Raw genomic sequence first — 55,699 nt, 5'->3', positions numbered from 1 at the left:
GCGTTAGCGTGCTCAATGTGATTTGCATGGCCAAACCTGACCTCAACGACGACACGAGTGCCGACTACGAACAGTTCGAGGCCGAACTCCTCGCCCAAGATCAAGACGCTGTCCGCGTTGGGACGGCGGACATGGACGATTCGGAGGCCCGTAACCTGGTCAATGACCTCCTCGACGCGGGCATCGTCATCCCAATCGCTGAAAAGCGCGTGCTCGTCCACGACCCCAGTAGTGAAGCGTTCAAATCAATTACCCAACTCGCCGTCTTCCACAAAGGCTGGACAGTTGCTTGCAACGCCGGCGAGGAGACGGCCTGATGCAGCAGACACTCTCCGGGTGTGCCTTCTGCGAGGCGCTACCCGGTGCTGAAGCTGGTGAGGCACACACGTGGGGGAAAGAAGAGCGGGTCACGCATCAGATCTGTGTCGACTGTGCAATTCAGGCGCGACCCGATCCCGATGAGCGCAATTACCACGCCTGCGACGGGTGTGGACTCGTCGTTGACACGCTCGCGGCGCTCACGCGGTTTCGCGTCGAACTGGGCCACCTGGAAGATCCCATACAGCTCTGTCCTCGTTGTAGCCCCGGTGGACCATCCACGTATTGGACGCGCGACCTCGAGGAGCACCTAGTCACGACGGCGGTTGAGTGACCCCAAATCGTTGGAGTTCCGTGATAACGATAGTCAAGAAGCGCTGTGCCATACGTATCAAACCAAGCAACGGAGACATCATCCGGGACTTCCTCTCGGTCGCATTCCTCCTCGAGGAGTACTTTCGAATGAAGGACCTCCTTTCCAGTCAGCCGTTGTTTTCCCTCTCGCTCACCCACCTGAATTCGTTTTTCGCGCCTGAAGGGTGAGGCGCGACCATGTGTGCCTCGAGATCACTAATGAGTACAGATCAGTCACTCCAGAGCGGATCGCATCGAGACGACCAATCCCAGACGGACACGAGCGACCGGGATCGCAGTTATCCAGGTGACATTGCCCACCTCAACGGACATGAACTCATAGCTATTGACGAGTGGCTTCCTGGAACTGAGCCATCACCGTATGAGATCGACCTCACAGAAGGCTATGAATACCGCACACGCTACTGGCGCTGCAGAAAATGCGGCCAAGAACGCAATCGTCGAGAGGAATTCACCAACCCTTGTGTAGACACCCAACCACCGACTGCACTCGAGGCAGGCGGCTACTCTGTCGATGAACCACGAACCCGTCGCGCGCTGAGCGAGGATATGGACGTTCGTTTCGCCAGCGTGGGGCCAACCTACGAGGTCGTCAGCGGGAGTGGGAACACCTACATGGTTGACGTCGAAGCGGAGACGTGTACTTGTCCGGATTGGGAACAACGCCAGCCCTCCGGTGGTTGCAAGCATCTCAGACGCGTCGATCTCGAGATACGAACTGGGATCACTCCCGCCCCGGATGGGACATTCAACCGGTGACTGTGGGTTAAACCGGTCGTCCACTCGAGATAGTTTGTCGCCCCCAGAGGAGTGCGGGGGTTCGACTGAAGCCACCGCAGACACTCATGCGAACAAACAACGTAGCACCAGCGTCGCCAGACGCTGAGACGACATGGCCCCTGAAGCGAGGTATTGCCAGATGACCAGGTATAACGAGTGTCGGCTACCGACCTGTACGAGACTCACCCGCGATCGGGCAGGGTACGCTGGCCGGTTCTGTTCGGACAGCTGTGAAATCCGCTATGAGCATTTGCAGGCAGACGCTCGAGACGCAGCTCAAGAGGATGCGTACTGATGCTCGAACAAATTGATCATCGAGGCAAGCGCTTCACGATCGAGGACGACATTGACGACAAACGGAGAATCGAACGCGGACGGCGGGCAGTTGCCCTCGAACGACAGGCCCAGCGAGAACTCCGAGAACTCGAGCGGGCGAAAGCGGTCGCTGGTCCAGCCGGGATGAATCCCGACGTCGAGGTGCTCGACTGATGACGCCAGAGGTGCCCTGATACCTGCACTGTCGCCTTCCGTTCTCTGGATCCCCCTCCTCTGGCCGAGATGGACTCGGGTGTGAGACTGTCCCGTTGCTCGATATCCCTCGACCACTCGAGACTCCGTCTCGCTTGCTTCCGCTGCGCGCCTCTTTTCACTTGGGGTTTACGGGGTCGGGGGACGACCGGGTCAGCCTTACTCTTTCTGAGCCCGCCAGGCTATCGGCTGAGTCGCTGCGTGTCAAGTCCGGTTGAACCGTGTTTCTCTGCGGCCCGCCACGCTCACCGCTGCCGCCCGCCGCGTCGCTCGCACATAGTCCGGATAGATTGACCGCAACACTCTTTACTGATTCGCTGTAAACTGTAAATATCTATTTGCCCATGTCACGCACGTCAAACCGAACCAACGGCGACGTCATCCGCGACTTCCTCTCGGTCGCGGACCTCCTTGAGGAGCCACAGCTCGCCCAACTGTACGCGCATCTCGCCCGAGAGGAGGAAGCAACCGTTCAGGAACTCATGAACGAACTCGACCTCGCGCAGGGAACGGCCTACACCTATGTGAACCGGCTGGTCGACGCCGGCGTCATCGAGGCGACCACCGACGAGCAACCCCGGGTGTACGTCGCTCGCGACATCAATCTGACCGTCACAGCAGTTGATGACGCTCGCGAGTACACGATCACGCCCGCGCTCATCGACGCCATCGCCCGTCGCACGACCGACGACGACATCGATACCTACATCGACCGCCACGGTATCGCCGGACTCGCAACGGCACTCACCTACACCGTCGACCGGGAACGTGGCGAGGTCACCCACCGGCTGATGGCCCGTGATCTCGACATCTCGCCGCTCGCCGCCGAGATCATCCTGCAGGCGCTTCGCCCCGTCGTCCACGAGCACTTCGATATCGAGGAGGCAGGCGCGTCGGTCGCGGATATCGAGGGTGTCGACCGGGACATCGCCGGCAACGACGCGTGAGCGCCATCCATATAGCTGATACCGGTCTGTTCGTCGCGATGGGGAACCCGTCGAACCGTCGGTATCAGGTCGTCCGAACGTTTGCACGCCGGAACGACATGACGTTCGTCCTCCCGGAACGTGTCTACGACGAACTGACCGTCAACGCGCCCGACATCGAGACACCGCCGGTCGACACGGCAATCGACGAAGGGTGGGCCCGAGTCGCAGCCCCGTTGGGATACACGAACGCACTAGTCTCCCGGACGATGGACGGCGTGCAGCGATACATCGCGAACGCTGATGACCGCCCTGCCGACGAGATCGAACGTGCGGATCCAGCGCTGGCAGGGGTCGCCGCTCAAGCGTTCGTCGACGAGACCGCTGACTATGCTTACATCTACACGACGGATAGTCTCGCTGGAGAAGGGGCTGAAAATGTCTTCGCCAGTGAGGGCTACGGCGATTCAGTCACGTACGTGAACGGCTTCCGCTTCGTCGAAGATCTTCTCGAGTAGGCTGCTCCTCGTTGGGTCCGTATACCGGTCACTGCGGAGCAAAATTCGATATCAGCCCGCCAGCGATGGCCGTTACCGTCTCGAAAAGCCCTCGGCCGCTCGGTATCCCGCGACCCACGCTGCGCTCCTCGTACCTGCGGTGCTTGCGGAGTCGGGGGACGACCGAGACAGCCTCGCCCTTTCTGATTCCACCAGGATATCGGCTGTCTCACTGAGCGTCGAACCCGGTTAAACAGGTTCTTTGTTACGGCACGCCCCGCTCGCCGCTTCCGCCCTCCGCATCGCTCGCGACCGACCATTCCGGGCATGCGGCGAGCAAGCTCGCCGTTCCGGGCTAAAATGAATCTGGTCTCGACGCCAGCATTAAGCGCGTTTTCGGTTGCGCCCCTCGCGGGCTTTCGCGTTCCAGCGCTTTGGGCCGCTCCACGCGGCGAGTCATACCACGACTCGCCGTGCTCACGACCGTCGCGCTGGACACGGACCCGCAGTCCGGGCCGGACGCGAGAAACGGCTTAAAGCTGGCCGCTCGCTCCGGGCGGGTCGGCGCGCGGTTCTGGTTGGATGACCTCCCCGAGGCGCTCTCGCTCGCGCCCCAGGGGGCGCTCACGAAGGCGCGAGCGAGAGCGCACAAATGGTTCTGTCGGTCGTTGTCGTCGGAAAACCGTGATGTAGGAGCATCGCGGTGTCGGGCGCTGAGCGCCTTCGGAATTTTGGAGAATTCCAATGTCAAGTAAGAACGTTACCAGTGAAGTAGTTTCGGTCGATGAACAAGCATTCGAAAAAGCGAACGAAGCGGTGGTCGATGAGGACGGCTTCAAAGTCGTCGATGAGACACCGGAGTTCCAGGCAACGGTGCAGATGGAGGTGCAGGCGAAGGTAGATGCCAACCACCCAGACGGGATGGTCGACACCAGTGACGAGCGGATCTACGGTGCGACTCTTGAACAGGAAGAGCGCATTCGGGCGCGAGAGGCGGAGCTGGAGCGCATCAGTGCCAGGGCAGAGATAGGGATGCAAGAAGGTCGGGAGAAGCGGACGCGAGATATCGCGGCGAAGCGGAGCGCTGAGCGACGTGTTGAGTTCCAGAAACGGGCGGCGAGCGTGGACCCGTGGGCGGATCCGGACCGAGACGATCCTCGTGCAGAACTGACGCAGGAGCAGTTGGCAGTGGTGAACAAGCAGTCAATGCGGCTGGCCGAGAAGCTGGATGGCTGGTCGCGAGCAGCGATTGGTCGGCGAATGGGTGAAGCCGTCGTCGATGGAAAAGACCTGATGAGTGCAGTCGTCGGGGTGTTCGAGGAGTTGCAGACGGCGCCGGGACAGGTGGTTCCCATCGGGATGCTCGAGAACATCAATCGGAAAGAAGTGAGCATCGAGGGGACTGTGACGCAGTTGTGGGAGCCGTCGAGTTCAGCTATTTCCCAAGTGGGACTCATCGAAGACGAAAGTGGACGGACGAAGTTCACCAGCTGGGTTGCGAGCGACCAACCCTGGATTGAGGAGGGAGAACACGTTCGGATTCACGGAGTGGCGAAGAACTGGTACAACGGGCGCGTCTCGGTGGCTCTAACCGGCTGGACGGAGGTGCATTTCCCCGAGCGCGGTCGGTGGTGGGAGTAACCGATCGTCGCACCCTTCTTTTTTGCTACGTGCCAGGACCGACCCAAGCCCCACCTCCCCACCCTCCGCTCCGTGCTCGCTTCGCTGCGCGCGCAGCCACAACCGGACTACGCTCCGGAAGTGACGTAGCGAGGGGTGAGGGCACTGTCGAAAGGGAATGTGTTTGTCTACCTCTGGGGGCGGAGGTACACAACAGCGTGCCCTAGCAACGATGACTGATGGAACGACTCTCACGACCGTGAACGCCTTCGCATTCACCTCCGCGAAGGTCAACGAACGACCAATTCCACGGTCGTCGAAGCACAGTCAACCGCCAAACTGAGCCCTTAGGAAGACCTACCGCCGACGCACCTGCAGGAGAGGTTCTCGGTCATGGATCTTGCGGGACACCTAACACCACCAGACGCTGAGTGGGTTCGACGGGTCGGGACACAGGATGTTCACTACGTCCGCGAACGCGCCTCATAACGGTCTCGAGCGTTCTGGTGAGGTCAAGAGGGCAAGCAAGACAAAGAGCGGCCATAGCTCGTCGGCCATCTCAGTCTCGGAGGTGGGAGTCTTCGACCCGGACAAGTTGGAGGGACGGGAACGGTGCAAAGGGGATTTCCTCCTCAACGAGCTCGTCGAGTGGGATTGCAGCCTCCCGGTCGCCCCATCTCGGGATGTGCTCTTCAAGCACATCGAGTGGAGTAACTACGATGACCTCGTCGTCATCTGGGTACTTCGGTGTCTTGTCGGCCAGTGTGTCTCCGTCCTCGAACTCCCATCCGGTGAGTTCGAGTCCCGGAATGTTCACGACGACTAGGGCGATCGGTTCGTCGGCCTCTGTATCGTGGACGATATCGCCGTAGATGAAATCCGGGTCTCCCTCCTCGTCGTCCAGTTCGAGTTCCAGGGCCATATCAAGTGACCGTTGGAGTGGTTCCTCTCGACCCGGTGGCTGCCATTGTTCTTCGTCGGTACGTCCGTCGGGTGGTCTGCCGCCTTTGCGTGGCATTAGTTGGTCACCATGAATCCGTCAAGTACAGTTTGCGAGCTGTGCAGCGCCTCGACTCTCCAGTTGATGGTTTCAGTCAACCGTTCGGGGTCGTGGTCGCCGTTTGGTTGCCTAATTTTGTCTAGGATGGTCTTCTTCCCGGAGAACGCAACGACCTCGTCAGGGACGTGGAGGAGATGCTCGTGAGAGACCCGACCGTTCAGGTAGATTCGATCCGGCCCGAGCGTCTCGACCAAGGCCTCCAAGTCATCCCAGAGGTTGAACTTCGAGTCGTACTCAGTCCCATCGAAAGCACACGACTTCGTGCCGAAGACCTCGAACAGTTCCCGGCAGTGTTCGTAGTGCCAGGGCTCCCATCCCACGATGATCGGGTAGAGTTCGACATCGAGCCCTGCATCCTCGACCATCCGGTAGAGTGCCTTCTGGCCCTCGACGGACCGCCTGATCTCGTTCAGTAACTCCCGACGGCCCATCTCGTCGCTTTCCATAACCCAGCGGTCGCCTGGAAAGTAGACATCCACGATCCCGTCCAGTTCTTGTAGCCGCTCGAACTCGTCCTCGGGCGTCCGACCGACCAGGAACTTGTTCTGCTCCATCGAGTTGATGATGAGCGTCTGATCAGGATGCATGAACGCCTCTCGTGGCTGATTCACGAACCATGTGGATCGGCGGAACGGTGCTTGGAGGGCCGGAAACTCCTCGACGTTGTAGCCGAAGAGGCGTCTGTCGGTAGAAGCTCCGGGCTTAGTCTTCGGTACAAACTCGTGCGGGAATCGGTCGCCGGGCATGTCGGATCTCTCAGGCGCGATTGTGTTTCGGTGGCGCCTGTCGTGACACTACTCACCGCACAGGGATAAATCTTGTTCATATTTCTTCGCACAAGATCCTATTCTTAGGCCAGCCAAAACACATACTGTTCAGTAAATCATAATTCATTCCACATACGAAGCATATAACGAAGGTCTTTAGCCTAAACCGCAGATAGAGGAGACTATGACCGAACGAGTCCATATTATCCCGGTTGGATTCGACTTCGAGCGTCTCATCTACCCAATTTCGCAGGGACAGATGGAGGCCGATCGAGTCGTACTCATCACGCACGAGGGCGATCCAGACGACGAGGCAACGAGCAAGGCCGCGCAACTCGCATCGAATATGACTCGCCGATTGGAAGACTCGTTCAAACTGATTGACGTCGAGGTTCAGCGCGAATCCATCGAAATCGAGGGCATGTTCGACTATGAGACCCTCTATCCGATGGCGTACGACTACATCCTCGACGAACTGAAGGCTAATAACGAGGTCTTCATCAACATCTCTTCGATGCCTCGCACGGTCGCCTTCGCGTTCGCTACTGCGGCCGACTCGATAATCGCCGAGTTCCAAGAGGATATGGACGAGGTTCGAGACCAGCTCCACACCTACTACGTCTCGCCGGAGGAGTATCTCGTGCACCGGATGATGGAGGTTCTGGAGAACGCTGCAGACACGCTTGATGACCTGAAGCAGTACGAGGACCTGACCGTGCACAGCCAGTACGAGGAAATCGTACAGCTCCTCGACCGAATCAATGAGAGTGGTGTTACGGAAGGTGCTCGAGATCTCGACGGACAGATGTACGTCGAGTTCCCGTCGTCGCCTGGCAGTGACGTCGAGAATTTCGAGGAGACAATTTTGAATTTCCTCTTTGGTAAGGATCCGATCTCGTCGACATCAGCGCTTGCCGAACAGCTGGCCGAAGAAGAGGGGGAGGAGTACGACGAGTCGTTCCGCAGCCGCGTCCAGTACAATGTCTCGAAACTCGACGAGAAGGGGTATGTAGACCGCGAGAAAGAGGGGAACCGCCTCGAAACGCAGCTCTCGACGATGGGGCGGATGTGGGTGGAAACTCACCGGAGATGAACTGGTTCCTCGCATGACGGGCACTCCGCTTAGACCGCTCGGTGGCCGTCCCTCTCGTATTCGATGAGGAGCATACCTGCGGGTATCTCGGTCACGCAGGTCGGACAGATTCCGAGGGTCGGGCGGTCAGTAGACATCGGGGATGGAGCGCTGGAGCGTGTGACATTATATTTCAGGCTCCAAATCGATATTGATCATAAAGGTGCAAAAAGTCGAGCCAACTGAGGTGAAAGAGAAACCCGAAATATAATCCCGAGTGAATTCATAGATATTTCTGAATGACTGTTGGGGCGGTCTGTGAGGATGGGCACATCCGTGTGATCGAGGCAGAGCACGAGGATATCGAGCACGACCCGTACTGTCGGAAGTGTGGTAATCAATTGCACAGTGTCTGTCCCAATTGCAACAACGCCCCTGTCAAGCTGGACGGTTACACTCGGGATAACGGGTCTCCCCACTGGCGAGTACAGGAGTACTGCCACAACTGCGGAGAGGCGTATCCGTGGGGTCCGTCACGGTTCATGGAAGTCACTCGGGAGGTTGCCAAACGACTCCCCGAACCACAGGATTCCAGACCCAGTGGCCGAGTCTACTCGAATCCCCAGCGACAGTTCCTGAAGGAGACGAAGTACGGGTCAGAGGTCATCAGGCATGTTCAAGAGGGGGACCAATGCTATCGACACAGTCTCTGGCACTCGGCCCTCACCTGCTACATCCATGCCTTCGAGTGGACCGCGATTGCCTATCTGGAGCTCACGACCGATGTGGACATCATCGAAGAGGAACAAAACGGCAACTACTACAACTTCGCTGGTGGCCGGAACTCATACTACCGGCTAAAAGTATTTTAAACGAGGAACAACATTGATCGATTATGAACTCTCTCGACAACGTCTCTATTGAAGACCTCCGCCAGGTCTTGGCGGAGGTCGAGGGGAAGAAGCCGACACAGCGGCTAATGGCGGCAATCAATTATCTCGAAGAAGACGGTGCGACGTTAGAAGAGGTCGCTGAACGGTATGGATATACTGCTGCCTGGCTCTCGCAGTGGCTTGACCGACTCGAACGGCTCGCCGACGAGCCGTTCGAGGAGGTCGTCTACGACGAACACCGGTCGGGAAGACCCTCAGAGCTCTCCGACGAAGAGTACGAGCAGTTCGTTGAAGTGCTCCACAAATCACCAGAGGAAATTGGGCTTGACGCGCCTGCGTGGTCTGTTCCACTCGCTCGTCATTATCTCGTTGAGGAGTTCGGTGTCGAGTACTGCGAACGACACATCCGACGACTGATGTCTGAGGCCGGGCTGTCCTGGAAGACAGCCCGGCCGGAGTTCCACAAGTCCGACGAACGAGCTCAGGAAGCGTGGAAAGACGGGTTCAAAAAAAGCTCGACAACTTGGACGACGAATACACGCTCCTGACCATTGATCAGACGCGTCAGGTGCTCTCAACGCTGATCTACGCGTGGTTTCCAGAAGGAGAGCGCCCGTCACTCCCGGTGACGGGCGCGTGGGACAGTATCAAACTCCTTGGGGCGGTCAGCGACAGCGGCGAGACGTTCTTTTTGCCGTGTGAGGAAAATTTCAACAGCGACACCACAATTCGGTTTCTCGATGCTCTCCAAACCGAGTTCGGCGACAAGATCTGCGTCGTCTTGGACAACGCTTCCTATTTCACGGCGAACAAGGTGCAGGAATACGCCGAAAGAACCCCGATCGAACTGTGCTACCTTCCACGGGGTTCACCGGAGCTGAACCCCGTGGAAGAGTGCTGGCGACGTCTCAACCAAGCACTGGGCAACCGCCTGTTCGACACACTGGATAAACTTCAAGGGGCTGCACTGACCGCGCTTGACACCATTGAACCGCCGAGCGTCTTTACGTACTTATGTCCTTGAGTATCAATCCTCAACGAACTGACCGAACACGCGGAGCTCGACCAGAAGACCATCTCGAAGATCGAGAGCATGAATCGTGCCGAGCGCCGATGGATGGCCCATCACAAATCAGGCCAGACGCTCCAAGACGATGTAGACCAGATTCGGAGTCGGCTCTCAGAGTTCGTCGAGAAGTTATTCCCGACCGACACAGTCCGGCAGCACGTTGAGGACTCGGAATAAGACCTATACTCGAACAGTCTGAGTTCCTTCTCTTGTCGATCTTATCGCAGGCGCCGAGGTTCTCATCGACTCCTTGTGTAAGCACTTCAATCCTGCATATAGTCTATTGTCCCCTCAATGGGTGAGGGGGTCGCCGTACCGGCGAATCTCAAAAAATTGGTGAGAAAACATGTCGACGAGAGATATCTACGAAACAAGCTTCGACGAGGACATCCAGACGAACTCCAGCACGAACTCATGTCCCGAGTGCAATGGCCGGGTCACTACCAACTCGGTCGAAACCATCTGTGAGGACTGTGGACTCGTTATTGACGAACAACGAATCGACCACGGCCCTGAATGGAGAACTCACGATCAGGACCAGCGAAAGCGGACGGGTGCGCCACTTACAGCAGCACGTCATGACCGAGGACTTTCGACCGAGATCGGTCGCTGGAAAGATGCGAACGGGAACAAACTCTCCGGACGAAAGCGCCAGCGACTATCCCGAATGCGGCGTGAACAGACTCGTGGTCGGTTCCAGTCGAAAGCCGAGCGAAACCTCGCACACGGGCTGGGTGAAGTTCGAAGAATTGCGAGCGTCCTCGAGCTCTCAGATTCGGTTCGTGACCAGGCGTGTCAGCTGTTCCGGAGCGCCCAGAACGAAGACCTGCTTCGAGGTCGATCGATCGAGGCGGTAGCTGCTGCAAGCATCTACGGAACCTGTCGCTGTAACGGCCACTCGCGGTTACTCGACGACGTCGTCGACGCGGCACGCGTTGACCAGTCGAGAGTCACGAATGCGTACAAGACGTTGAATACAGAACTCGGACTTCCGACCCAGCCTGTCCGCCCCAGCGAATTTATCCCTCGTCTCGCGTCAGAACTCGATGTTCCAGCGTACCTCCGACAGCGAGCTCGGAGGTTGGCTGAACAGGCGGAATCGACAGGAGTAGCGTCGGGCGTCAAACCATCAGGATTCGCAGCCGCCTGTCTGTATAAGGCGGGTCGTGAAGAGGGACGATGGCTGACGCAGGCGGAAGTGGCGGAGGTGGCGAGCGTCACTGCAACGACCATCCGGTCGCATCAAGATACGCTGAAGGAATTGGCTGTCTGAAGACGCGATCTGCGAGTTTTCTTCCGATTCAAGTTCGGCGTTGATCGCCGAGATTTAAATACAGAGACGAAGGAAGATGTTGCCAGACGACTCTATGAATGGACGACAATCTGATTTTGAGGAACTACGACCCCTTGGCGAAACGAACCACGTTCCCGACAACCAGCTTTCTGGACGGGGCAACACAGGACAAGGAGAGGGACTGCGAAGGGAAGGGCTCGAATCGTATCCAAATCGAACGGGATCGACACAGAGCGAGTGTTCCTCATGTGGCGCTTCGATTTCTGCTAACCGCACCAAGTGTCGGTTCTGCCTCTCAAATCATCTCGATGAAACCAGTGACGAGAGTCCCTCCTCGGATACTGAGTGGACACTACTCCATGTCGTCCATCTGCTCGTCGAGGCGGCGACGTTCTACACCGCCATCGCGAAGGGTGCTGCTGCGGCCACGCTCCTCACGAAGGCTGACAGGGACCCAGCGGTCGACAACTGCCAACTGATCTATGACCTCGATACAGAGCCCGCTGCACAACTGACCGACAAGTGGCCCTCGCTGCCCGAAGCAGTTCGAGTCACCTCCGAAAGCGGTGAACAGCTACTCACCGCCGCTCGTGAGCGGACGGGACAGACAGAGTCGACGCAGTCATGGAGTGAGGGGGCGCACTCAACGTTTCTCTACGATGAGGGAGGGTACGACGTTCGCAACGAAGATCGACTTACAGCCCTACTGGAGAGTGCCGAAAACGACGTCTGGTTGGTGCCAGCCGTTGCACTCCAGCGCGCCGTCACCGACGAGCATTCAGAGGATTGTCAACCCAGCGTTCCCTCGAGAACACGTCTTGAATGTCGCAAGTGTGGTCGAAAGACTGAGCATCAGTTCCAAGAGTTCGAGACTGTCCCAGATGACGAGTGGTCTGGCCAGCCGATGTGGGAGTGCCAGGTGTGTCAATCGCCTCGTCACGGACCAGACCCTCAATAAGATGATCAGCTGAGCAATATCTTAACCAACGTAGAATGTAGACGCCCGAAACCGTTGGTTAACGTGTGCAAGGCCCTCTACAACTCAGGAACTGCAGCAAGTTTTTCACCCCCTGAGGGGTGCGGGGGTGCTCAAACGAGTACTCTCGAACAGACCCATGAGTAGAACTATCGACTCACAGTCGCTCCAACAAAGAAGCCAGAGAAGTGACCGCGACATCGTCTACGTCGGCTACCGACAGCGAGGGCGTGCCGTCGTGGAGAAGCTACCTGAACAAGAACGCCTCACTCCAGACCGAAGCCTCAAGCTGGTAAACCACAGTCCCTCGGGATTCGAATGGGGATACAGTGGGAGTGGGCCAGCGCAGCTCGCACTCGCGCTCCTGCTCGACTACACCGAGGACGAAGAATTTGCACTAACGCACTACACCCAGTTCAAGAACGAGGTTGTGAGTCAACTGGAGTGTGCCAGTCCTAACGAGCATTGGCGACTCACCGGTATCGAGATTGAATCCGCTCTTGGGGTGAACAACTCAGAGGTCCTCACGGCATCTGCGGGGCCGTGAGACGGTTATTTGGTTGTTGCACAGAATTGTGTAAATATAGGATGTGCGAAGTATGTGGCGAGAGGGAACTCAAGGTCATCCTCGCGCTTGACACGGGTGATTCCATCTCCGGCGTCACACGGAAGATCGACGAGAACCGGGAAACGATTCGTCGCGTTGTGAACCGCCTCGAGGAGGCAGGATACGTCGCGTACGACGATGGGATTCATCTCGTCGATCAGACGCTCCGAGACGCCGGTCTCAAGTTCCTGACGGCGGCAGCAGACATCTCGCCGCCGTCGATCTCGGAGGCGTACGTCCTCCCGCAGTTCGCGGGTATGGAGTATGCATTCACTGCCATCGATGCGGTCTACGTCTGGACCCGCGGTGGCTATCAGGTCGCTCGCGACCCAGAGGACTATCCGCTGTTCATCGCCGTCTACGAGTCCGACCTCGACGCCTGGACGGCGTTCTTCGATCGGTTCGGAATCCCAGCTGCAGAGGAGCGCCAGCCCGCTGCCGACCTCGATGGTGCGATACAGGTGGTACTCGAGCCGGAGGCACAGATCGAGGCCGAGATGGTCGAAGGACGGCCCGTTATCTCCCTCCAAGAAACCGTAGCGTTCGCAAACGAGCACTACGCACACTTTCAGTCAGCACTCGATATGCTCGACCGTATGTACGACGAGGTCGACACTGACGCGAACTACCGCCCAAACTAACCTGGGCTGCCATCAGAGTATCCAGAGATGTTTAATTCATTGCAGAGCAATTGCGGAGACACGGCCACGAGTCTCAACGAACGGGTGCAAGAAATCGCGGAAGCGCGAGGCATCCCCGAGTCGGAGATCCTCGAACAGGCGCTGGAACACGGTGTCGAAGACCTCTGGATAGACCTCGTCCTCTCGCGGTACGTGAATGACGAAATCGATCGAGAAACAGCGATCGAACTCGTTGGACGTGACTTCGTCAAGCGTGCAGAACGCGAACTGCAGGCAGTCGAAGACGATGTTTGGTGGGGTCTAAATGCGTGACGTACAGCTGATAGCCGGTCACGGAAGCAGGTCAACCTAGAGCCGTTTTTTCTCGCCTCAAAAGCGCGGAGGCGAACATCAGTGAGTGAGTCATCAGATCAATCTGTAGAATCGGGCGGTCTTACGCCAAAACAGCGTCTCGAGCCACCAAACACTCGACTCATCAACCCCGGTATCGTGACGATCAACGACATGGAGACACTACGGTGCTTGTGTCGCGTACGAGAATGCGAATCAGGGACGTGTTCAGATTCTCCGGTGTCTCGAACGTCAGGCACAAGAAATCCGCTCACAAGAGGGGTGAGTCAGCTCGTAGTCGAAGATCTTTTTCACCCCCGAAGAGGTGCGGGGAAATCAAACGCCCCCCAGAGGTGAACCAAATGAAAAACTCCAACGAGACGACAGCGCATCGAGTAACGATTACCCTTGATAGCGCGAAACTCCCCGTCGACGAGCAAGCCCGCAACGCGCTTCTCACCGAGTTTCGCTCACGAGTCGGCCATCTCGTCGAAGGGCTTCGTGGCATCGACGCTGAGCAAGATGACATCGACATCAGTACGGGCTACCGATATGCGCAAGTTCCGGCGACGTGCCCATTCTGTAGCGATCGGCTCGATCTTCAGAGCGTCCATCTCGATACAGGGAACGGAGCCCTGGCTAGCGCGGTGTGTTCGAGCGAGGAATGTAACTGGAGCGGTGATGCAGTCTATCGAATCATCGACCTCGAGGGCGGCGAAAGCGACGCCTTCGAGAGCAGCGTACTAACCGGGGATATCGCTCCGAGCTACCCCCCGTACTGAACTGAGATCTGCGAGGTATCCGTGCTGAACCGACAACGTAGCAGCCTCCACAGGGACCAGCCTGATTAACCAACAGAAATCGTATAACAGTAATTTGTGTTGGTTAACGGCTAGCCGCTGGTAGCAGTTTTTCTCCCCCAGGAGGGGGTGCGGGGCAAATTCCCGCGTTGATTCATCATGGCACTCACAGCGAGTACGACCAGCAGTGCAGCCAGCGAAATTGCAGCTGCTCGGCAGGCCGACCACATGGCGTTCCTCCATCGAGTTCCGTTCGCATTTGACGCCTTTCGTCTCGGTTTTCTCACTGGATTTCGAGAGGACTGTACCTACCAGCAGCAGCAATTCAACGCGTTCGAATTGCCTGTCGGGATGCTCGATAACGATTTTCGAAGTCCAGACCTTGAGCGGTACGTCGAGCGCTTTTTCGAACACGAGCCCCAGGTCGGGGTGATTGGTGATGCCTACGAAGTCGAGGAGGTGGACCAATACGTCGCTGCTGCTCGCGAGATCCAAGGAAGCTACCCAGAAACGGATCTCGTCATCGTCCCGAAATGCCGTGCCGCGATTCGCGCGATCCCTGATGACCTCGTCGTCGGGTACTCCCGTGGATATGCCGACCGGCTCGCTCACGAATTTTCAGAACCGAGTGATTGGCGTGGTCGTCGCGTCCATATACTCGGAGGGAGTCCGCCGAAACAACTGGACGTGATCAAGCAGCTCACCCGTCCCACGCTGACGGGTGACCCGCCCGCAGATATCGTGGGGCTCGACTGGAATGGGCTTCACCGTGGCGCACAGTTTGGCGAGTTCTGGACGGCTAGTGGGTGGGACGACAGCGGTCGCGACGCCGAGCACATGACGATCCGAAAAACCGTCCGGTGCAGTCTCGCAAAGGTCCGGGAGTTCTGGCAGGCACGAGGTGTTTGGCCCGAATCGACAACGAAGGAAGATGGTGTCGAGTTCGAGTATCGCGGTCCGTCACCGAGTGATATCGAGAGTGCGGCGTGTACTGAGTGCGATGTGAACGTTTGGACGACTGAACAAGGCCCCTTCGTAGCAGAGTACGATACGGGAGATATCTGTGGATACTGTAGCTACGACTGCTACTTCACGCATCGGCATCGGAACCAACTCGAAGAGCTAGTCGGCGAGCAAAGCGTCTACTTCCCCCCAGCCTAAGCAGCGAGTCGTTTTTTCGTCCCCGGAAGGGGTGAGGGCTCGAAAGAGAGCACAAGAGAGTGATTCTACATGAGTCAACAGCAGCATCCGAGTGACATCTCAATCGATCAGATTCCAATCGACCTACCGAACACCCAGACGTCCGAGGTAGATCCAGCAGACGTTCCCGAGGAGATCCGGTCGATCACCTGTGGACTAGCAAGCGAGCACCCACCGACGAATCCGCTCGTCGTGCTGAAAGCGGCCCGCTGGTGGTATATCCACGGAAAGGGTGGCACCGACCCCGCATTCCAGTGGGCCATCGAATGGGCACGTCACCTCGCGACAGACACGCCCAGCGACGTAGAGCAGTTCGACGAGTATCTCGAGTACCTCGTTACAGTCGGGTTCGCGGACGAACCACACGAACTCTGGTGACACTCAGAGGAGGTTTTTTGTGCGCCCCAGAGGGGTGCGGCGCGTTCTAAACTGACGCGGTCGCGGTGAACTCGATTCAGTGAAATTATGGCTACGACCAGCGACTCGTCGATCTCCTTCGACGAGACCGACACGCGATCGGACGAGATGAACAGCACCATCGAACAGTGGATCAACGACCTCGTCGCCGGCATCGACGAGGCGCAATCCAGCGCGGAGTTTCAGGAGTGGCTCGATGTCCAGAGCCGTTTCCACGACTATTCCTACCAAAATACGCTCCTGATCAAGCGCCAGTGTCCCGAGGCGACCCGCGTGGCGGGCTATCGGACATGGCAAGAAGACTTTGATCGGCACGTCCAGGAGGGGGAAAGCGCGATCTGGATCTGGGCACCAATCATCACGAAACAATGCCCAGAGTGCGAGAATTCGCCGAGGTACCACGAGAGCAGCGACTGTGACTACGACGAGACACCGCCTGAAGAGTGGTCGAAGGGGCTCGTTGGGTTCAGACCCGCACCGGTGTTCGACATCTCCCAGACCGACGGTGAGCCGCTTCCGGAACTTGATACAGAAGCGACCGGCGACGCCGACGGTCTCGTCACCCAGTTGACTGCCGCCGATGATGACCTTGGGGTGACGGTTCGAATTATCCCCGAGGAGGAATGGTCGCATGGAGAGGCAAAAGGTGTCTGTGAGCGGGTGAGTCTCATCGACGTCAAGCCCCTCGTCGAGGCTCGCGACCGCGAGAACAATGCGGATCTCGCCCGGACGCTGATTCACGAGTACGCACACGCCTTACTCCACTTCGACGTCGACGACGATACCGAGCGCTCGAAGCGCGAGGTCGAGGCCGAAGCCGTCGCGTACGTGGTCGGGCGGTACTGCGGGCTCGATACGAGTGGCTCGGCGTTCTACCTCGCGGCGTGGGAATCGGACGATCCCGAAGTCGTTCGAGAGCGGCTCGGCCGAATCAGTCGAACAGCAGAAGAGATCATCGAGGTCCTCGAGGACTAAATTCTCGCTTGTTTAACCAACATTCGATACGTGGGTCCGCTGATCGTTGGTTAAGTTTTTCAGCGCCCGCGAGGGGGCGGAGGCGCATTTCGACCTCCGTCGAACCATGACTGACCGCTATCTCATAACGCCCCTCGAGCGGAGCGAGGACGTCCGCAAAGTCGGTCAGTCGGTTGTAGGACTACGCTGAATGGATATCGTTTGTTCACCGTCTACAGTACCCAACAGAATGTTGAGATCGACAAGTATGGAATTTTCATCCTGGTATGAAAACTGTGGAGCTCACTCGAAGGTAGAATCCACAACTACATCCGAGGGATCATCTGCCGATGGACTCAGTACTGTCCCAAACGTGGACATGCTAGTTTATCTCTTCTGAGCCCGTTTCTACTGGAATGAGCCGAAAGCAACACGTTGTCGATCTTGCCGACGAAGAACGCCAAGAGCTTGAGACGTTTGTCTCGACAGGAGAACGCAGACCTGAGGACATCACCCGAGCAAAGATTCTTCTGAAGGCTGACGAGGGGCTCACAGATGCCACCATCTGTGAGCACCTCGACTGCTCAATCGGCACTCCCTATAAAACACGTAAATCCTACACTGACCGAGGGATTGCGGCGATTCATCGCCGCAAACCCGACCGAGACTACACGCCAAAACTAGATGGCCGCGGTGAAGCTCACCTCGTCGCTCTTGCGTGTTCAGAGCCACCAGAAGGACGATCTCGCTGGACCTACGCACTCCTTGCCGATCGCCTTGTCACTCTTGAGGAGATCGAGTTCGACTCTATCTCCGAAGAAACCGTCAGACAGCGGCTAAAAAAACGACCTGAAGCCACACCGCTCTGAATACTGGCTTATTCCACCCAAAGAAAACGCAGAGTTCGTCTACCGCATGGAAACGCTCCTTTCGCTGTATCAGGAACCGTACGACGAGACTCGTCCAGTCATCTGTTTCGACGAGTCCAGCAAGGAACTTCGAAAGCACGTCCGCGATCCGCTCCCGGCGGCACCGGGAGCGGTCGCTCGAACAGATCACCACTACGAACGCAACGGGAAACGAATGCTCCACGTGGCGACTGAACCGTTGACCGGCTGGTGCCGCCTTCATGTGACCGAACGGCGGCGAACGTGTGAATGGATCGACTGCATGCAAGCGATTGCAGACGACTACCCGGATGCCGACCGCATCCGGGTAGTCTTAGACAACCTTAGCACGCACAATCCGGCTGCATTCTACCGATTCTTCCCACCCGAGAAAGCACGCGAGTATCTCGATCGGTTCGAGTTCTACTACACGCCCACGCATGGAAGTTGGCTGAATATGGCCGAGCTTGTCTGGAGCACGCTCCAGACCCAGTGTCTCAACCGCCGAATTCCTGACGCAGCGACCCTCCGGTCGGAGGTCGCTGCGTGGGAAACCCAGCGCAATGAATTGGATGTCACGATCAGCTGGCAATTCACGAACGAGGACGCTCGAACGAAACTACACCGACTCTATCCGACTATCGAGGAAGCTGAGAACTAGTCACTCGACACTTGGGAAGGTACTCAGTCGGCCGGCAAATCGAGTGACTAGTTCACACACAGAGACGACCTCTCAACGCTTATCTGCGGCTCTCACAGAGTTCTTTGTAGCGGGATAGGATAGCTCGGAGATTCCGCTAGGCTCATGACCTGGAGATCGGTGGTTCAAGTCCACCTCCCGCTATTGTTCTGATACTACACCCGCTACTCGTAGACTTTGTCCGGATCGAAGACTTTCTCCCCGACGGTTTCACCTTCGATCGTCCGATAGAAACAGGACCGATAGCCCGTGTGACACGCCCCGCCTTCCTGATCGATTCGGTAGAGCAGCGCATCACCATCACAGTCGACACGTATCTCTTTGACCTGTTGGACGTGCCCGCTGGAGCCGCCCTTCTGCCAGAGTTCGTCACGACTTCGAGAGTAATAGTGAGCGAGTCCCGTGTTCTGGGTTGCAGCGAGCGCTTCCGGGGAAACGTACGCGAGCATCAAGACGTCACCCGTTTCGACATCCTGTGCAATCGCGGGGATCAATTCATTTTCGCCGAAATCGAGTTCAACGTCTAAACGTTCGTCCTCCATATTCATCTGATACCACAGACTCGGGATACCAGTTGTTATTTCGGAATTCAGCTCTCGGGTTATACCAGCTGAAGGATATTCCCGTTCGAGGTCGCGTGGAGATCACGGCCCAGCTTGTAGCCTGCTTTGCTACGAGATCGATATAGCCGGAGAAGCCCGTGAATTCTAGTGAGGCGAGATTACGTACTGTGATTGAAGTGCATTGGATATCGCAAGTAGCCTTCTTGCGAGAGATGGCTGGATACGTGGATGTCGTCGTAGATGCACACACTTTGATCCCGAGTGATTTCTCAGATTGGTAGCGCTAGCCTTGTTTATCGGCATCACGCGAGCCGGGAAGATGACCTTATCACTGTCGTCGATCTGGATAATATTTTTTCCAACATGAAACTCATGATCCTCCATGAACAGGTACAATATCAATAAGAGAATGTACCGGAACACCCTCGATACTCTCTACACCCTGTTTATCGATCAGTACAGCTGCAGCAACTGGATTTCCCCCCATGTCGTTTATCGCTTCAATAGTTTCACGTAACGTCGTCCCACTAGTAATCGTGTCATCAACTATATAGCAATTGTATCCATGGGCACCGGCGAAATTCCGTGAGAAATTACCTCCGAGATCTTCAATATCACCCTCTTCCCACTGGTGTTTACGAGGCGTGTACGTAGCAAGATCCGTGTCGAGTTTTTGGGCTACGGCGGTCGCAAGCGGCGTCCCAGCCTTCTCAATACCGACCGTAAGTGATGGTTCTTCACTGTAGTCTGAGAGCATATTAGCCATCGCATTTCCAATATGTGTTAACCGTGTGCTATCGCGTCCAATGGCATTCCAGTCCACATGAATATCGTGAGATTTCCTTCTGTCCTCCGGCTGGGTATCCTGGCTCGTCAATCCACTTCGTGCGACCAGCCAGCTGGCAGTTTCACGAGAGACGTTCAGCTCGTCTGCGATTTCACCCTTTGACACCCCTCGGTTGGCTAATGAAGCAGCATCCGAAATGAGATCATCAACATTCTTCATCTCTTTCGAACTTGGACTGGTACTTTTTACGTGTGTCGTCCTGACCGGTCCTAAGATGTGGACGCGTGTTATGGGCGTTTGAGTGTGCCTTCTTCGTCGAAGAGGTTATGGCTGTTTTTCGGTTCACCGCGGTGCTCGCGAGCCGCATTCGGATTGAACGTGATGCCGAGCCCCGGTTGCTTCAGAACTACTTGATTTGATTCGATCATGGGATTGAGGTGCTTCAAAAGCCTAGTCCTGTACTTCTTTGTGGTCGGTTATCTGACTGTCTCATATGGCCGAGGTTCGTGCACTGACTACCGATGCTGTCATCGAATTCAACGGAGAGGTCTTACTACTCGAACGAGCCCACCCACCGTTCGAGGGATCATGGGTGCTTCCCGGTGGCCTCGTGGAGCGGGATGAAACCGCACGAGGAGCGTGCGTCCGTGAAACCAAGGAGGAGGTTGGTCTTGACGTCACAATCGAGGAGTTCGTTGGCCTCTACGATGACCCTGACCGAGACGAACGCGGAAATGTGAGCGCGGCCTATCGATGTACTCCTCTTAGTGACCAAACACCGATACCCCGAGAGGAAGCCTATCAAGTGGAGACGTTCGACCCTAGGAACCTTCCCGAGCTGGGCTTCGATCACGAACAAATCGTTACTGACGCGTTGTGTGAGTAATGGGAACGTCGCTCGCGTATCGCTATTCGTGTGCTTAATCGATGATGAAGTACCGTCCGTCGAAGAGCATCTGAGCGATTTTTTCGAAAGGACCGCAATAGAATCTTAGGGCTGTACAGAGAAGGATGATGTGTGCCTACCAACTTCCAATCTTGCGACAATATCATAAAATCCGTCAAGTAGCGGTCGCGACGAAAGACGAAATCGAGTTCTCCTGTCGGCAGTGCGGGCCCGATCACGATGAGGGTACTGCGTGTCTTTCACAGGAGGTAAATCGTTGATCAGAGAAGCCACGGTATGGACAAGATCTTTGCTCCGTGGCGTATCGAGTGGATTGAGCGGGAGGACAAGAATCCCGATGTCGAGAAATGTATCTTCTGTGAATTCCCCGAACGGGGTGAAGATCGAGAGCATCTAATTGTTGCTCAAAACGAATACGCGTTCGTCATGCTCAACAACTATCCCTATAATCCAGGACATGTCATGGTGATCCCTCGCGTACATACGGGTGCGTATGAGGACCTTTCTGACGAGGTACTGCTCGGCCATGCGCAACTCAAGACACGGACGTTCGAAGCGATGACAACAGCATTCGATCCTGATGGATTCAATACGGGGCTCAACCTCGGGAGTGGAAGCGGTGGATCGATAGAACACCACCTGCACACCCATATTGTTCCTCGTTGGGAAGGTGACACGAACTTTATGCCGGTCATTGGGGATACCAAAGTCATCGTCCAAGCCGTCGAGGAGACCTATCACCGCCTCCATACCGCATTCGCAGAACTCGATGATACTCGAGACATTGGGAAGGATACAGCGGTTCGAGTCGATAGCTGATCGATCTGAAAGCCGCTACTGAATAAGCGATTCTTTGCTCTCGTCCCGTAATGTGTCGTAATAGCTCAGTTGGCCAGAGCAGATAGGAGCCGAACGTCATCCGATTCTTCGAACAATACGTGAACACCGAGGCTTTCGAGGCACATACACAAACAACGCACTCTCAAGAGTTCGAGGCGGCGCTTCAAGACTTTCTCGCAGGCGAACCCGAAGTTATCCAATTCGACGTGATAGCGCGACCGAACTCGAACTCTAGCAACAGGATTTCGATGGCCGAGAGAACAGATAGGACTCGCACTGTAGCGCGTTGGGTATAAACTCGTTTCAGGAGTGTTTTAGGGGTTCCCGGCGACGACTACGTGTATGGCTGACTCACGACTCATCATTCTCGGAGCCCCCGGCGCGGGGAAAGGGACACAGTGCGAGCGACTGGTTGATGAATTCGATCTCGCCCACGTCACGACTGGCGACGCGCTTCGCGCGAACAAGCACATGGAGACCGAGTACGGGACACCCGCGAGCTACATGGACGAAGGAGAACTCGTTCCGGACCCTGTCGTCAATGAAATCGTCGAAGCAGAGCTGGAGGCTGCTGATGGGTTTGTACTCGATGGCTATCCCCGAAATCAAGACCAAGCCGAGTATCTCGATTCGATTACCGACCTCGATGGCGTTCTCTACCTAGCGGTCGACAAGGAGGTGCTCATCGAACGTCTCACTGGGCGGCGGGTCTGTTCTAATTGCGGTGCAAATTATCACGTCAAGTTTAACCCGCCTGCCGAGGCGGGGACGTGCAATGAATGTGGTGGCGACCTCTACCACCGAGAAGATGATCAAGAAGAGACCGCCCGCGAGCGGCTTCGCGTCTATGAGGAAAACACACAGCCACTCATTGAGTTCTATCGGGGCATTGGAGAACTGATCGAAATCGATGGAGAACAGTCTATTGAGGCAGTTTGGGAGGACGTCAAAACGGCAGTGCAGTCAGAGGTTCCATAGCACCAAAAACGAGGGGAGTAATGCTGTGGCCTACTCGTCTTCGTCGCTCTCTTTGATCTCTACGAGCTGTTCCATTCGACGACGACATCATCATTATGGGAGCCATCCTTCGACTGGTGTCACGGCGAGCATTCTTCAGCCATCGCGCGGAGTACGTGATTCGCAACGCAAATTGTACTGTTGCCGTTGTGTGTTCAGCCGGCTCTGGTGAGTCCTAGACTGCGGCAACCTTGATCATGAACATACACGACCTGATCTGTCACAATGGAATAATCGTGTTCGTAAACTCGAGCGATCTGTGATAATGGAACGGCCGGACCGTCTCACAGGGGACATAACAGCACGTGAACCAAACACCATATAGCGATTCACCAGAGCCGTTCGGTCTAAAACTCCTCAAAAGCATTTTTCTCGAAACACTAGTTCTGGTAATAGGAAGGCGAAACAGCAGAGTCAGTCCGTCTCGGGATGGCGAGCCCGAGTCCTCCAGGAAGGCGTACGCGTTCAGCGCACTACCTCGGACTGATGCCCTCAGCCGATAGGCCTCATCGGGCAGCTTTTTATGTAAACCTCTAGCCAACCAATCCGCTTAACGGTTCGGGTTCGTCCAATGCAGGAGGTGATTGATAGCCAACTGATGCGTCGGAACCCCTTTATACTACGAACTAGCTATTTTCCAGTGTACGATTTCATCCGTTCGCCATCTGGTGAGTAACACGTATTCGACATCGTTTCACCATGCGATTCGTACTTCCGATAGCATCCCGGCAATGGGATAGCATACCTATCAGACGACATGAGTACAAATCAGGATTCAATTTCAGAGCTCAAAGAGGAGATCGAAGCCGAATTACCCGATGATCTCACCGTGTCCAGGGTAACATACGAAGGACCGGAACTCGTCATCTACACGGGTACCCCTCGGAAGTTCGCCAAACGCGACGGGATCGTTCGACAACTCGCACAGAAATTCCGCAAGCGAATTGCGATTAGACCGGCACCCGGCACACAGACGAAACCTGCCGATGCGGAAGCACAGATACGCGAGTTGATCCCGGAGGAGGCCGGCATTACGGATCTCGATTTCTACCCGACGACCGGTGAAGTTGTGATCGAGGCCGACAAACCGGGACTCGTGATTGGACAGCGAGCGAGTACGCTCCGCGAAATCACGCAAGAGGTCGGGTGGACCCCAGACGTGCTCCGAACCCCGCCGATGGAGTCCTCGACCGTCGCTAACGTCCGGAACTATCTCGTCAAAGAGCGCGAAGAACGGCGGGAGATCCTCGAACGAGTCGGCGAGCAGATTCACCGCGAACCGCTCGAGGAGACAGATTGGGTACGCGTCACGACTCTCGGGTGCTGTCGTGAGGTCGGTCGTGCGAGCTTCGTGCTGTCTACGCCGGAAACGCGAATTCTCGTGGATTGCGGCGATAAGCCAGGTGCTGAAGGCGATGTTCCGCATCTCCAAGTTCCTGAAGCGAATCCGATTGCCGATCTCGATGCAGTCGTGTTAACCCACGCCCACCTCGATCACAGCGCGTTACTTCCCCTCCTGTTCAAATACGGGTACGACGGTCCCGTCTACATGACCGCGCCGACGCGCGACCTCATCGGGCTCCTTCAACTAGACTATCTCGACGTCGCGGCAAAAGAGGGTCGAACGCCGCCCTACGAGAGCGAGATGGTTCGGGAGGAACTCAAGCACACGATCACGCTCGACTACGGCGACGTCACCGATATCGCGCCCGACATCAAGCTCACGCTCCACAACGCAGGACACATCCTCGGAAGTGCAGTCGCTCACTTCCACATCGGCGACGGCCTCCACAACATCGTTTTCTCTGGCGACGTCCACTACTCGGACACGCGACTGTTCAACGGTGCGGTTAACGACTTCCCGCGGGTCGAAACGCTCGTCATGGAATCGACGTACGGACGACGCGGCGACTACCAGACGGATCAAGAGGACAGCGAGCGGAAACTGATCGATCTCATTACCCGAACGTACGAGAACGACGGCAAAGTCGTCATTCCAGCATTCGCCGTGGGTCGATCGCAGGAACTCATGTTGGTCCTCGAAGAGGCGATGCGCACCGAAAAACTCCCGACGATGCCGATCTACCTCGACGGGATGATTCGAGAGGCGACGGCGATTCACACCGCGTATCCAGAGTTCCTCCGGGACGGTCTGCGTCAACGAATCCTCCACGAAGACGAAAACCCGTTTCTCGCGGACCAGTTCGAGCAGGTGGACGGCGGTGAAGAGATGCGCGAGGCGATCGCCGGTGGCGAGCCCTGTATCATCCTCTCGACGTCAGGGATGGTCACTGGCGGGCCGATCATGTCCTGGCTGGAACTACTCGGAGGCGATCCGGAGAACGCGCTCATCTTCGTCGGCTATCAGGCAGAAGGGACGCTGGGACGGCGCATTCAGGGCGGAAACAGAGAGATCCAACTCACCGACAGACGTGGCGAAACGAATCGACTTACCCTTCGGTTCACGATCGAATCCGTGAGCGGATTTTCGGGTCACGCGGATCGAAACGGGCTCGAAAATTTCGTGCAGTCGATGAATCCTCGCCCACAAGAGATCTTGTGCGTCCACGGAGATAAATCCGCGACGGACCAACTGTCATCAGCACTCTATCAGAAATTCAACTGTCGAACGTACGCGCCACGGAACCTCGAAACGTTTCGATTTGCGTGACGCAGCCTTGTACACGAGTACACTGTTCGATCGAAAATACAGTCGAGATGAGCCCTCAACAGACGAAACTTATTTGTGAGCTCTCACCCAAATCTTGCCAGACGCAGGGCTCCGTCCCGTAATTTCTTCATTCACCGCGAACGCCACTGTACCAGTGGCATGGCGGGAACTGCTCAGGTGTACGCCCATCCGTAAACCGCTATCGCGGGCACCTCCTGCGGGACTGAGTCATCCGTACTAATCATGATTCACGAAACAGATATCCCATGTTCGGACTGCAATACATCGCTCACTGAGCGGACCGTTCACGTAAGGGAGTTGCCGATTTCGACGAGTTGGCGAGGGAACGTCACCGTAGCCGAATGTCCCAACTGCGGCGCGCGGTACTATCCGAAAGAAACGCTCGCCCAACTTGTGAGTTCGTCGGGCGATTCACACTCACGGAGCGGTAGCTGATCATCGATGACCGGCTCATCTAATCCGTCGGTAGACGAGAGTACGGAGTTTCACCCTTCGTTCCCCGATGCGATAGGTGATGGTTCCACGGTACTCGTCGCCGGGAGCGTCGATCCCTCAAAATACGCGCTCGGACTTCGGGCACTGTGCCAGTATGGACGCGACGATGAATCTGCACTCGTCGTGACTACTACTGAAAGCGCCGATCAAACGTGTGCGATATACGAGGAAATTTGCCCTCAGAACGGACCTTCGATCGGACTCGTCGATACCACATCTGAAAAACAATACGTGTCTGCGTTATACGGTCGTTCGCCAACGGTCTTCACGCCTTCATCAGCCGATCTTGAACGGATCGTGATTGCCCTTTCGGAGCTGACGGAAGGAAAGGTTCCGCCGACAACATCTCGTCATCTCGTTATTCGATCGCTCACCCCCTTGCTCAATTGCTCGTCGCCGAAGCGAGTGTGTAACGTGCTTCAACGCGTTACTGGACTCCGAACTGGAACGGGAATGGGATTCTTCGGACTCAGGTATACCGAGCACGATGAAGAGACAATTACCATGTTAGCTCGCCACGTTGATGGGATTCTCTGGGTTACGAAGGGAGCAGATTCTGATCTCGATTTCGAATACCAGTCAGCGAGACGCTATTCAGCCTCACTACTGGCGAGCGATCTATAACGTGCGAGAGGACCAATCCAAGAAAGCACATATGGACTTACTGCCCGTTTTCGTTACTTACTCTATGCGTCGAATGATCGGTTCGTTCTCGTCGTTCTGCCCCTCATATACAAGCTCATAGCATTTACTCTCCGGTTCTTGAATCCGAAATCGGGTCCGTTTGGTTTCTCCGTCAAATGAGTAAGAAATCGATAGATCAGACGGATGATCAAGTATCTGGACGACGGCATCGATGGCTTCCTGTAAAGCGGATCCGTTAAGAGAGTCTATCATCTGTTCGTCACTCATCAAACTACTATTCGATATCGATCCACATGATTCCTTTCTAGTAGCCACTTAATGTTATAAATCTGATAATAGTGGATCCAGTGATCTGGTCCCTTTTCGAAGATGCCCATCGCGTTGCGCCATTCAGACTGCTTTTATCGGGCGAAGGTAGTAGTCTCTCTCATGGCCCGGGAATTTATCTCTGAGTATGGGCTCGACCCAGGGGAATATGTCCAGCGTCTCGCGGGAGGCTTCCAGGATCGATTTTCCAAAATAGAACAACGACCCGTTGAAGAGGCGTTTTTCGTCGATGACGGACCGGTTGACTACCTCGTTTGGTTTGTGTTAGAGGACTACGAGAATCACACGTTTTTCTATCACGACGATACGCCCGATGAAGAGTTTCTCCGACAACTTATTCTCACATCACCATCCAAACAGGAAATGGCTGTCTTCAAAACGTATCTTCAACAAAAGTACGAGACGTACACTGAGCTCGATATCGCAGTTCTACTCCAAATTCGTGATACGTATCTTCCGCAGATGGGCGAACGGCCCCGGGCCAATATCGGAATCTGTCATAATCCGATCGACGACCAGGTCATCTCGGGCGTGAGCGGAATCCCTCGCATGCGAGAACAGGAGATTTTCGACGATATGGACAAACTCGTGCCCGATCGCTCGTTTGAAAAGTTTATTACTTCGACGGTACAGGCGATCCAAGCGGAAATCGAAGAGGAGGCAGAGAGGCACACGATCTCCGGAGATATTCGCCCAGTCCTCGAGCAAGACGACGATTTCACGTTAGAAACGACAAAGGAACTTCCCAACGGAATCCACCCGAATTACACCGGCAAAGAGGCCGAGCTCTGGCAGAAACCTGCATCACGAGTTGACTACATGGATGGGGCACAGGGGTTTCTACAAATCTGGATTCCGGTTGACGAGGATACTATCGCGCTTGTCAGTGCAACCGCCGGAGAATACGACCGGGAGGCGATCGTTGATGCCATCCGTGAAGAGTTCGAAGTCGCGTTGGAATCGTGCTGACCGGCGTCAGCATCACGACGATTGAACGTCCTCGGCGATCTGTTCCAGCGCGTCGTACTCCCGTTGTGAGTACGCGATTACTCGGACATCGGTAAGCGACGACGATTCGTAGTCTCGAATCGCTTCACAAACGATCCGAGCGCCCTCTTCGAAGGAAAATCCGGCTGCACCCGTTCCCAATATCGGAACCACGATCGACTCACAGCCGAGTTCGTCGGCTTTTTCGAGGGCATTTTTCGTCGCTCGGCGGATACTGTCCGACGTCGCTCTTCCATCACCGTAGTGGGGCATCGCCGCTGCGTGGATTACGTACTCTGCGTCCAGTTCGTACGCATCAGTGGCTGCAACTCCACCGAGATCAACTGGGCCTTTCGAAACCGCCTCTTCATTGATCGGGCCCTCTGCGCCACGCCGGAGTGCGCCGGCAACGCCGCTTCCCATCTGGAGACTCGTTCCGGCAGCGTTCACCAGCGCGTCCGCGCGCTGGGCTGCGATATCGCCTTGGACAGTGGAGAACTCCATGTGTGATGGCACACCGCGTTTCCACTAAAAATGCGCTATCAGCTCAGTAGACGTGATTCGGCAAGTCCTTGAAGATCACTCAAGATTCGTTGATCGCTCGTGTGAAACGACGTTTCCGACTGACGCCGTAAGCCGTACACAGTGATCATACGCTTCGGAGAGCGTGTGCGTTCGAAACTCGACAATCCATTCGTTTACCTCTCGTCTCGCGTCAATGATCTCGCCGAGTTCGCCGATACACTCCTCGTTAGCGTACCCTTTTGCTACTTCAATTGCAGAATCTTCACTCTGAATGTCGTCATTCACAATCCGATCTTGCTCTTCCCAGTTAAAAGAAGCTGACGTCGAGTGGGAATCGGTTTTGAATATTGTACGAGTCGCGTACCAACTTGCAGAAGGACTAGTCATCAGTAGTTATCTGTTCCGGATAAAGTACACTAATGGTTCGTCCATCATCCGGGAGGAATACCTGATCATCGAAAATCTCGCTCGCTTCACGTAGCAGCTGCGAGGTGTCACCTGCGTACCGTGATGAAACGTGGGTAAGCGCAAGCTGTTTTACATCCGCACGATGCGCAACGGTGGCTGCCTCCTCTGCTGTCGAATGGCCGGTCTGTCGTGCTCGATCCACTCGGTCTTGGGCAAACATCGCATCGTGAATGAGTAAATCAGCGTCAGAAGCGATGGAGATGGTCCGATCCGTTGGTCGAGTATCTCCAGTATACACTACACGTCGGCCCGGTCTGGGGTCGCCGACGACTTGATCAGGATGAATCACCGTGCCGTCCGTAAGTTCGACGGAATTTCCCTCGTGGAGTCGCCCAAACATCGGACCTTCAGGGACGCCGAGTTCTAACGCTCGTTCGCGGTCGAAGCGTCCTTTTCGCTCTGCTTCGACGAGAGCGTAGCCGAGCGATCGCGTTCGGTGCTCGGTCTCGAACGCTTGGATGGTATATTCGTCGTGTTCGAGACCGACGTCGCCTGATGTTAGCTCACGAATTCGAACTGGGTAGTCAGGATCCGTTCCGCTTGCCGTGAGGAATTGATCGACATCGGTGCCAGTACCCGCAGGAGTGCAGATTTCCAAGGGCTTCGTTCGTTCGTTGAAATCCAAGGTCTGTAAGAGGCCCGGCAATCCAAGGATATGATCTCCATGAAGATGCGTGAGAAAGATAGTCGAGATGTCGAATCCAGTCGAAAAACGCATCATCTGCCGTTGAGTTCCTTCTCCTACATCGAAGAGGAAGCGATCACCTTCTCGTCGAAGAAAAATCGAACTTGGATTACGTTTGGTCGTCGGAATCGCACCGCTTGTCCCGAGAAACGTTACCTCCATACGGTTCGTTCGGCCGTCTTAGTGAAACCGCTTTGGAAGAGTCGGTTGAACGGATCACTGCATTCTCCAGACAGAAATTGCACGTCCTACGACCAGCGAAACACGGCTTTGATACGGATGTGTCTACTATCTCCGCGTGGCGGCGATGACGAGTAGTTACCCCACTGAGCCCCTTGTGATGACGCGGGACACCGAGTCGCCACTTTCTAGAAGAGAACCTGATTACTGATTATCAGAATCCCGTGCTCACCTACTTGTGTCGCCATTGCTAATTAAAACTAACTCGCCATTCGTAGCCACAATCTCTGCATCGAAACCGCAGAATCCGATTCCCGTCTTCATCCCGGCCTCTACCGAGGGGTTTCGGAACGAAATTTTCACACTCAGGACACTTGGTGGGCACGAGACATCTTCCGCACCCGTTGTAAAGAGATTATCTCTTTATTCATTTTTTTGCCATCTGTGCACCAATATTTAAGCAGAATATCATTGGGCGCGGTTGCGTGAGATTTTACACCACAGCAGTTGCCATAGAGGGACCACAAAACATATTCCACCTAACACTGACTTCTCCAATAGAAAGGTGGACAACGGGTAGGGGTACTCAAAACTTCTGTCCACCTATTTATCACCTGTTGAGATACGGGTCTCATCACAACTCCTCTCTAAAACGATTATCTACCAAAGCCATGAGATTACAAATCGGTCACCTCTCCAGAAACTCAATCTCATCGCGTTCGATAACCTCCCCGAACAGCCAATCTGCGTGTTCGACGGCGTACGCACGATGATCCGCTTCGATGAAGCCGAGCGCGTCACGGACCACGACTGGCCGGTAGTCTCTGAGCCCGGCGCTTCCCGCGGTGTGCAATACGCAAACGTTCGCTAACGTTCCGCAGATGAGCAAATCGCGGATATTTCGGGCGCGAAGCCAGCCGTCGAGTTCGGTTCGATAGAAGGCATCGTACGTGTGCTTTTCGACAACGTGGTCCTCATCTCGGACGTCCAAGTCTTCGACAATCTCAGCGTCCCACGATCCCTCAACGACGTGTTCTCCCCACCGTTCGAACTCGTCGTAGTAGTGCGCGTCCGCGAATTGCTCCGGCGGATGGACGTCCCGCGTGAATACGATCTGCGCACCTGCGTCTCGGCCACGTTCGATAACGTCACGAACGGGTTCGGTCGCCTTCTCGCTGGCCGGCGCGTAGAGACTTCCGTCCGGATGGCAGAATCCGTTCTGCATGTCCACCACGATGATCGCTGTGCGCTCCGGATCGTACGTCATATGTGATTGTTTCTCTGGGACGAAGAAAGAATTTGTGCTACACCGTACTTCGGAGAGAAAGTACTAGAGTATTGGGAATAGTATGAGTCTTTTTGGTGAACAAGTCCGTCCTATCAACTAGCAGCGTCCGAGTACCGAATGGATCGGGCCTCTGACGAAATCGGTCTTCACAAAGGTGGTTACCGTGAGTCAGTTCGATATCATCACAGCAGAGACGATTAAACGAGGAGACGCGACAGATGCGTACTTCGATCGCACCGTCGAAACGCTCGACCACGCTGGGACGAATCCACACGTCGTCGCCGAGATAACCGCGGACCAATTCCCGACGGGTGAGTTCGAACTGTTCGCCGGCGTCAAAGATGCCGCACACCTCTTGGAGAATCTCCCGATCGACGTCGATGCGTTGCCGGAAGGAACGTTGTTCGACGGCGGACCCGTCTTCCAGATCGAAGGAACGTACCTGGACTTCGCACGATACGAAACCGCTCTTCTTGGCTTTCTGTCCCACGCGTCAGGGATCGCAACGAACGCACTGGAGACGCGGTACGCTGCTCCCGATTCGCTCGTGTTGAGTTTTGGAACGCGCCACGTTCATCCGACGCTCGGGGGAATCATCGAACGGGCCGCTCTGCTCGCTGGCCTGGACGGCTTTTCGAACGTCGCCGCGGAGGAGTTTGTCGATCAGCAAGCGTCGGGAACAATGCCGCACGCGCTCATGCTCTGCTTCGGAAAGGGGAATCAAGAGGCGGCGTGGCAGGCGTTCGACGACGCGGTCGATGAGAGCGTTCCTCGAATCACACTCTGTGATACGTTTTCGGACGAAGTCGATGAGGTCCTTCGGGCCGTCGATGCGCTCGGTGATCGGCTCGACAGCGTCCGACTCGATACGACCGGCTCGCGCCGAGGCGATTTCGAGCACATCATCCGCGAAGTTCGGTGGGAACTGGACGCTCGCGGCCAGGATGATGTTGACATCTTCGTCAGCGGTGGGATCACACCCGACACGATGCGAGACCTCCGGGATCACGTCGCCGGATTCGGCGTCGGCGGCTACATTAGTAACGCCGATCCGATCGACTTCGCGCTGGATATCGTCGAAGTTGACAGGACGCCGACTGCGAAGCGCGGCAAACTTTCCGGGAAAAAGGCAGTCTACCGAACGTCGAATGGCGGCCACCACGTTGGGTTAGCGGATCGTAGTGGTCCTTCGAACGGAGAAGAATTACTGGAACCGCTCATCCGTGACGGGGAAATCGTCCGCGAGTTTGACCTTGATGAGGCGAGTAAGCGCTCAAATGCTAACGCAGAACGAGTGTCGTTTAGTGACCAAGTCAGTACCAGCTGAGTCAATCGTAACCAAGAGATAGTAGCGCGGGGAGTTGATTTGGAGTCGATGTGTGGCTCCACTTGAGAACGATAACCCCGAATTTGAGAGTCTGATGTGGCTGTCTATGCATATGTAAGCGACGGGGTTTGCGAGATGCGCTGTCAGGACTCGCGCCACTTGTGGCCGCACTCGACGCAGGTGAACAGCCGAACCTCGTAGGAGCCGCCCGGCTTCGGCATCATCTCAGAGTAGGCCCGATCGCTGTCGCAGTCGTCCGCCGGACAGGGCTCCTGCATCGTCTCGGTGGAGTCCTGGGTCGCGTCGGCCACGGCAGGTGCCCCGTCGTCCCACTGTCCATCCTGGGTCGCCATCGCTGCTTCTGCTTGTGAGTCCCGCGGCTCCTCGTTCTCACAGGAGCGACACACCCACGTGTCGCCCTCCGTGTGCATTATCGAACCACACTCGTCACAGAATTGCATATAAAGGAGGAATACACGGGTGTCGGATATATGTGTTAACTTCCGATTCGTCGTGGATTTCAGGCAACTGCACCGAGACGGGGCCGAGATTCAAGGCGATTTTAGCGCCCCGAACGAGATCAGCCTCCATCACTATTCGCCGATTCTGGCAGCGACGTTTGCTGTCCGTATTGACGACCAAGGAACAGCGTACGAATTCGAGCGGCTGGTCGGCGACGGCGTACTCGTGGCGACGCCGTTCGGTTCGACCGGGTACTACCGGTCGATCATCGGTGGAACGTTTTCGAGCGGACTCAGCGTCGCATTCAACAACGTACACACGCCGATAGACGCTCCGCGATACATCCACCTCTCTCCAGATGCGGACGTAGAAGTCAAAATGCTCGATTCGAACACTCGTCGAGTGCCGTACTTACCCGCGACAACGCCGAGGAGATACACGAGCTCAGGATCGACGAACCGATTACAATCCGGCTAACCGACCGAGACGTCAAACTTGTCCGACCGTCAACAGAGAGATTATAAGCCGCTCACGCAGATTCTACTCCCAGAAACCGTTATTCTCGAACGTTTAACTCTCCTTCTTCGGCCGTTTGAGCCTCACGCCACCAGACTAACTCGAATTCGATGCTCTGTTTTGCTTCTGTCTCTCCTTCGGACCAATCTGACTCCCCCTCAAGTTTGAACGTGATCGGATCGGAGGGGTTCAACAGCACTTGCTTGTCGCCTAATTCGAGCGATACATCGCCGTCTTCATCGAGTTGATCGGCTAAGTCCCGGAGGTATGCGGCGATCTCCGTCCGCGTTTTTTGTTCCTCGGTTTCCAGTTCTCCCATAGCGGTTCGAACGCTGATGAACGAGATAAAAAGCAGGGGCATCGGACAAAAGCGAAGAATATCAACCATCTCTTCGCCTTTGAGTTGGACGTCCGAAGACGAACGAGACGGCAGAAATCCGCGCGGATCGGAGAGTGTAGTCACCGTTCCCTGATCGGATTGTTTACTTCGCTCGATCGAGTACTGTCTCTGAACGGAGAGAGGATGGCTACTCTGAATGGGTTACTCGATGAGGCAAATCCTAGCGACACGGAAACGGTTCGTAACGTTCTCTCGACATATGATCAAACGATCGAAACTGCTGCACTGACGTCCGCTACGCCACCGACTGTTCGTGAGAGAACGTGGCGATACTATCGACCGATCGTCGAACTCCTCGATGAAACCGTACAAATAGAGGGATGGGACTTCCTCGCCGACGTACTAGAATCGTATAACCCGGACGACCAGTTCGGCGTCCCTCCGTGTAGTCACGTCTTGGTGAACGTCGTTGGAAGATTTGTGATACGGACGCGATTACGAGATGGGATCGACACCGTTCCAGCGGTCGCAGTGCGCTATCTTCGAGCATTTTCTAGTATCGAGGATCACACACTCGCCCGGAAAGAGTCACAGACGTACGGATGGGCGATCGGTCATCCCGACCACGCGACAGCGGAGTACCTTCGTAGCTCTATCGAGGACAAACACTGGTGGACACAGGCTGCGTTGGAACATGCGTTCTACGCCGATCAACGCGCCGCTGCCGATCTTCTGACATCACTGGTAGTAGACGAATCACTCGATTTCTCGGCTCAACTCGCCCCCGAATGCGCCGTCTCTAAGGAACGGTTCCTGTTCGAATGCCTCGTCGGGCCGGATACCGACGATTATCATCCGAACGTTCCACGCTTTTGGTCGCAGTGGAACGAAATCACAGAAGGGTTCGAGTGGTCTCGATCGGTTGAGTTGGATCTTCGATCGCTCGTTCGCCGGACTGGAGTTGAAGATGAACTGCCCGAGGACTGGACGTTTCAAGATCTATCGTTTCGATCATCACCCGCTTCACAATGACCCGAACGTAGGTTAGCGAGTTGCTCGCCGAGCTGTTCGAGTTCAGTTCGATATTCCACTGTCGCCACCCATCGATCAGGTACGTCGGATACACCGAAACGCGCTCCAGCGATCGCGCCGGTGACAGCACCAACCGTGTCCGCGTCGCCGCCTTCGTTGACGGCCATAACGATCGCCGTTTCGGCGTCACTGGCCGTCAGTCCGTGATAGAGCGCAGCCCGAAGCGTTTCGACGGCGTCGTTCGCCGGCACGATGTCGGTAGGATCGATCTCGTCAGGAACTGGATCGAGATGGTGTCTCAATTCCTGTGGTGCCGTCGCCGGAAGGTCGTCGAGGGCAGCCTGCAACGGACGATCGCTACCGGTGAGAATGTACGCGAGGGTGAGATTGAGTACCGAACAGCCGTGTACACAGCGGGGATCGCAGTGAGTCACTCGTGAGGAAGTGCGACTGACTCGCTGGAGTTCCTCGCGGTCAGTCGCGTATGGAACAGCGATCGGCGCACACCGCATGACGCTCCCGTTCGTGGCTTTCTTTCCAGGTGGCTTCGTCTCTCTCGCTCGGCGACTGGCATCTTCCGGCGGAACGCCGTCGCGGATTCGACGAAGCGCTTCGGTCGTGGTCCCACCGATCCCGAACGGTTGCTCTTCGTACCACTCGACGAGTCGGGTGACGAAGTCGTCTCGATCAAACCCGCCGCAATTCACGAGACTTCTGGCGAGTCGCATCGCAAGCTGTGTATCGTCGGTAACTGTCCCTGGCGGTCGGTCGTGAGCTCCGTATCCGGCGAAATCACGCAGCGTTCCGTATTCCGCTTCAATGTGGTCCGACGACCAGCCTTCAACGGGACGACCGAGGGCGTCACCGCATGCAAGTCCGAGGAGTATACCGGTTGCATAGTCCGATTGGACCATACTCTAGCTTAGCGGTAGACGCCCATCTATGTGAGGACGCCTATGATACCCATTCAAGAGTTGATTCTCCGCCTATTCGGCGACAGTTGAAAGCTCCATCTTGAATATCCTCTGTGTGGTGGGTTCACTCGATCCATGCCCGTTGGCGATCTCGGCCCGGATGACGTTGTAACGGCGAGTCCAGAGAGTACACTTGGAGAAATCACCGAGACACTCGACTCCGAAAATGTGGGGGCAATCGTGATAACTGAAGACGAGTCCCCCGTCGGCATCATCACCGACCGCGATGCTGCACTAGCGATCCACCAGCACGATGACGTCGCAGGCGTCTCAGTAGAAGACGTGATGTCGGAAGACCCAGCAACGATTCAAGAGAACGAGGAAGCGATGGAAATTTCGCGGGCGATCGAAGAACACAACGTTCGTCGCTTCCCGATCGTTGACAAAAATGGGAGTCTGACTGGAATCGTCACCCTCGACGATCTCGTCGCCACGATCGGCGAACAACTGGACAACGTCGCAGACACGATTGAAGCCCAGTCACCGGAGTATAGCCCATAGAAACTCACGATACAGCTGTCAGTGAAGTTATACTAAACTTGTATGTCTACTTGACACGATATAGATAAGAGATTTCATTGGGGTCCCCATAGTACGAGGTGAACCGGTGAGAATAAGTGCACAGACCAAGAGTCATCGTATATGGGTTTTGGTAGCTACGACGAGTCCGAGCAACAGCAACAAGACGTGGGCGACGAGGATGACGAGGATGCTGCGGTAAACGTCCACGAAAACGAGTACGAAGGCGATATGACGGTCGAAACCGGTGGCTCGACCGACGACTTGCTTGGCCAGCTACAGGACATCAAAGAGAACAAAGAGGAGTAACGACTCAGCACTTTAGCCGCTTACCAGCCCAATGACGCCATCCGGCAGAGGGCATCGGTAGGTGGTTCTCACAGACCCACTACGAAGTCGTCTCGCTTAGAGGTCTTCAGCCAACCCACTACGACTTCAACCTTCTGGGGGCATCTTATTCAGACTTGTTGGCCATCGTTACCCAATATTATTGAAAAATAGAGAGAGTTAATTGTCAATGAAGTATTTTACGACAGTACTCGTCGAATCTATAGTCGATTAATCGGAAGCCATCTGTTCGAGTTCCTCTTTATCTCGTCCAGTATTCCAAGTGAAAAGCCATTGTTTCGGCGTGAGCCGGCGGCTCGGATCCTCTTGAATGTACGATGGCGTCTGAAAGTAATTTACAAGCGTAACGAGCAGAACACCACCAAACGTATTTCCAAGAAGAACTGGAAGCGCAAAATTATACGCTCCATGCAGAAGTCCGACCTGACCAAGTAACACGAGATACACAACTTCCGTGCTTGCAACAACGACGTGAAACAGGTTTCCGAGCGGAATCGCAAGGAATGCCATATAGACGAGGAGGAATCTCGCTGTTGAATTTCTGACGCCGAAATCAAGCCAGACGATTCCCGCTACGATCAGCCCTGCAAATGCAGCCTTGAAAAACAACGCTATCCACTCTGTCTCTATCCCAGTCATGCCAATCTCTATAGCTGTTTCTGACACCTCGGGAGAGAACACACCGCCATATGCCAATGCAGTTGCACCTAACGCGCCCCCGAGGACGTTCCCCAATAATACAATACCCCACATTCCGAGCATAGCTGGCACACTCGCCATCCGTTCGATGACAAGCGCTACAGGTGGTAACGTATTTTCAGTGTATAGTTGATAATTTCCCAATATTATATATACGAAACCAATTGGGTATAATAGCGCGCCAATCAGTGGAATCCCACCCGCTGCGTGTGTCATTGAAGCATACAGTAAGACTGTCAATGTAATCGCAAAGCCCGCAGCCAGGCCGCTGAAAAAGAGTTCACGGTAGCTTCGAGAAATCTCCTCATCTGCATCAACTATAACTCGTTCAAAAATCTCTTCAGAAGTAAACCGGTCTCGAAGAACGGCACTTTCAGATAGATCTATTTTCTCTTCTTCTTCAACCATTGTGCTCAAGTTCGACTCAGAAGGGATAAGCGCATCACATCTTAGTGGATTTGACTTACCCTCCTAGCTTCTATACAAAAATGTCTGCTGAACCCATTTCTTGGACTGTTGCAATCACATATACAAAATAAAAATTTAAGAGGGTGTTCGTAATGGATAATAATTCCGAGCAGACTTACACGAGTTGCATGATGTTTCCGTTCGAGGTTACGTGCAAATCTCGCCCGAGCGCGTAACCCTGATCAGAGGCAAGATCGACGTATCCGGAGAACCCGTTGAGGTCCTGGTGGGCCGGGATGACGTGCTGTGGCTGAAGGGCATCAAGCATCTCGTAGTGGCCCTCCTGACAGAGGTGGCCGGAGACGTGGACGTCCGAGTAGACGCGTGCACCTTGCATGCCGAGGAGTTTCTCAGCCTGGTAACGCTGGCCCTCGTTGGTCGGCTCCGGAATCACGCGGGCGGAGAAGACGACTTTGTCGCCGTCGTCGAGTTCGTAGTTAGTCTCTCCCCGAGCCATGCGGGTGAGCATCGCCCGCGGTTCGCCTTGGTGGCCCGTCACGACGGGCAGGAAGTTTCCCTTCCCGTCGTTCATGATGCGCTCGAACGTCTGATCGATCGCCTGTCGATAGCCGAACATCGGAACGTCCGACGGGAAGTCGATCCCGACCTGCTGGGCAGTTCCCGAGTAGTGATCCATCGATCGACCGAGCAAGATCGGCTGGCGGCCGATCTCCCGAGCAAATTCGACGAGCGATTTTACCCGAGCGATGTGACTTGAAAAGGTCGTGGCGACGATCCCACCCGTGTAATCCTCCATGCTGTAGAGCGTATCTCGAAGGTGCTCTCGGGCGACGTTTTCGGAGGGCGTTCGTCCCTGCTTGTTCGCGTTCGTACAGTCTTCGATGTAACAGAGGACGCCGTTGCCCTCGCGTCCGATCTCACGGAAGCGCTTCATGTCGATCGGTGCACCGATGACCGGCGTGTGGTCCATGCGCTTGTCCAGCCCGTAGACGATGGCACCTTCGGGCGTATGGAGAACAGGGTTGATCGCCTGGACGATCGAGTGGGTGACATTGACGAATTCGAGTTCGAGTCCGTGGTCGCCGATTTGCATCGTCTCGCCGGCGTCCATCTCGATCAGGTCGTTGTCGAAGCTGAACTTTTGCTCGTCCTCTACTTCCCCTTTGACCAGTTCGAGCGTGAACGGCGTAGCCACGACCGGAGCATCGTACCGGTGAGCCAGCTTGCTGATCGCCCCGATGTGGTCAAGGTGACCGTGCGTGGGTACGATCGCCCGCACCTCCCCATCGAGATCGCTCATCACTCGATCGTCGGGGATCGCACCCATGTCGATCAGATCGAGGCTGTGCATTCCTTCCGTTTGGATGTTATCGTGAATGAGCACCTTCGACAGGTTCAGCCCCATGTCGAAGATTACGATGTCGTTGCCCGCACGGACGGCAGTCATTTGCCGGCCGACTTCCTCGTAGCCGCCTATTGTTGCGATTTCAATTTCCATGGCTAGGACCGATCATAGCAGTCCCAAAACGCAGCTACGTAGCCAGAACGGCCACGATAGAGCGGAACGCAAACGTTCGCGGGCGTGAGTACGCACGTCGATTACGTCCTTGACGTTCCTAAATCGAACGCTCCGTCCCAGCTGCGTCAAGGACAGCGCCTCTTTCGGTTAGATGAATATCGACGCTCCGTACCTAAGTACCCCAGGGTTCCAATCGAGAAACGCCTCCGATGCCATCGAACGGCCGTATGGTCGAGAATACGCCGAAATACTCGTGGAAAGACCTACTCAGTGCGCAACTGATGAAGATGCTGCTCGCAAAGGATGTTATTTCTCTTTTGTGAGCGAACCAGTGCTTCACCACTGCTACCAGTCGAAGAGTTCGTCCCGAAGGTCACATATGAAACGACACGGTTACAGTTTTCCGAGTAGCCGCACGTTCCCGCGGCCCCCACTTCTATTCCGTTCCAGACGAGGTCATCCTCGCAGTCAACACAAATTCGACCTACTACTTCGTCCGGGTTGCCATCTTTTACGACCTCGAACAGCGTGACGTCTGTCTCTCCACATCTCAAACATCCCTCCATATTTTCGATTATGGATCGAGCGACCTAAGCTCTGCTCCTGTCCCCTGATTACGAACGATAGCTACATCCTGTGTGATTAGAATCGCGTTAGCCGGAAAAAAGCAGATATCGGGAGACTATGGCCGTTTGAGCGCCCCGTCTTTGTCGAAGAGACTGTGGCTGTCTTTCGGTTCGCCGGGGTATTTTCGCGCTGCTTCCGCATCGAATTCGACGCCGAGACCGGGCTTGTCGGGGACTTCAATCACGCCGTCCTTGACCGCGAAGTCGTGTTTGACAATCTCATCGCCCCACTCAACGTCGCGGCTCATGTGTTCGAGTACTTCGAGGTTCTCGATTCCTGCACAGAGGTGCAGTCCAGCGGCAGTACTCACGCCGGCGTTGGGATTGTGCGGTGCGAACGTCATGTACCGCGATTTGGCGATCGCAGCCGAATGTTGGAGTTCCTGCAAGCTCCCGTAGTTCGTCAGATCGGGTTGGACGATGTCGCAAGCCTGCTTACGGACGATCTCCTCCATCGTTTCGTTGTTGTAGATCCGTTCGCCCGTTGCGACGGGCATATTGACGTGCTGGGTGACGTCCGCCATAACGTCCCGATCTTCGAGTTCGACCGGTTCTTCGAGGAACATGATGTCGTACTCTTCGAGGGCGTTTGCGACTTCGATCGCGCCCCGGCGGGAGAAGCGACCGTGACAATCGAGGGCGATCCCGACGTCCCACCCAACCGCTTCCCGTACCGCTTCGAGCAATTCCGCGACCTCCTCGATCTGATCGTCGGTCAGCGAATACTCGTAGTGAGCGAACGGGTCGCATTTCAGCGCCGGGTACCCCTGTTCTTCGACGGCCTTTTTCGCATGGTGGGCGTAATTTTCCGGCGTCCGCTCGCCGATGTGCCAGCCATTAGCGTAGACCGGGATCTCGTCGTGAACTTTACCGCCGAGCAGTTTCCAGACGGGTTCACCGTAGTACTTGCCCGCAATGTCCCAGAGCGCGATGTCGAACGCCGACGCAACCGCGTTAATCAGTTTGCCCGCACGCCACGCGAACGGATAGCGGCGCAGTTTTCGGCTGATCTGCTTTCGATTCAGTGGATCTTCGCCGATGAGGTAGTGCTTGTGGGCGTCCGTAGTTGCTTCGAGGGCAGCCGTCAATCCCTCTCCACTGAGTGCTTCGCCAACACCAGTGATCCCCTCGTCGGTTTTCACCTGGACGAAGAACCAGTTGCGCCAGTCGGCATCGACGACGAAGGTCTCGACATCAGTAACTCGCATACGAGTACTCCTTCCCAGTAGTAGAAAGAGGTTGTGAGTTCACCGCGGTTCAGACCATCATGCGGACAAGCATGGACCGCAGTTAATTTGTTGATTCGCGTTAGAGGGTACCGCGTACGGTTATCGAATGTCGGACACAGACACAGAGCTATCAGACCTGCCCCCGAGCGCCAAACTCGTTTACAAGGTGCTCGAATTCGAGGAAGAACTGACCCAGAAGCAACTCGTCGAGGAAACACTCCTGTCTCCACGCACCGTCCGGTACGCACTAGAGCGCCTCGAATCCATCGGCGTCGTTGAAGAAGATATTTACTTTCCAGACGCCCGACAAAGTTTGTATCGAGTGGTGGAACCGAGTTGTGCTACATGCGAGTGAGAACATAGTACACAGCCTTTGCCTATCCATATCGAAACAACTCTGTGAGGGGGCGAGAGACCACATATTCGTGCAGTTGACTACCAACGAGACGGGGTGGAAGAGAAATGACTGAGCGGATTCTCGACGAACTATTCGCCGTGATCAAAGAGCGCCAAGAGACGCTTCCAGACGATTCGTACACTGCTTCGCTCTTCACACACGAAAAGGGGGAAAACGCCGTACTGGAGAAACTCGGCGAAGAAATGACCGAAGTGATCCTGGCTGCAAAAGACGACGATACAGATGAAATCGCCGCTGAGAGTACCGATCTCGTCTATCATCTGCTCGTTCTATTCGCCGCAAAGGAGATGGATCTCGACGATCTTCGTGATGAGTTAGCCCATCGACGGTAATCATCACAAAGGATGAGCTAAACCACACGAGCGGTCAGGAAATCGGTACTCGTATGTGGGCAGTATACAATATGAGAGCAAATGGTCTACGAACATCTCGATTCAAAACTGGTGAACGCACTTCTCGGAGATGGCCGGGCAAGTCTTCGTAGCCTGGCCGAGGAGTTGGACGTGTCGGTAACGACGGTTTCGAATCACCTCTCCGATCTTCAGGACGAAGGCGTGATCGAAGGATACACGGCGAGGGTCGATTACGACGCGGTCGGATACGACGTGACTGCCGTCATGCAACTCAAAGTCGAAGGACACGCCTTACCGGAAATCACTGAACGGTTGCAGGAGCATCGCCAGATGACGTCGGTCTACGAGGTTACTGGCGATTACGACATCATTGCGATCGGCAAATTCAAAGACACCGACGGGATGAACGACCAGATCAAAACCGTGCTCACTGACCCGGATATTACGGCCTCAAATACGAGCGTGGTCCTGAACGCCGTCTCCGAAAATGAGCAGTTCGAGTTGGAAATCGAAGACGACACGTAGTTATACATAATTGAATAGACATTCTGGTAGCCAATTTCCTAACAAGAACACGGTGTCGTTACCGGTATTCGCTGAGATTCGCATCTGGACGGCTCAATCGAACACTGTGATCAGGATTCTCTTGCTGATGTTCCTCCGCAGCCGATTCAATCGTCGAGAGTTCGTCCGCCGATAAGGCCCAGTCACACGTTTTGCACATCGCCCGCAGCTCCATAGTCTCCAGTTCGAGTTCAAAGGGCGTCAACCTTTGTCCGAAAGCTAATTTCGCCCATGACAGTGACCGTCCAGACGAGATCGTTGCAAGCTGCATGTAACGGTGAATTATCCCCCGTGCTTTTTCTACTAGTGAACGAATATCTAGTATGCACTTCGCTGTTGTCCAGGGGAATATCGCCAAGCAAAGTGCGCATGTTCTTGTTAATTCAACGAGTCCGGACGCGACGATGAATTGCGGTGTCGCCGCCGCTCTCCAGCGAGAAGCCGACGGCCCTCTCAAAACAGATGTGGTACGAACTTCGGACGTTTCCTGCGACGAGGTGGTCGTTACCGATGCGTACAACCTGAGCGCACGATACGTGATCCACGCGGTCCCGTTTACGAGCGAAGGAAGCGTTACAGAACACTCGATTTCGGCTGCAACGAGAGCGGTTCTCTCACGCACTGACGAGATGGAGTGTCGATCGCTCGTGCTACCTGTACTGGGATGTGGCGGTGGTGGATACGATCTTTCCGACGGGACACGTCATATTTGCGAAGCGATTTTGGCATTTGACTCGACGGCGCTCGCCGATGTTCGGCTTATCGCTCATACAGCAGACAATTTTGAGGCAGTCCGTAGCGCAGCTCTCGCTGCCAAGCAGTCCGAATCGCTCCTGAACAAAGCATAATCTCGCTTGAATACTGACATCGAAGTCGAGATACCCGTGCTTTTATACGATACGCAGGAACGGTCTCCCAATGACAAACGCGGTCGATACCATCGAAATTCAGAACGTGGTTGCATCGACCGGAGTTGGACAAGAACTCGAACTCGATGCACTCGGTCAAGATTTAGACGATGTTCAGTACGACCCGGATCATTTTCCAGGACTTATCTATCGCCTCCAGGATCCGAAAGCAACGGTGCTACTCTTTCGGACCGGAAAGATAGTATGTACGGGGGCAACCAGCGTTCACAACGTACAGACCGCGCTTCAGGATGTCTTCGACACATTGCGCAGCCTTGGTATTGAGGCTCCCGCCGACCGTGAAATCACCGTCCAGAATATCGTGAGCAATGCTGATCTGGATCGACAGTTGAATTTAAACGCGATCGCTATTGGGCTTGGCCTCGAAAATGTCGAGTACGAACCCGAACAGTTCCCAGGATTACTCTATCGACTTGACGAACCTGAAGCCGTTGTGCTGCTATTCACGAGCGGAAAGCTTCTAATCACGGGCGTGAAAACGAGAGAAGCAATTGAAGACAGTCTTGCTGTTATCATAGATCGATTGGAACAATTGGGACTACTGGATTGAGTACGATCGCGTCTCAACGATCAATAATCGAATCACGGACGATTATCGCATGATCAAATCCTATCAAGAGAAGATCAGTATGACTCATTCTCAATATATTCGCGTCCGAAAGAAGTTCGTGTCAATAAAAATATGTCTCTAGGTCAGTCTCCAGCTCCTGGAACTTTAGCCACTCAGAAAGACGGTCAGCCTCAACTTCACCTTGGATCTCGAGGCACTGGAACAGAGCGTCGATTTCGTCTTTGAGGCCGTATTTCGCCGCTCGCTTTCGAAGATTGCCCTCGCCGACGTGGCTGAGAAATAGGAGGCAGTACGAGCGGTGGCGGATGTCGTCAATCAGCAACGTGTGACAGCAGAGCTCCGTCGGCGAGACTTCCTCTAGGCCCTTCGAGTTGAGGGTGTTGCGGTAGTTGCCGCTCCGTTCGGCGGCGTCAGCAACGACCCGTGACTGATCGAGGTAAAAGAGGAACTCGAGGGCTTTTCCCGTCAACAACTCAGGGAAGTCGATGCGGGAGTGTTGGCGGACGAGATCCTAGTATATCTCGATCGCCCGAGCATCCGAGGGGATGACTCATTTTCGGCAGCCGTCACGCTCCGTATAGACCGAACCCTCCTCAGCAGGGTCTACGACAGCACGAGAGAGATAACTCTCGCTGTGGTCGAGCTTTGTCACGAGTTCCGAGATCGTGTCGCCTCGTTCGAGGTTCTCACCACCTCGAGTTCGATGCGCCGGAGCACGTCGTAACATAGTATGAAACTGATTTAAGAGAAGTTTCGGGTAGTGTTACAGACAGCGGGTGGAGAACCGAAACCACCGTTTTAACCAACAAAACTATAATCTGGCGTTCTGTGTTGGTTAACACGAGAACAGCCAATGTCCTACGAGCCACCGACCCCACCAGCGATCCTCCCATCAGGAGTAGTCAACACGCTCAACGAGTCCACTCCGGAGTGCCTCCGTGACGTTGCTACGTACGCCGAGGAGTTAGCCGAACACAAGGAACGCGAGACTCGTCTCGAGGGGGAGACAGATCAAGACGAGGTGGAGGAACGAGCAGACGACTTCCCGGACGACGTCCCGTCGAAGGCCACGATCACGATCAAGAATATCAACGACAACCGCTACTACTACTGGCAGTGGCGTGAAGGGGACAAGATCAAATCGAAGTATAAAGGCCCGGTCAACCCGGGTGAATAGACTAAGAAGCGCTTCAGTTGAATGGCCAGTTGTTCAGGGTAACACCCCGTCTGCGAAGTGAAAAAGGGCTGTTAGCGCTCGGGTCGCGGCGCAGTTTCGTAGCGTTTGATGTCGTCGGTCTTCTCCACGTGGTCATAGATCTCTTGAAGCGTGTCTTGTGCCCGATGGAGCTTATGCTCCTCGAGGAACTGTCGACCACTCTCACTGATCCCGTAGAACTTGTACGGCAGGTCGTTCTGCCGGCGATCCTCCGGCAGGAGCACTTCCTCGACGATGCCGGCGTCGACGAGCTGCTGGAGGTGCTGGCGAATCGTCGTCTGGCTCTTGCTTGGGTTGACGTAGTCGAGTTCCTTCAGCGTCGGTAATTCCGACGGATGCCCGAGGATGTCCTGGAGGAGCGCAAACCGCGTCTCCTGGGTGACAACGCTGAGTCGCTCCCGGACGGATTCCAGATCGCTTGGCGGGTGATCGGACGTACTCATTACCTCGTTGTTCGGGTAGTGTGTGCAAAAGCGTTTCGCTCAAATACGAATCGGTCTGAGGCGATACGGTGGCCAATGAGGTCGCCACATTAAAGCAGGGTACGGGAGAAGGCTCGGCTAGATGAGTGAGGATCCGGTCACTATCAATGAACTCGCCGAGAAAGCCGACGAGTATCTTCACGAAACCACACTCACACCGGAGGAGTACGAAGCGCTGAAACAGAGTGTTGCGGAGCTCACGCCAATCTTCTCAGCTGAGAATTCGTACTTCGTCCTTGGCAGTTACGGACGTCCCGAAATCCACCGACTCCAGCTCGTAAAAGATCGCCTCAACCGGCAGCCCGATGCGTATGCGTTCCTGATGGTCGACATTCGGAGCGAATGGACGAACACATACCTCAAGTTCCGGCTGCTCGCCGATTACACGGACCTCATCGTGGGAGTCGCTGAACACGCCCAGGGCGGCTTCCTCGTCGAACAGGGCTACTTTACGGCCCTCGAGGAGTACTTCGCGAAGACCCATGTGTTCAAGCGTGAGTATGACTCGTTGGATGTAGACTCGATCGACACAGGCATCGACATTGACAACCCGTATAGCGGTATGCAGACCGCGATCTTCGAGATGCTCGACGACACTGGGCGGCTCTGTCAGTGGAAATCTGAGGACGACCTCGTCGAGTGTGCCAAGGCTCTCGTGAGTGGACAGAAATAACCGTAGACAGAGACGAATCGGGGACTTACACTCCACATTTCCGTCGTTTCTCCACGATGTCCTCGTCATCAATGGCACCGACGAGAAAATCGTAGGATACACCCCCCGTTTTCGATTTGTAAATGGGAAAGATCGAGGAAAAACCATATCACATGTAGTAGAACGTCGAATCTCTTGGCTCACCCACCCCCCGTTTTCGAGTAGTAACGAGTCACACCCCCCGTTTTCGAGCTGTAACGAATCACCCTAGGCCGCGAACACCCCCCGTTTTCGAGTAGTAAGTGCGGGGAGAATCTGAGTGAGATTAGTTCTTGCTCCGGAACTGCTTCAGCCGTTCGCGGACAACCGCGCTAATAGTCGCCTCTTCGTGAGCTAGATCTTCGAACCGGGAATCCTCACGAATCGTCTCCATAATCGTTTCCGGGTCCTCGGAGAGGGAGAAATACATATGCACTCCTCTGCCTCGCCCCTTGCCTCGACGCTCGGAGTCCAATACCCCGTACGTACTCTGCTCTGTGACGTGATTTACGAACGTCTCGCGACTGTACTGATCCGAATCCATCGTATCAGCAATGAATTGGTACGTCTTGAACGCAGGTCCAGCAGGTATCCACTCAGGATGTTCTCTTGCGTAGTGGGCAGTAGCCGCCACAGCGTAGATGGAGAGTTTCTTTTGAGTGGATATCCCGCTAATATGGCGTAGTTTGCGATTTTCGGTGTATTTCTCCTGGGCTTCACGGACATCAGTCTCGGTAACAGTGTCAGCTCCACGCCGCTCGGCTAATTCGCCAGCCCATCTGAGGAGATCAATTGCTTTCCGTGCATCACCATGTGTTTGGGATCCGAACGCGGCAACAAGCGGAACGACGTCATCTGAGAGTGATTCTGGCTTGAAGGCATCTCGTCGGTTGTGGAGAATACTACGGAGTTGGTTCGCATCGTAATCGTCGAAGAAGATATCATCAGGATTGTAAGAACTCTGTGCGCGGCTGTTGAGGTCCTTCATAAAATCGGCGTAATTCGTGATAGTCGTGAGTGAGATCGGCCCATCAAAATCGGCGAGTTTTCGAGCCCGTGAAAGCTGGTAGATGAGAGAATTGTACTCTGCTTCCTGATACGGTCCCTCGAGCATATCGATTTCATCGAGAATGAAGATGACACCGTCGTAGTACTCGCGCATCAGTTCGTACAGTCGCTCCAACTTCTGATCCGTTGAGACCCCGGTTTGGGGAACACCAGGATCAACGCCGAGGTCGTCGGCAGCAGCTTTAACTAACCGATAGACAGCTCGATCTGCTGTCTTCGGCCCCTCGCAGTTGATTGAAATGACCCCGAAGGTCTTGCCTTGAGATTCACACAGTTCGACGATCTGTTTGCAGACTGCATGAATGATGAGCGACTTCCCAGTTCCAGAAGGACCACTCAGAAGCATATCTGGGATGCCTTCGTTCTGGAGCACGGGTTTCAGATTGTCGACGACACGGCCCAGTTGGTCATCACGACCGACGATACGATCCTCGTCGATGATGGTATCTGACCGAACGAGGTCTTTGTTCGCGAAGACCCCCCCAGACGACTCAGTTTGTAGTCGATCCCGGATTGAGATGCCACCACCGTTTGTTGCCTCTTGAGAAGAATCGGCGAGTTCCGAGCCATCCTCAAACGTCGACTGTGACGTATCTATCTCCTCACCCATCGACTCGGGATTATCAGGAGCAGCAGAGGAGGATTTGCGATCCTTTTCACCTTCTGGATGATTCGAACCTGCTCTACGTCCCTTTCGTCCCATTATGAACCCCCTCGAACTCTGGGTATAAAAATGTGGACCCTTGTGGAGTTGTAACCGGGTGAAAACAGGCTATCTAACAACTACAGCCGTGTATTCCCGAAACCAGCCAGATACCGTCTTCGGCATCTAACACCCTCCGTTGTCGAGTTGTAAGGGATCGCCAGGAATCTCTATCGTCGAACTCCCTCGATGACCCAGACCCCCCGTTTTCGAGTAGTAAGACTTCGAGGAGCGTCATCACACCTGGTTAGATTCTCCCACCCGCCCCATTTTCGAGTTGTAAGTAACAGTGAGTCGCACTGAGTGTGACATCCTCCTCGCCGTAAACGACGAGGCTTCCCGTACCGCGGTTGGGATATTTGCCGGTCTACGATACGACCTGTCCTTTCGTGCGAAACGTCCCGCTCTCGCGGTCGAACAAGTGTACCGATGGCTGTGCCACACAGCCGTTACTCCTATCCTCGCCATGAGGACTCGGAGTTATCTTCTGACGCATATTCTCCGCCCCGTTACAATCCGCATTGGCCACCAACCCACACGACGAGCAAACGTACAGGCCACGTTCGACACGATTCGACTTCGTGTCCTCACCACACTTTGAGCAGGTCTTCGAGGTGTTCCACTCGTTCTCTTTCAGCACCTCGACACCACATATCTCGGCTTTGTATGTGAGATACTGGTAGATGCGGTCAAACGCCCACGTGTGCAACTTCTTGTTTCCGGTCTTTCCCCAGTCGGACTTACGCACGTTTTCGGGCCAGCTCACTGCCAGCGTTCCAACACCTCGTTCAACGCATTCAGTGATGATAGTGTCCGCGAGGACGTGGTAGAAGTGAGTTTCGCGCTCTGCGAGTTTTCGACGCGCCCACCTCGACTTCTCCGACGGACCGTTCTCGCCCTCTGTGTCGTACTCCGCACGTGTGAAGTAGTGTTTGTCCTGCTTGAGCGAGTTGCCAGGGTACAAAACGTATTCGTCGGGGAACGCGACCGTGGCGAGGTTCTTGATGCCGAGGTCAATGCCTGCAACTTCGTCACCTGCTGAGTCGCTGGTTTCGAGGTCGACTTTGCAGACGAAGTGTAGTTCCCACTCGTCGCCATTCCAGACCGCGCGAACGTTCTGCACCTTGTTGACTTCCGAGAGGTCAACGTCGGGACGGGTCTGGTATTCGCAGAGCAGGAAGTCCGACCAATACGCTTTGAGGTTCGACCCTTTTGAGAGTCGAACACGGTTGTTCTTGGGGTCGTGTTTGAACCCGTCTGCTTTGAACGTGATCGTGCTCCGTGGACGTGTGTTGCCGTGTTTGCGGTAGCCTGGCGGATTCGCCTTCGGGTTTTTCTGTCGCAGGTCGAACCACGACTGGAAAGCGTCGGAAAGTTCTTCAATGACTTTCTGACTGGATTGGGCGTTCAGGTCCTTCCAGCACGCTTGGTTCTTCATGTAGGCTTTCAGCGTTCCTACATCTGGGATTTTGCCGATTGCGTTCCAGATTCGGTCTGCTGTCCATCGGGCGACGTTCCAGATTTTTGAGGCGGAATCGCCGAGCGAGTCGAGACTATCACAGACCTGTCGGTGGTTCTGAATAGAACTAACGTAGGTTCGAGTGACCTGAACCACCATATATAGCCTATGTAAGTAATCCTGCTTAATGGTGTGGATTAACATGGAATATCCAGTTAGCAATCGGCGGTGATTGGGTATTCAAGCGACGCGATTCACGCCCGTCCTAAACAGGTCACTTCCCAAACTGACCGAGTGAATCGGTCAGGAAGATGCATGACAAGTGACAACGCTTCGGAGCGCCGTGTAGCGGCGCTCCTTCGCCTTCTCGATCGTGACTTCGCAGTTTTCGTACGTTGTTACTGCCGACTACCGTACCGGACAAAAGAGTTGCAGACTATTCGAGATGGTTCTCTCGCTGTCTAAAGATAGAAGCAGATATATATCGGCTGAATTTTGCGAATGATGCTTAGGGTGAAACGGTGTATCCCACACCCCCCGTTTTCGAGTAGTAAGCACCAGAATTGTCGCGAAAGGGTAACGCTCGTAGGAGCAGTTCACAAATGAGAGTAATACCGGTTAACAAACATGATGGTTGGTGAAGTTCGTGTGGTATACTCGAACCTTCTACCCCCTCCCCCCTTTTTCGAGTTGTAAGTTGCCGGGTGCAGACCACTCCAGACCCCATGGAGTGGGAATGGAGTTCACAAAATAGGACGTAGAGGCGATGAAACCTGATAGTTCTCGAGATTGGAACCATGTGCGAGATGAGGAGATTTTATATACCCAGAGATTCCAATCTTCTAGCTGGGCTAGAAGATTTATTTCTTTTGTCCCCATTGCGGATATGGTTAGATAACGCGCACCATAAACTTTCGCATTCCTAGTTGTAACTTAGAGAAATGGATGTTCAGGTCTTCTATCGCGTGTATCTGCCACAATCGGCTGTTTTGCAGCCCCTCTTTCTGTTCACCCCCTCCCCGTCGTCACGAGTTTACAACTCGAAAAAGGGGGGAGGGGGTTCGTTAGGCCCAGTCCGTGATATCGACTACACGTGTTCCATTGAACTCGCGTCGGATGTCGTTCTAATTCCAGTCAAAGGGAGACAGTAGGATCTCGGCAGCTCGGACTAGCTGCGTCTCGTAGTACAATGCGTCGTAGGTGTTGATCTCTACGGGGCGAGGGCGACGTGGTCCAGTGAGGATTTCTCGTCGACGACGGCGTACTCGATATCCTGTCTGGGATGGACGGCAAGGTCCTATTCGAGAGCCTGTTTAAGTACCGCCACGTTTTGCGTCTTCTGTGTGTGACCTTCTCGGTGTCAGCGGATCTCCTGCTTCAGTCCCGGACTTCTGGGAATCTCCGCGGGCTCTGCCCCGTGAGAAGCACTTCGTAACTGGCCTACCTCACCATTATGCGAACGTTGGATAGCTCCGTCCGTTCTGCTGGATGTAGGCCTCCTCGACAATGTCGTCGATCTCCGTCTTGGTGAGGACGTCCCGCATTGCGGTCTGCTGGAACAACCGGCGAACCTGGCTGAACCGATAGTCGGCGTAGAAGCTCAGGTCGAAGATCAGGGCGCGGGCTGTGTCCTCACGCGTCTCGTACGAGCGCGTCGACGACTCCCAGTCACCCTTCACGATCGGCATGATCCGGGCGCTGTTCGCAGCCGTCTGGAGCATCGTCCAGATCTGGTCGTCACTGAGTGGTTGTTCGAACCGGGGCGTCGGCTCGTTCGTCTGTGCATTGGTCGTGTCCGTCGATCGGATGTCGCGTTTCGAGCTCATAGTCGGTGGCCGCGCCCCGTCGCAACCTCGCGACGGGCGCGCTCCACCTTCGGTGAGGCGCGCCCCCGCGCCGGCCCGCCTCGCAATGGCCCAATCACCCAGGGAAATTCACCGATGGAGACGCATGTCTCGATCCAACGGTGGGAGTTCAGGCATCGTTCAGAAAGGGACAGGTCACAGTGAGTCGCTTTGGACCAGTTCCAATTGAAAAGAGAGGGAAGGTCAGGAAGTCTGAGGTAGGACGTATAGAACTCTATACGTAGTGGCTCAGTTTAGCGAAGGGAAGTCAGCTCAGTCCAGACGTAGGAAGGGTCTGATTCAGCGTTAGAGATGGGGATTTGGACGGTGTGAAACCGATGCGAGGCGGGCCGTCGCGAGCTGCTTGTGATTTCACGGAAAATCAACCGATAGCGTATTCGTGGGGGTGATAATACTTTCGCCACTACCCGAGTTCAGGCAGCCGCACGTGGGCGGTATGCGGAGCGTCAGCTAGGCCGTTGGCACCCCACGTGTATGGCTGGGAGTCATCACGGGAGACATACCCTTCCGACCGGAGTCGCTTCAGCCAGTCCCGGGTTTGCTTCTCGCCGATAGAGACTCCCTCTCGATTTGCGATCTCGGCGGCTGTCCCCGGGCCCTCGTCCAGGAGCGCGCGAATCACACCACGTTGCCCCTCGGAGCGCTCTTCGGTCGTGACAGCCTCTGGCCCGACCGTGACCATCTCGGATAACCACTCAGGGAGTACCCCTGTGTGGATGTAGACCGTCGCAGCCGTCGTTCGGCCGAACCGGAGGACAGCTTGGGCAATCTTGTGTTCGCGATAGTGCCGGAGGAACGGCCGTTCAGGAATCCCGTAGTCGAGGTCTGTTCCCTTCCCCTCGTCACCTCTCACCGCCGTGAAGCCTTCCAGTGCGGCCGTAATCTGAAGCGGACGGTCTCCGGGATGGGGGGAACCGAGTACGACCCCCACCTCCGTCCCTGTGAAGTCGTTGCTACTCCGGAGCGCGCCGTAGTGTTTGACGTCCGCAATTTGGTCAGTCACTCGTTCGATGTCGATAAATGGCTCACTGGATGGCTCTTCGAAGAGACGCTCAGCTGCACTCTTGGTCGTGATGACGCCTGTTGTTGTATCGTGGCGATTTGCGACCGCCTCGATCACCCCGAAGTCGCCCCGTCGATTGACGTATTCACCACTGCTGTATGGCTTGACGTGCGAGGTCGTTTGTACGAACTCGTAGCCGATGACGTCACGGAGATACCGGGCCCGACAGTCATCGCAGAGGATCCGCCAACTCACTATCTCGTCGACGCCAAGCCGTCCGCGCCAGAGTTCTTCGATCGGCGTTCCGTCGAGTCCAACTACTGCGCGGGCAGCATCAAGAGTCGGCGGCCGTCGGATGACGACCCGTGATTCGGCGTGATCGTAGACAACCTGTGACCCGTCTGGAAGCTCGACATAATCAAGTCCTGCTTCTTCCCGAAGCTGATCGTCCCAGTCATACTCCGTCGGTGCGGTATCGCCAATAATCGGTCCGCCGAGTTCGAGCATAGCGAGCACTGCAGTCGGGGCCTCGGCATGGCCGTCATCATCGTCGACTGCCTCAGTTGGACGGGCAATAGAGGTGTCATCTGAGAGTTCGTCACGAATCGCATCTCGTATCGCCTCCATCCCCTCATTTGTTGCAGCCCCAATCAACCCGAAGTGGTTGTCTATCGGCAAGTCGCCGTTCTTGCTGAGAAAGGTTGAAATCGCTGTTGAGAGTTGATTTGCGTCAAATTCCGTTCGATAGGCGGTTCCTGGGTCTTCGTCGAAGATGACGACGCGGTCGTCTACGACGCGATCAAGGGCGGCGTGGGCTGGCCCGCCGACGATGACGTCTGCCGCCTCGACCGCGTCCCAGCGTGCGAGGTATGGACAGTCACCGTCTTGCATACAGGGCAGCACATCCTGCAGATAGTAGTGAAGATACGTCGGTGAGGCTCCCCGCAACCGATAGTCGTTGATTCGCTCGGCCCAATCGGATCCGTACTCTCCTCGGCGGGTTGGACAGTCCCGGTCGAGCGTTGGAACTTCAACTACCGTTTTTTGATGCTCGGCAGCGAGGCCGAGGTGTTGGTCCCGCGTCTCATACCGGTGCGTGAGGATTGCGGCCGAGACATCTAGGTCGAACGCGATCTCTTTTGCGTGTCGCGTTTTTCCGATCGTGGGGAGGCCGTCGATGATTACTGGTGGTGCCTGCTCGTCGTCGAGCTGTGTCTCGATTGCCTCTTGAATCCCATCTCGGCACGCATCCCAGACGGTTGCTTGAGTGAACTCGCCCTGTTGGGAAGCTGCGTGAGCACCCCGGCAGCAGTCATCATGATCAGCACCAGCCATCTATCTGATTATGGGGTGGTGATGAGTTAATCGTCTCGATTGATCGACTGGTTAGAAACTGATAACCCTATAAACTGATCTCCCCTTCGAGGGTGGAGCATGTACGTACGGCGTTAGGGTGTTCGATTCAGGACGTTCGCCGTACGTAACCCCTCGATACAAAGTGCGTGCATAGGCGAGGATTCTCGCTGGACACACCCCTAACTATCGAGTTCCTCCCCGGCAATCTCGAGGAGCTTCTGGAGTCGCTCGTTGAAGTCGTCCTCGAACCCCGTGTGGAGAGATTCGTCGTACATCCGTAGAGTACGAGAAAGGCCAATAGCGGCCAGCCAGTCGCGGAACTGGTTGCTACTCATGTCTTCAACAGGAGTGTTCAACCCCTCGGAACTGGAGCCCGCAGCCCAGAGCTGGAGCAAATCTAAGTCTTTTATCATCGCCAGACGAGCAAAATCAGCGAAGGCGGCACTCACTTCTCGCGACAATTGGGTATAAGATACCGAGTCTCTGTCCAGATCTTGCTCTCCGTTCAGTAGGTTGTTGACGTACGAGAGTGAGCGCAACGAGAGGAAGCCCTCGCGATCGACGGCCATCGGAGGGTCGGTTTCTGACTCTGCAATATCAGAAAGCGTCTGACCACATGCCCCGCAGTAGTGATGAATGTCTTTGACTTGGCCTCCACAATTCGTGCAGTAGGGCATACAGACTACTGCAACTTGCGACTACACAGACTTTGCTAAGGATCTCTTTTCAGGACGGATCATCGATAGGGGGCCGGTCTGACTTCCCCCGCCAACGACTGAATAGTATAGTGAGTGACAATCTATTGTCTTCAAAAGGGTGAGGAGGGTCGATACTGAGGACCTCATATCGATGCCGAACAGTCCTCAGTGGGGGTAGTCCCACGTGTTTGCCGAACCTCACCAGTCCGTCGGTCATTTGCTCTACCGTGGTTCGTGACGTCGCACTCGAGCACGGCCGCCCCGCTTGAGTGCACGGAGGGGACGACGATTGCGGGCTACAGTTCGTGGAGACGGCTTTCCAACCTCTTTGCGCTCGCGCCTCTGGGTCTCGGTATGCCAGAGATGTCCGTGTACAACGAACTGGCGGTCTACTACGAGCAACTGGACCGTGCGGACCGCGACGGTGCGCGAGAAGCTGGCGTCGTCGAGGACGTCCTTCTCGAACGCATCGGATCGGGCTCGCTATCGGTCCTCGATGTCGGCTGCGGCGTCGGCACCCACCTCCGTCATATGGAGACCGACTTCGAGTGCGTCGGGCTCGACGTCAACGAGGGCGTCGTCGAGGTCGCCAACGAGCGAACGGACGACGCTACTGTCCTCCGTGGAGACATGCACGCACTTCCGTTCACCGACGCGTTCGACTGTATCACGATGCTTTTCCATACCCTCGCGTACGCGGCGTCCGTCGACGACATGCACGGCATCCTCAGGGAGTGCTACGATGCGCTCGATTCGGGTGGTATCCTCGTCGTCGAACTCGCCCCGTTTGTCCCGGAGGCGATGCCGGACGACGCGGGCGTCGACCGAGAAGTCCGGACGTACACCGACGACGACGTCACTATCACGAGCGTCCAGGTATCGAGAGTCGAGGACCGAGATCTAGTGCTCAACAGTGACTATCTGGTTGCACTGACGGGCGAAGCGACCGCGACGCATCACGCCGACACGCACACGCTGATGCTGTTCACGGTGGACGAGGTGATTGACGGACTGGCGGCGGCTGGCTTCGAGTCCGTCGAGTTCGATCCCACGTGCCTCCAGAGCGGTCTGTTCGTGGCTGAGAAGCCCGCGTGACACTCACAGCACCACTCATCCGTAGGTGTCGGTATATCTCGAGCTGTCCTGGTTGTTCGGATGCGTGACGTCACAAAGAGTGAAAACAGCA

Annotated in this window: 60 protein-coding genes, 1 tRNA gene and 3 pseudogenes; 42 read left to right on the top strand and 22 right to left on the bottom strand. The window is 55.4% G+C overall.

Annotation, left to right across the window (positions count from 1 at the left end; all coding sequences use genetic code 11):
- Positions 1–26 precede the first annotated feature (26 nt).
- From NATTI_RS0124675 to NATTI_RS0124635, 7 genes are all read left to right on the top strand, one after another.
- A complete protein-coding gene (locus tag NATTI_RS0124675; RefSeq protein WP_027119306.1) occupies positions 27–317 on the top strand; it encodes a hypothetical protein in 291 nt (96 codons plus the stop codon).
- On the top strand, positions 317–652 hold the full coding sequence (locus NATTI_RS25900; protein WP_081603701.1) for a DUF7558 family protein: 336 nt from the start codon (positions 317–319) through the stop codon (positions 650–652). The genes NATTI_RS0124675 and NATTI_RS25900 overlap by 1 nt, the downstream gene beginning before the upstream one ends.
- A 239-nt stretch (positions 653–891) precedes the next feature.
- Complete coding sequence (locus NATTI_RS26725; RefSeq protein ID WP_162832113.1) at positions 892–1,452, top strand: hypothetical protein; 561 nt, start codon at positions 892–894, stop codon at positions 1,450–1,452.
- 315 nt (positions 1,453–1,767) lie between these two features.
- The gene (locus NATTI_RS0124655) at positions 1,768–1,962 is read left to right on the top strand and encodes a hypothetical protein (RefSeq protein WP_006093041.1); all 195 of its coding nucleotides are present in this window, start codon (positions 1,768–1,770) and stop codon (positions 1,960–1,962) included.
- A gap of 383 nt (positions 1,963–2,345) precedes the next feature.
- Positions 2,346–2,948, top strand: a complete 603-nt coding sequence (locus tag NATTI_RS0124650; protein WP_006093042.1) for a winged helix-turn-helix domain-containing protein — start codon at positions 2,346–2,348, stop codon at positions 2,946–2,948.
- Positions 2,945–3,445 carry a hypothetical protein gene (locus NATTI_RS0124645; protein ID WP_006093043.1) on the top strand — a complete coding sequence of 167 codons (501 nt, stop codon included), beginning with the start codon at positions 2,945–2,947 and terminating at the stop codon, positions 3,443–3,445. Before NATTI_RS0124650 ends, NATTI_RS0124645 begins: the two co-directional genes overlap by 4 nt.
- A gap of 723 nt (positions 3,446–4,168) precedes the next feature.
- Positions 4,169–5,065, top strand: a complete 897-nt coding sequence (locus NATTI_RS0124635) for a hypothetical protein (protein ID WP_006093045.1) — start codon at positions 4,169–4,171, stop codon at positions 5,063–5,065.
- A 538-nt stretch (positions 5,066–5,603) separates the two neighbouring features.
- Here the strand turns inward: NATTI_RS0124635 and NATTI_RS0124630 are convergent.
- Together NATTI_RS0124630 and NATTI_RS0124625 are read right to left on the bottom strand one after the other, a co-directional pair.
- Positions 5,604–5,966: a hypothetical protein gene (locus NATTI_RS0124630; protein ID WP_006093046.1), complete on the bottom strand. Its 363-nt coding sequence runs from the start codon at positions 5,964–5,966 to the stop codon at positions 5,604–5,606.
- A gap of 95 nt (positions 5,967–6,061) precedes the next feature.
- Complete coding sequence (locus tag NATTI_RS0124625; protein WP_006093047.1) at positions 6,062–6,850, bottom strand: hypothetical protein; 789 nt, start codon at positions 6,848–6,850, stop codon at positions 6,062–6,064.
- Between the two features lie 205 nt (positions 6,851–7,055).
- On the opposite strand from NATTI_RS0124625, the gene NATTI_RS0124620 reads away from it, so the two are divergent.
- Positions 7,056–7,964, top strand: coding sequence for an HFX_2341 family transcriptional regulator domain-containing protein (locus NATTI_RS0124620; RefSeq protein WP_006093048.1), 909 nt, complete (start codon positions 7,056–7,058; stop codon positions 7,962–7,964).
- A 29-nt stretch (positions 7,965–7,993) separates the two neighbouring features.
- Here the strand turns inward: NATTI_RS0124620 and NATTI_RS27690 are convergent, their stop codons facing one another.
- Positions 7,994–8,101, bottom strand: coding sequence for a DUF7837 family putative zinc-binding protein (locus tag NATTI_RS27690; protein ID WP_449289294.1), 108 nt, complete (start codon positions 8,099–8,101; stop codon positions 7,994–7,996).
- Between the two features lie 141 nt (positions 8,102–8,242).
- Here NATTI_RS27690 and NATTI_RS0124615 point away from each other — a divergent pair, with 141 nt between their 5' ends.
- From NATTI_RS0124615 to NATTI_RS0124545, 15 genes and pseudogenes are all read left to right on the top strand, one after another.
- Positions 8,243–8,815, top strand: coding sequence for a DUF2321 domain-containing protein (locus tag NATTI_RS0124615; protein ID WP_006093049.1), 573 nt, complete (start codon positions 8,243–8,245; stop codon positions 8,813–8,815).
- A gap of 23 nt (positions 8,816–8,838) precedes the next feature.
- A protein-coding gene (locus NATTI_RS25890) for an IS630 family transposase (protein ID WP_086009528.1) occupies positions 8,839–9,860 on the top strand; the annotation gives its coding sequence in 2 pieces (ribosomal slippage) (positions 8,839–9,352 and positions 9,352–9,860; 1,023 coding nt in all).
- Between the two features lie 391 nt (positions 9,861–10,251).
- Positions 10,252–11,178 (top strand): transcription initiation factor IIB, encoded by a 927-nt coding sequence (locus NATTI_RS0124595; protein WP_006092908.1) that lies wholly within the window; start codon positions 10,252–10,254, stop codon positions 11,176–11,178.
- A gap of 76 nt (positions 11,179–11,254) precedes the next feature.
- Positions 11,255–12,157: a biosurfactant protein 1 gene (locus NATTI_RS27255; protein WP_006092909.1), complete on the top strand. Its 903-nt coding sequence runs from the start codon at positions 11,255–11,257 to the stop codon at positions 12,155–12,157.
- Positions 12,158–12,314: 157 nt separating this feature from the next.
- Positions 12,315–12,722: a DUF6166 domain-containing protein gene (locus NATTI_RS0124585; RefSeq protein WP_006092910.1), complete on the top strand. Its 408-nt coding sequence runs from the start codon at positions 12,315–12,317 to the stop codon at positions 12,720–12,722.
- 41 nt (positions 12,723–12,763) lie between these two features.
- Positions 12,764–13,423 (top strand): helix-turn-helix domain-containing protein, encoded by a 660-nt coding sequence (locus NATTI_RS0124580; RefSeq protein WP_006092911.1) that lies wholly within the window; start codon positions 12,764–12,766, stop codon positions 13,421–13,423.
- A gap of 27 nt (positions 13,424–13,450) precedes the next feature.
- A complete protein-coding gene (locus NATTI_RS0124575) occupies positions 13,451–13,735 on the top strand; it encodes a ribbon-helix-helix protein, CopG family (RefSeq protein ID WP_049806300.1) in 285 nt (94 codons plus the stop codon).
- 81 nt (positions 13,736–13,816) lie between these two features.
- Positions 13,817–14,039: pseudogene (locus NATTI_RS27250) on the top strand (hypothetical protein).
- Positions 14,040–14,115: 76 nt separating this feature from the next.
- A complete protein-coding gene (locus NATTI_RS0124570) occupies positions 14,116–14,535 on the top strand; it encodes a hypothetical protein (protein ID WP_006092913.1) in 420 nt (139 codons plus the stop codon).
- Positions 14,536–14,712: 177 nt separating this feature from the next.
- Positions 14,713–15,714 (top strand): DUF6610 family protein, encoded by a 1,002-nt coding sequence (locus tag NATTI_RS27245; protein ID WP_006092914.1) that lies wholly within the window; start codon positions 14,713–14,715, stop codon positions 15,712–15,714.
- Between the two features lie 69 nt (positions 15,715–15,783).
- Entirely contained in the window at positions 15,784–16,131 is a 348-nt protein-coding gene (locus NATTI_RS0124560; RefSeq protein WP_006092915.1) for a hypothetical protein, read from the top strand.
- 87 nt (positions 16,132–16,218) lie between these two features.
- Entirely contained in the window at positions 16,219–17,145 is a 927-nt protein-coding gene (locus NATTI_RS0124555; protein WP_006092916.1) for an ImmA/IrrE family metallo-endopeptidase, read from the top strand.
- A 395-nt stretch (positions 17,146–17,540) separates the two neighbouring features.
- Entirely contained in the window at positions 17,541–17,993 is a 453-nt protein-coding gene (locus tag NATTI_RS26860; protein WP_049889040.1) for a helix-turn-helix domain-containing protein, read from the top strand.
- Complete coding sequence (locus tag NATTI_RS26855) at positions 17,974–18,672, top strand: IS630 family transposase (RefSeq protein WP_206537297.1); 699 nt, start codon at positions 17,974–17,976, stop codon at positions 18,670–18,672. Before NATTI_RS26860 ends, NATTI_RS26855 begins: the two co-directional genes overlap by 20 nt.
- A gap of 108 nt (positions 18,673–18,780) precedes the next feature.
- A tRNA-Met gene (locus tag NATTI_RS0124545) sits at positions 18,781–18,855 on the top strand.
- A gap of 20 nt (positions 18,856–18,875) precedes the next feature.
- Here NATTI_RS0124545 and hisI read toward each other — a convergent pair.
- Both hisI and gfcR read right to left on the bottom strand, forming a co-directional pair.
- Entirely contained in the window at positions 18,876–19,253 is a 378-nt protein-coding gene (hisI, locus tag NATTI_RS0124540) for a phosphoribosyl-AMP cyclohydrolase (RefSeq protein WP_006092917.1), read from the bottom strand.
- 391 nt (positions 19,254–19,644) lie between these two features.
- Entirely contained in the window at positions 19,645–20,280 is a 636-nt protein-coding gene (gene gfcR, locus NATTI_RS25870) for a transcriptional regulator GfcR (protein WP_006092918.1), read from the bottom strand.
- 274 nt (positions 20,281–20,554) lie between these two features.
- Here gfcR and NATTI_RS0124530 point away from each other — a divergent pair, with 274 nt between their 5' ends.
- The 7 genes from NATTI_RS0124530 to NATTI_RS0124500 all read left to right on the top strand — a co-directional run bounded on the left by NATTI_RS0124530 (position 20,555) and on the right by NATTI_RS0124500 (position 27,953).
- A complete protein-coding gene (locus NATTI_RS0124530) occupies positions 20,555–20,947 on the top strand; it encodes an NUDIX domain-containing protein (RefSeq protein ID WP_006092919.1) in 393 nt (130 codons plus the stop codon).
- Between the two features lie 297 nt (positions 20,948–21,244).
- Complete coding sequence (locus NATTI_RS0124525) at positions 21,245–21,787, top strand: HIT family protein (protein ID WP_006092920.1); 543 nt, start codon at positions 21,245–21,247, stop codon at positions 21,785–21,787.
- A gap of 98 nt (positions 21,788–21,885) precedes the next feature.
- Positions 21,886–22,104 (top strand): putative quinol monooxygenase, encoded by a 219-nt coding sequence (locus NATTI_RS27460; RefSeq protein ID WP_338045786.1) that lies wholly within the window; start codon positions 21,886–21,888, stop codon positions 22,102–22,104.
- A gap of 46 nt (positions 22,105–22,150) precedes the next feature.
- Complete coding sequence (locus NATTI_RS0124520) at positions 22,151–22,786, top strand: adenylate kinase (RefSeq protein ID WP_006092921.1); 636 nt, start codon at positions 22,151–22,153, stop codon at positions 22,784–22,786.
- Between the two features lie 796 nt (positions 22,787–23,582).
- Positions 23,583–25,496 carry a beta-CASP ribonuclease aCPSF1 gene (locus NATTI_RS0124515; protein WP_006092922.1) on the top strand — a complete coding sequence of 638 codons (1,914 nt, stop codon included), beginning with the start codon at positions 23,583–23,585 and terminating at the stop codon, positions 25,494–25,496.
- Positions 25,497–25,958: 462 nt separating this feature from the next.
- Positions 25,959–26,636 (top strand): DUF7504 family protein, encoded by a 678-nt coding sequence (locus tag NATTI_RS27685; protein ID WP_049806299.1) that lies wholly within the window; start codon positions 25,959–25,961, stop codon positions 26,634–26,636.
- Between the two features lie 450 nt (positions 26,637–27,086).
- Positions 27,087–27,953: a hypothetical protein gene (locus NATTI_RS0124500; protein WP_006092924.1), complete on the top strand. Its 867-nt coding sequence runs from the start codon at positions 27,087–27,089 to the stop codon at positions 27,951–27,953.
- Positions 27,954–27,965: 12 nt separating this feature from the next.
- Here NATTI_RS0124500 and NATTI_RS0124495 read toward each other — a convergent pair whose 3' ends face one another.
- From NATTI_RS0124495 to NATTI_RS0124480, 3 genes are all read right to left on the bottom strand, one after another.
- Positions 27,966–28,475 (bottom strand): macro domain-containing protein, encoded by a 510-nt coding sequence (locus NATTI_RS0124495; protein WP_006092925.1) that lies wholly within the window; start codon positions 28,473–28,475, stop codon positions 27,966–27,968.
- Positions 28,476–28,875: 400 nt separating this feature from the next.
- Positions 28,876–29,811 (bottom strand): ribonuclease Z, encoded by a 936-nt coding sequence (gene rnz / locus NATTI_RS0124485; protein ID WP_006092927.1) that lies wholly within the window; start codon positions 29,809–29,811, stop codon positions 28,876–28,878.
- A 706-nt stretch (positions 29,812–30,517) separates the two neighbouring features.
- Entirely contained in the window at positions 30,518–31,096 is a 579-nt protein-coding gene (locus NATTI_RS0124480; protein ID WP_006092928.1) for a cysteine hydrolase family protein, read from the bottom strand.
- 175 nt (positions 31,097–31,271) lie between these two features.
- On the opposite strand from NATTI_RS0124480, the gene NATTI_RS0124475 reads away from it, so the two are divergent.
- Positions 31,272–32,444, top strand: a complete 1,173-nt coding sequence (locus tag NATTI_RS0124475; RefSeq protein ID WP_006092929.1) for a nicotinate phosphoribosyltransferase — start codon at positions 31,272–31,274, stop codon at positions 32,442–32,444.
- Between the two features lie 143 nt (positions 32,445–32,587).
- On the opposite strand, the gene NATTI_RS0124470 is transcribed toward NATTI_RS0124475, so the two are convergent.
- The gene (locus NATTI_RS0124470; protein ID WP_027119303.1) at positions 32,588–32,905 is read right to left on the bottom strand and encodes an RPA12/RPB9/RPC11 RNA polymerase family protein; all 318 of its coding nucleotides are present in this window, start codon (positions 32,903–32,905) and stop codon (positions 32,588–32,590) included.
- Positions 32,906–33,462: 557 nt separating this feature from the next.
- A complete protein-coding gene (locus tag NATTI_RS0124460; protein ID WP_006092932.1) occupies positions 33,463–33,741 on the bottom strand; it encodes an amphi-Trp domain-containing protein in 279 nt (92 codons plus the stop codon).
- Positions 33,742–33,945: 204 nt separating this feature from the next.
- Between NATTI_RS0124460 and NATTI_RS26850 the strand changes: the two genes are divergently transcribed.
- Entirely contained in the window at positions 33,946–34,794 is an 849-nt protein-coding gene (locus NATTI_RS26850) for a hypothetical protein (protein ID WP_193787801.1), read from the top strand.
- On the opposite strand, the gene NATTI_RS0124450 is transcribed toward NATTI_RS26850, so the two are convergent.
- Positions 34,755–35,708: an ADP-ribosylglycohydrolase family protein gene (locus NATTI_RS0124450; RefSeq protein ID WP_081603699.1), complete on the bottom strand. Its 954-nt coding sequence runs from the start codon at positions 35,706–35,708 to the stop codon at positions 34,755–34,757. The genes NATTI_RS26850 and NATTI_RS0124450 overlap by 40 nt on opposite strands.
- A 135-nt stretch (positions 35,709–35,843) precedes the next feature.
- Between NATTI_RS0124450 and NATTI_RS0124445 the strand changes: the two genes are divergently transcribed.
- Both NATTI_RS0124445 and NATTI_RS0124440 read left to right on the top strand, forming a co-directional pair.
- Positions 35,844–36,269 (top strand): CBS domain-containing protein, encoded by a 426-nt coding sequence (locus NATTI_RS0124445; protein WP_006092935.1) that lies wholly within the window; start codon positions 35,844–35,846, stop codon positions 36,267–36,269.
- Between the two features lie 141 nt (positions 36,270–36,410).
- Positions 36,411–36,596: a DUF5786 family protein gene (locus NATTI_RS0124440; RefSeq protein WP_006092936.1), complete on the top strand. Its 186-nt coding sequence runs from the start codon at positions 36,411–36,413 to the stop codon at positions 36,594–36,596.
- A gap of 249 nt (positions 36,597–36,845) precedes the next feature.
- Here the strand turns inward: NATTI_RS0124440 and NATTI_RS0124435 are convergent, their stop codons facing one another.
- The 3 genes from NATTI_RS0124435 to NATTI_RS0124420 form a co-directional block, all read right to left on the bottom strand.
- Complete coding sequence (locus tag NATTI_RS0124435) at positions 36,846–37,742, bottom strand: formate/nitrite transporter family protein (protein WP_006092937.1); 897 nt, start codon at positions 37,740–37,742, stop codon at positions 36,846–36,848.
- A gap of 175 nt (positions 37,743–37,917) precedes the next feature.
- The gene (locus tag NATTI_RS0124430) at positions 37,918–39,261 is read right to left on the bottom strand and encodes a ribonuclease J (protein WP_006092938.1); all 1,344 of its coding nucleotides are present in this window, start codon (positions 39,259–39,261) and stop codon (positions 37,918–37,920) included.
- A 703-nt stretch (positions 39,262–39,964) separates the two neighbouring features.
- Complete coding sequence (locus NATTI_RS0124420; protein ID WP_006092939.1) at positions 39,965–41,116, bottom strand: mandelate racemase/muconate lactonizing enzyme family protein; 1,152 nt, start codon at positions 41,114–41,116, stop codon at positions 39,965–39,967.
- 127 nt (positions 41,117–41,243) lie between these two features.
- Between NATTI_RS0124420 and NATTI_RS0124415 the strand changes: the two genes are divergently transcribed.
- The 5 genes from NATTI_RS0124415 (at position 41,244) to NATTI_RS0124395 (ending at position 43,951) form a co-directional block, all read left to right on the top strand.
- Positions 41,244–41,492, top strand: a complete 249-nt coding sequence (locus tag NATTI_RS0124415) for a MarR family transcriptional regulator (protein WP_006092941.1) — start codon at positions 41,244–41,246, stop codon at positions 41,490–41,492.
- A 107-nt stretch (positions 41,493–41,599) separates the two neighbouring features.
- On the top strand, positions 41,600–41,887 hold the full coding sequence (gene hisE / locus NATTI_RS0124410; protein ID WP_006092943.1) for a phosphoribosyl-ATP diphosphatase: 288 nt from the start codon (positions 41,600–41,602) through the stop codon (positions 41,885–41,887).
- A gap of 81 nt (positions 41,888–41,968) precedes the next feature.
- The gene (gene lrp, locus NATTI_RS0124405) at positions 41,969–42,433 is read left to right on the top strand and encodes an HTH-type transcriptional regulator Lrp (RefSeq protein WP_006092945.1); all 465 of its coding nucleotides are present in this window, start codon (positions 41,969–41,971) and stop codon (positions 42,431–42,433) included.
- Positions 42,434–42,795: 362 nt separating this feature from the next.
- Positions 42,796–43,320, top strand: coding sequence for a macro domain-containing protein (locus NATTI_RS0124400; protein ID WP_006092947.1), 525 nt, complete (start codon positions 42,796–42,798; stop codon positions 43,318–43,320).
- Between the two features lie 70 nt (positions 43,321–43,390).
- Positions 43,391–43,951, top strand: a complete 561-nt coding sequence (locus NATTI_RS0124395) for a TATA-box-binding protein (protein ID WP_006092948.1) — start codon at positions 43,391–43,393, stop codon at positions 43,949–43,951.
- A gap of 121 nt (positions 43,952–44,072) precedes the next feature.
- Here NATTI_RS0124395 and NATTI_RS27240 read toward each other — a convergent pair.
- A pseudogene (locus NATTI_RS27240) lies at positions 44,073–44,689 on the bottom strand (hypothetical protein).
- A 136-nt stretch (positions 44,690–44,825) separates the two neighbouring features.
- On the opposite strand from NATTI_RS27240, the gene NATTI_RS0124380 reads away from it, so the two are divergent.
- The gene (locus NATTI_RS0124380; RefSeq protein ID WP_006092953.1) at positions 44,826–45,149 is read left to right on the top strand and encodes a hypothetical protein; all 324 of its coding nucleotides are present in this window, start codon (positions 44,826–44,828) and stop codon (positions 45,147–45,149) included.
- A gap of 71 nt (positions 45,150–45,220) precedes the next feature.
- Here NATTI_RS0124380 and NATTI_RS0124375 read toward each other — a convergent pair whose 3' ends face one another.
- The gene (locus tag NATTI_RS0124375) at positions 45,221–45,631 is read right to left on the bottom strand and encodes a winged helix-turn-helix domain-containing protein (protein ID WP_006092954.1); all 411 of its coding nucleotides are present in this window, start codon (positions 45,629–45,631) and stop codon (positions 45,221–45,223) included.
- A 121-nt stretch (positions 45,632–45,752) separates the two neighbouring features.
- Between NATTI_RS0124375 and NATTI_RS0124370 the strand changes: the two genes are divergently transcribed.
- On the top strand, positions 45,753–46,343 hold the full coding sequence (locus NATTI_RS0124370; RefSeq protein WP_006092956.1) for a hypothetical protein: 591 nt from the start codon (positions 45,753–45,755) through the stop codon (positions 46,341–46,343).
- 304 nt (positions 46,344–46,647) lie between these two features.
- Here NATTI_RS0124370 and NATTI_RS0124365 read toward each other — a convergent pair whose 3' ends face one another.
- The 6 genes and pseudogenes from NATTI_RS0124365 to NATTI_RS0124340 all read right to left on the bottom strand — a co-directional run bounded on the left by NATTI_RS0124365 (position 46,648) and on the right by NATTI_RS0124340 (position 54,492).
- A complete protein-coding gene (locus tag NATTI_RS0124365; RefSeq protein ID WP_006092957.1) occupies positions 46,648–48,039 on the bottom strand; it encodes a Cdc6/Cdc18 family protein in 1,392 nt (463 codons plus the stop codon).
- A 460-nt stretch (positions 48,040–48,499) separates the two neighbouring features.
- A complete protein-coding gene (locus tag NATTI_RS0124360) occupies positions 48,500–49,750 on the bottom strand; it encodes an RNA-guided endonuclease InsQ/TnpB family protein (protein ID WP_027119302.1) in 1,251 nt (416 codons plus the stop codon).
- A gap of 965 nt (positions 49,751–50,715) precedes the next feature.
- Positions 50,716–50,945 (bottom strand): annotated as a pseudogene (locus tag NATTI_RS27575) (type B DNA-directed DNA polymerase); the annotation flags it as partial.
- Positions 50,946–51,042: 97 nt separating this feature from the next.
- On the bottom strand, positions 51,043–51,417 hold the full coding sequence (locus NATTI_RS0124350; protein WP_006092962.1) for a hypothetical protein: 375 nt from the start codon (positions 51,415–51,417) through the stop codon (positions 51,043–51,045).
- Positions 51,418–51,859: 442 nt separating this feature from the next.
- Positions 51,860–53,350, bottom strand: coding sequence for a hypothetical protein (locus tag NATTI_RS0124345; protein ID WP_241434426.1), 1,491 nt, complete (start codon positions 53,348–53,350; stop codon positions 51,860–51,862).
- Positions 53,351–53,994: 644 nt separating this feature from the next.
- A complete protein-coding gene (locus NATTI_RS0124340; protein WP_241434427.1) occupies positions 53,995–54,492 on the bottom strand; it encodes an LITAF-like zinc ribbon domain-containing protein in 498 nt (165 codons plus the stop codon).
- A gap of 375 nt (positions 54,493–54,867) precedes the next feature.
- On the opposite strand from NATTI_RS0124340, the gene NATTI_RS0124335 reads away from it, so the two are divergent.
- Positions 54,868–55,608: a class I SAM-dependent methyltransferase gene (locus tag NATTI_RS0124335; RefSeq protein ID WP_241434428.1), complete on the top strand. Its 741-nt coding sequence runs from the start codon at positions 54,868–54,870 to the stop codon at positions 55,606–55,608.
- The last annotated feature ends 91 nt before the right edge of the window (positions 55,609–55,699 follow it).

Source organism: Natronorubrum tibetense GA33, assembly GCF_000383975.1.
In the GTDB taxonomy this organism is placed as follows: Archaea; Halobacteriota; Halobacteria; order Halobacteriales; family Natrialbaceae; genus Natronorubrum; species Natronorubrum tibetense.
The sequence above is the reverse complement of the archived record's forward strand: the minus strand, read 5'-3'. Positions and strand labels throughout refer to the sequence as shown.

Bases quoted from the DNA above. Each gene is read 5' to 3' on its own strand.
- NATTI_RS0124515 (WP_006092922.1), top strand. From the start codon at position 23,583: ATGAGTACAAATCAGGATTCAATTTCAGAGCTCAAAGAGGAGATCGAA.
- NATTI_RS0124415 (WP_006092941.1), top strand. From the start codon at position 41,244: ATGTCGGACACAGACACAGAGCTATCAGACCTGCCCCCGAGCGCCAAA.
- gfcR (WP_006092918.1), bottom strand. From the start codon at position 20,280: ATGAAGAATGTTGATGATCTCATTTCGGATGCTGCTTCATTAGCCAAC.
- NATTI_RS0124625 (WP_006093047.1), bottom strand. From the start codon at position 6,850: ATGCCCGGCGACCGATTCCCGCACGAGTTTGTACCGAAGACTAAGCCC.
- NATTI_RS0124395 (WP_006092948.1), top strand. From the start codon at position 43,391: ATGACAAACGCGGTCGATACCATCGAAATTCAGAACGTGGTTGCATCG.
- NATTI_RS0124470 (WP_027119303.1), bottom strand. From the start codon at position 32,905: ATGCAATTCTGTGACGAGTGTGGTTCGATAATGCACACGGAGGGCGAC.
- NATTI_RS0124620 (WP_006093048.1), top strand. From the start codon at position 7,056: ATGACCGAACGAGTCCATATTATCCCGGTTGGATTCGACTTCGAGCGT.
- NATTI_RS0124560 (WP_006092915.1), top strand. From the start codon at position 15,784: ATGAGTCAACAGCAGCATCCGAGTGACATCTCAATCGATCAGATTCCA.
- NATTI_RS0124380 (WP_006092953.1), top strand. From the start codon at position 44,826: ATGTCCTACGAGCCACCGACCCCACCAGCGATCCTCCCATCAGGAGTA.
- NATTI_RS0124585 (WP_006092910.1), top strand. From the start codon at position 12,315: ATGAGTAGAACTATCGACTCACAGTCGCTCCAACAAAGAAGCCAGAGA.
- NATTI_RS0124570 (WP_006092913.1), top strand. From the start codon at position 14,116: ATGAAAAACTCCAACGAGACGACAGCGCATCGAGTAACGATTACCCTT.
- NATTI_RS0124595 (WP_006092908.1), top strand. From the start codon at position 10,252: ATGTCGACGAGAGATATCTACGAAACAAGCTTCGACGAGGACATCCAG.
- NATTI_RS0124420 (WP_006092939.1), bottom strand. From the start codon at position 41,116: ATGCGAGTTACTGATGTCGAGACCTTCGTCGTCGATGCCGACTGGCGC.
- NATTI_RS0124650 (WP_006093042.1), top strand. From the start codon at position 2,346: ATGTCACGCACGTCAAACCGAACCAACGGCGACGTCATCCGCGACTTC.
- NATTI_RS0124350 (WP_006092962.1), bottom strand. From the start codon at position 51,417: ATGAGCTCGAAACGCGACATCCGATCGACGGACACGACCAATGCACAG.
- NATTI_RS27245 (WP_006092914.1), top strand. From the start codon at position 14,713: ATGGCACTCACAGCGAGTACGACCAGCAGTGCAGCCAGCGAAATTGCA.
- NATTI_RS26725 (WP_162832113.1), top strand. From the start codon at position 892: ATGAGTACAGATCAGTCACTCCAGAGCGGATCGCATCGAGACGACCAA.
- rnz (WP_006092927.1), bottom strand. From the start codon at position 29,811: ATGGAGGTAACGTTTCTCGGGACAAGCGGTGCGATTCCGACGACCAAA.
- NATTI_RS0124655 (WP_006093041.1), top strand. From the start codon at position 1,768: ATGCTCGAACAAATTGATCATCGAGGCAAGCGCTTCACGATCGAGGAC.
- NATTI_RS0124370 (WP_006092956.1), top strand. From the start codon at position 45,753: ATGAGTGAGGATCCGGTCACTATCAATGAACTCGCCGAGAAAGCCGAC.
- NATTI_RS0124375 (WP_006092954.1), bottom strand. From the start codon at position 45,631: ATGAGTACGTCCGATCACCCGCCAAGCGATCTGGAATCCGTCCGGGAG.
- NATTI_RS0124340 (WP_241434427.1), bottom strand. From the start codon at position 54,492: ATGCCCTACTGCACGAATTGTGGAGGCCAAGTCAAAGACATTCATCAC.
- NATTI_RS27685 (WP_049806299.1), top strand. From the start codon at position 25,959: ATGACCGGCTCATCTAATCCGTCGGTAGACGAGAGTACGGAGTTTCAC.
- NATTI_RS0124500 (WP_006092924.1), top strand. From the start codon at position 27,087: ATGGCCCGGGAATTTATCTCTGAGTATGGGCTCGACCCAGGGGAATAT.
- NATTI_RS0124335 (WP_241434428.1), top strand. From the start codon at position 54,868: ATGCCAGAGATGTCCGTGTACAACGAACTGGCGGTCTACTACGAGCAA.
- NATTI_RS0124445 (WP_006092935.1), top strand. From the start codon at position 35,844: ATGCCCGTTGGCGATCTCGGCCCGGATGACGTTGTAACGGCGAGTCCA.
- NATTI_RS0124480 (WP_006092928.1), bottom strand. From the start codon at position 31,096: ATGACGTACGATCCGGAGCGCACAGCGATCATCGTGGTGGACATGCAG.
- NATTI_RS0124460 (WP_006092932.1), bottom strand. From the start codon at position 33,741: ATGGGAGAACTGGAAACCGAGGAACAAAAAACGCGGACGGAGATCGCC.
- NATTI_RS26860 (WP_049889040.1), top strand. From the start codon at position 17,541: ATGAGCCGAAAGCAACACGTTGTCGATCTTGCCGACGAAGAACGCCAA.
- NATTI_RS0124450 (WP_081603699.1), bottom strand. From the start codon at position 35,708: ATGGTCCAATCGGACTATGCAACCGGTATACTCCTCGGACTTGCATGC.
- NATTI_RS0124400 (WP_006092947.1), top strand. From the start codon at position 42,796: ATGCACTTCGCTGTTGTCCAGGGGAATATCGCCAAGCAAAGTGCGCAT.
- hisI (WP_006092917.1), bottom strand. From the start codon at position 19,253: ATGGAGGACGAACGTTTAGACGTTGAACTCGATTTCGGCGAAAATGAA.
- NATTI_RS0124345 (WP_241434426.1), bottom strand. From the start codon at position 53,350: ATGCAAGACGGTGACTGTCCATACCTCGCACGCTGGGACGCGGTCGAG.
- NATTI_RS0124530 (WP_006092919.1), top strand. From the start codon at position 20,555: ATGGCCGAGGTTCGTGCACTGACTACCGATGCTGTCATCGAATTCAAC.
- NATTI_RS0124365 (WP_006092957.1), bottom strand. From the start codon at position 48,039: ATGGGTGAGGAGATAGATACGTCACAGTCGACGTTTGAGGATGGCTCG.
- NATTI_RS0124580 (WP_006092911.1), top strand. From the start codon at position 12,764: ATGTGCGAAGTATGTGGCGAGAGGGAACTCAAGGTCATCCTCGCGCTT.
- NATTI_RS25900 (WP_081603701.1), top strand. From the start codon at position 317: ATGCAGCAGACACTCTCCGGGTGTGCCTTCTGCGAGGCGCTACCCGGT.
- NATTI_RS0124635 (WP_006093045.1), top strand. From the start codon at position 4,169: ATGTCAAGTAAGAACGTTACCAGTGAAGTAGTTTCGGTCGATGAACAA.
- NATTI_RS0124430 (WP_006092938.1), bottom strand. From the start codon at position 39,261: ATGGAAATTGAAATCGCAACAATAGGCGGCTACGAGGAAGTCGGCCGG.
- NATTI_RS26850 (WP_193787801.1), top strand. From the start codon at position 33,946: ATGGCTACTCTGAATGGGTTACTCGATGAGGCAAATCCTAGCGACACG.
- NATTI_RS0124495 (WP_006092925.1), bottom strand. From the start codon at position 28,475: ATGGAGTTCTCCACTGTCCAAGGCGATATCGCAGCCCAGCGCGCGGAC.
- NATTI_RS0124360 (WP_027119302.1), bottom strand. From the start codon at position 49,750: ATGGTGGTTCAGGTCACTCGAACCTACGTTAGTTCTATTCAGAACCAC.
- NATTI_RS0124435 (WP_006092937.1), bottom strand. From the start codon at position 37,742: ATGGTTGAAGAAGAAGAGAAAATAGATCTATCTGAAAGTGCCGTTCTT.
- NATTI_RS0124440 (WP_006092936.1), top strand. From the start codon at position 36,411: ATGGGTTTTGGTAGCTACGACGAGTCCGAGCAACAGCAACAAGACGTG.
- NATTI_RS0124615 (WP_006093049.1), top strand. From the start codon at position 8,243: ATGACTGTTGGGGCGGTCTGTGAGGATGGGCACATCCGTGTGATCGAG.
- NATTI_RS0124555 (WP_006092916.1), top strand. From the start codon at position 16,219: ATGGCTACGACCAGCGACTCGTCGATCTCCTTCGACGAGACCGACACG.
- NATTI_RS0124675 (WP_027119306.1), top strand. From the start codon at position 27: ATGGCCAAACCTGACCTCAACGACGACACGAGTGCCGACTACGAACAG.
- lrp (WP_006092945.1), top strand. From the start codon at position 41,969: ATGGTCTACGAACATCTCGATTCAAAACTGGTGAACGCACTTCTCGGA.
- NATTI_RS27255 (WP_006092909.1), top strand. From the start codon at position 11,255: ATGTTGCCAGACGACTCTATGAATGGACGACAATCTGATTTTGAGGAA.
- hisE (WP_006092943.1), top strand. From the start codon at position 41,600: ATGACTGAGCGGATTCTCGACGAACTATTCGCCGTGATCAAAGAGCGC.
- NATTI_RS27690 (WP_449289294.1), bottom strand. From the start codon at position 8,101: ATGTCTACTGACCGCCCGACCCTCGGAATCTGTCCGACCTGCGTGACC.
- NATTI_RS0124525 (WP_006092920.1), top strand. From the start codon at position 21,245: ATGGACAAGATCTTTGCTCCGTGGCGTATCGAGTGGATTGAGCGGGAG.
- NATTI_RS0124520 (WP_006092921.1), top strand. From the start codon at position 22,151: ATGGCTGACTCACGACTCATCATTCTCGGAGCCCCCGGCGCGGGGAAA.
- NATTI_RS0124575 (WP_049806300.1), top strand. From the start codon at position 13,451: ATGTTTAATTCATTGCAGAGCAATTGCGGAGACACGGCCACGAGTCTC.
- NATTI_RS0124630 (WP_006093046.1), bottom strand. From the start codon at position 5,966: ATGGCCCTGGAACTCGAACTGGACGACGAGGAGGGAGACCCGGATTTC.